At 43.9% G+C, this 57,671-nt stretch carries 55 protein-coding genes, 2 pseudogenes and 1 riboswitch (1 of these 58 running past the window's edge); of the genes and pseudogenes, 29 read left to right on the top strand and 28 right to left on the bottom strand.

What is annotated here, in order from left to right; all coding sequences use genetic code 11:
- Positions 1-148 precede the first annotated feature (148 nt).
- A complete protein-coding gene (locus ACED25_RS09020; RefSeq protein ID WP_371695171.1) occupies positions 149-274 on the bottom strand; it encodes a hypothetical protein in 126 nt (41 codons plus the stop codon).
- A gap of 119 nt (positions 275-393) precedes the next feature.
- The gene (locus ACED25_RS09025; RefSeq protein WP_371695119.1) at positions 394-591 is read right to left on the bottom strand and encodes a hypothetical protein; all 198 of its coding nucleotides are present in this window, start codon (positions 589-591) and stop codon (positions 394-396) included.
- A gap of 166 nt (positions 592-757) precedes the next feature.
- On the opposite strand from ACED25_RS09025, the pseudogene ACED25_RS09030 reads away from it, so the two are divergent.
- Positions 758-1,941, top strand: a pseudogene (locus tag ACED25_RS09030) (ISL3 family transposase).
- Here ACED25_RS09030 and ACED25_RS09035 read toward each other — a convergent pair.
- A pseudogene (locus ACED25_RS09035) lies at positions 1,935-2,206 on the bottom strand (transposase); the annotation flags it as partial. The pseudogenes ACED25_RS09030 and ACED25_RS09035 sit on opposite strands and share 7 nt — an antisense overlap.
- A gap of 282 nt (positions 2,207-2,488) precedes the next feature.
- Between ACED25_RS09035 and ACED25_RS09040 the strand changes: the two are divergent.
- From ACED25_RS09040 to ACED25_RS09060, 5 genes are all read left to right on the top strand, one after another.
- The gene (locus ACED25_RS09040) at positions 2,489-2,923 is read left to right on the top strand and encodes a rhodanese-like domain-containing protein (RefSeq protein ID WP_016786319.1); all 435 of its coding nucleotides are present in this window, start codon (positions 2,489-2,491) and stop codon (positions 2,921-2,923) included.
- 99 nt (positions 2,924-3,022) lie between these two features.
- Positions 3,023-3,490: a protein-export chaperone SecB gene (secB, locus tag ACED25_RS09045; protein WP_371695120.1), complete on the top strand. Its 468-nt coding sequence runs from the start codon at positions 3,023-3,025 to the stop codon at positions 3,488-3,490.
- A gap of 178 nt (positions 3,491-3,668) precedes the next feature.
- A complete protein-coding gene (gene gpsA / locus ACED25_RS09050) occupies positions 3,669-4,706 on the top strand; it encodes an NAD(P)H-dependent glycerol-3-phosphate dehydrogenase (protein ID WP_371695121.1) in 1,038 nt (345 codons plus the stop codon).
- Positions 4,707-4,967: 261 nt separating this feature from the next.
- Complete coding sequence (gene cysE / locus ACED25_RS09055) at positions 4,968-5,789, top strand: serine O-acetyltransferase (RefSeq protein ID WP_009847961.1); 822 nt, start codon at positions 4,968-4,970, stop codon at positions 5,787-5,789.
- A gap of 50 nt (positions 5,790-5,839) precedes the next feature.
- Entirely contained in the window at positions 5,840-6,991 is a 1,152-nt protein-coding gene (locus tag ACED25_RS09060) for a murein hydrolase activator EnvC (protein WP_371695122.1), read from the top strand.
- A 308-nt stretch (positions 6,992-7,299) separates the two neighbouring features.
- Here ACED25_RS09060 and ACED25_RS09065 read toward each other — a convergent pair whose 3' ends face one another.
- Positions 7,300-7,938 (bottom strand): TetR/AcrR family transcriptional regulator, encoded by a 639-nt coding sequence (locus ACED25_RS09065; RefSeq protein WP_012603056.1) that lies wholly within the window; start codon positions 7,936-7,938, stop codon positions 7,300-7,302.
- Positions 7,939-8,160: 222 nt separating this feature from the next.
- Between ACED25_RS09065 and rfaD the strand changes: the two genes are divergently transcribed.
- Positions 8,161-9,102: an ADP-glyceromanno-heptose 6-epimerase gene (gene rfaD / locus ACED25_RS09070; RefSeq protein ID WP_371695123.1), complete on the top strand. Its 942-nt coding sequence runs from the start codon at positions 8,161-8,163 to the stop codon at positions 9,100-9,102.
- Positions 9,103-9,177: 75 nt separating this feature from the next.
- Positions 9,178-10,131 (top strand): lauroyl-Kdo(2)-lipid IV(A) myristoyltransferase, encoded by a 954-nt coding sequence (gene lpxM / locus ACED25_RS09075; protein WP_012603053.1) that lies wholly within the window; start codon positions 9,178-9,180, stop codon positions 10,129-10,131.
- Positions 10,132-10,174: 43 nt separating this feature from the next.
- Here lpxM and ACED25_RS09080 read toward each other — a convergent pair whose 3' ends face one another.
- The 6 genes from ACED25_RS09080 to ACED25_RS09105 are packed head-to-tail and all read right to left on the bottom strand — an operon-like array spanning position 10,175 to position 15,364.
- Positions 10,175-10,849 carry a CatB-related O-acetyltransferase gene (locus ACED25_RS09080; RefSeq protein WP_371695124.1) on the bottom strand — a complete coding sequence of 225 codons (675 nt, stop codon included), beginning with the start codon at positions 10,847-10,849 and terminating at the stop codon, positions 10,175-10,177.
- Between the two features lie 7 nt (positions 10,850-10,856).
- On the bottom strand, positions 10,857-11,744 hold the full coding sequence (locus tag ACED25_RS09085) for a lipopolysaccharide biosynthesis protein (RefSeq protein ID WP_371695125.1): 888 nt from the start codon (positions 11,742-11,744) through the stop codon (positions 10,857-10,859).
- Complete coding sequence (locus ACED25_RS09090) at positions 11,734-12,690, bottom strand: glycosyltransferase (RefSeq protein WP_371695126.1); 957 nt, start codon at positions 12,688-12,690, stop codon at positions 11,734-11,736. Before ACED25_RS09090 ends, ACED25_RS09085 begins: the two co-directional genes overlap by 11 nt.
- An 18-nt stretch (positions 12,691-12,708) precedes the next feature.
- Complete coding sequence (gene coaD, locus ACED25_RS09095) at positions 12,709-13,197, bottom strand: pantetheine-phosphate adenylyltransferase (protein WP_122046770.1); 489 nt, start codon at positions 13,195-13,197, stop codon at positions 12,709-12,711.
- Positions 13,198-13,206: 9 nt separating this feature from the next.
- Entirely contained in the window at positions 13,207-14,271 is a 1,065-nt protein-coding gene (locus ACED25_RS09100; RefSeq protein ID WP_371695127.1) for a glycosyltransferase family 9 protein, read from the bottom strand.
- Entirely contained in the window at positions 14,264-15,364 is a 1,101-nt protein-coding gene (locus tag ACED25_RS09105) for a glycosyltransferase family 9 protein (protein ID WP_371695128.1), read from the bottom strand. The genes ACED25_RS09100 and ACED25_RS09105 overlap by 8 nt, the downstream gene beginning before the upstream one ends.
- Before the next feature lie 71 nt (positions 15,365-15,435).
- Here ACED25_RS09105 and ACED25_RS09110 point away from each other — a divergent pair, with 71 nt between their 5' ends.
- Complete coding sequence (locus tag ACED25_RS09110) at positions 15,436-16,158, top strand: 3-deoxy-D-manno-octulosonic acid kinase (RefSeq protein ID WP_009847972.1); 723 nt, start codon at positions 15,436-15,438, stop codon at positions 16,156-16,158.
- 1 nt (position 16,159) lies between these two features.
- Here the strand turns inward: ACED25_RS09110 and ACED25_RS09115 are convergent, their stop codons facing one another.
- The 10 genes from ACED25_RS09115 to radC all read right to left on the bottom strand — a co-directional run bounded on the left by ACED25_RS09115 (position 16,160) and on the right by radC (position 24,315).
- Positions 16,160-17,053, bottom strand: a complete 894-nt coding sequence (locus tag ACED25_RS09115; protein ID WP_009847973.1) for a hypothetical protein — start codon at positions 17,051-17,053, stop codon at positions 16,160-16,162.
- Between the two features lie 3 nt (positions 17,054-17,056).
- Entirely contained in the window at positions 17,057-17,797 is a 741-nt protein-coding gene (locus tag ACED25_RS09120) for a glycosyltransferase family 25 protein (protein WP_371695129.1), read from the bottom strand.
- Positions 17,794-19,113 (bottom strand): lipid IV(A) 3-deoxy-D-manno-octulosonic acid transferase, encoded by a 1,320-nt coding sequence (gene waaA / locus ACED25_RS09125; protein ID WP_371695130.1) that lies wholly within the window; start codon positions 19,111-19,113, stop codon positions 17,794-17,796. Before waaA ends, ACED25_RS09120 begins: the two co-directional genes overlap by 4 nt.
- Positions 19,114-19,126: 13 nt before the next feature.
- On the bottom strand, positions 19,127-20,182 hold the full coding sequence (gene waaF / locus ACED25_RS09130; protein WP_371695131.1) for a lipopolysaccharide heptosyltransferase II: 1,056 nt from the start codon (positions 20,180-20,182) through the stop codon (positions 19,127-19,129).
- Positions 20,179-21,129, bottom strand: coding sequence for a glycosyl transferase family 90 (locus ACED25_RS09135; protein ID WP_371695132.1), 951 nt, complete (start codon positions 21,127-21,129; stop codon positions 20,179-20,181). The genes waaF and ACED25_RS09135 overlap by 4 nt, the downstream gene beginning before the upstream one ends.
- 208 nt (positions 21,130-21,337) lie before the next feature.
- Positions 21,338-22,147, bottom strand: coding sequence for a bifunctional DNA-formamidopyrimidine glycosylase/DNA-(apurinic or apyrimidinic site) lyase (mutM, locus tag ACED25_RS09140; protein ID WP_371695133.1), 810 nt, complete (start codon positions 22,145-22,147; stop codon positions 21,338-21,340).
- 2 nt (positions 22,148-22,149) lie between these two features.
- Positions 22,150-22,728, bottom strand: coding sequence for a hypothetical protein (locus ACED25_RS09145; RefSeq protein WP_371695134.1), 579 nt, complete (start codon positions 22,726-22,728; stop codon positions 22,150-22,152).
- Positions 22,729-22,930: 202 nt separating this feature from the next.
- A complete protein-coding gene (rpmG, locus tag ACED25_RS09150) occupies positions 22,931-23,098 on the bottom strand; it encodes a 50S ribosomal protein L33 (RefSeq protein ID WP_002535344.1) in 168 nt (55 codons plus the stop codon).
- 13 nt (positions 23,099-23,111) lie between these two features.
- Positions 23,112-23,348: a 50S ribosomal protein L28 gene (gene rpmB / locus ACED25_RS09155; protein ID WP_004728407.1), complete on the bottom strand. Its 237-nt coding sequence runs from the start codon at positions 23,346-23,348 to the stop codon at positions 23,112-23,114.
- Positions 23,349-23,640: 292 nt separating this feature from the next.
- Positions 23,641-24,315 (bottom strand): DNA repair protein RadC, encoded by a 675-nt coding sequence (gene radC, locus ACED25_RS09160; protein WP_371695135.1) that lies wholly within the window; start codon positions 24,313-24,315, stop codon positions 23,641-23,643.
- A 223-nt stretch (positions 24,316-24,538) separates the two neighbouring features.
- Here radC and coaBC point away from each other — a divergent pair, with 223 nt between their 5' ends.
- The 3 genes from coaBC to lpxL all read left to right on the top strand — a co-directional run bounded on the left by coaBC (position 24,539) and on the right by lpxL (position 27,482).
- Positions 24,539-25,780: a bifunctional phosphopantothenoylcysteine decarboxylase/phosphopantothenate--cysteine ligase CoaBC gene (gene coaBC, locus ACED25_RS09165; protein ID WP_371695136.1), complete on the top strand. Its 1,242-nt coding sequence runs from the start codon at positions 24,539-24,541 to the stop codon at positions 25,778-25,780.
- Between the two features lie 138 nt (positions 25,781-25,918).
- Positions 25,919-26,509 carry a nucleoid occlusion factor SlmA gene (gene slmA / locus ACED25_RS09170; protein ID WP_017100198.1) on the top strand — a complete coding sequence of 197 codons (591 nt, stop codon included), beginning with the start codon at positions 25,919-25,921 and terminating at the stop codon, positions 26,507-26,509.
- A gap of 22 nt (positions 26,510-26,531) precedes the next feature.
- Positions 26,532-27,482: an LpxL/LpxP family Kdo(2)-lipid IV(A) lauroyl/palmitoleoyl acyltransferase gene (lpxL, locus tag ACED25_RS09175; protein ID WP_371695137.1), complete on the top strand. Its 951-nt coding sequence runs from the start codon at positions 26,532-26,534 to the stop codon at positions 27,480-27,482.
- 133 nt (positions 27,483-27,615) lie between these two features.
- Here lpxL and pyrE read toward each other — a convergent pair whose 3' ends face one another.
- Positions 27,616-28,257, bottom strand: coding sequence for an orotate phosphoribosyltransferase (pyrE, locus tag ACED25_RS09180; protein ID WP_004735727.1), 642 nt, complete (start codon positions 28,255-28,257; stop codon positions 27,616-27,618).
- A gap of 105 nt (positions 28,258-28,362) precedes the next feature.
- Entirely contained in the window at positions 28,363-29,079 is a 717-nt protein-coding gene (gene rph / locus ACED25_RS09185) for a ribonuclease PH (protein ID WP_019826449.1), read from the bottom strand.
- Between the two features lie 282 nt (positions 29,080-29,361).
- On the opposite strand from rph, the gene ACED25_RS09190 reads away from it, so the two are divergent.
- A complete protein-coding gene (locus ACED25_RS09190; protein WP_122046779.1) occupies positions 29,362-30,228 on the top strand; it encodes a YicC/YloC family endoribonuclease in 867 nt (288 codons plus the stop codon).
- 326 nt (positions 30,229-30,554) lie between these two features.
- On the opposite strand, the gene ACED25_RS09195 is transcribed toward ACED25_RS09190, so the two are convergent.
- Together ACED25_RS09195 and ulaR are read right to left on the bottom strand one after the other, a co-directional pair.
- Positions 30,555-30,767, bottom strand: coding sequence for a cold-shock protein (locus ACED25_RS09195; protein WP_004735656.1), 213 nt, complete (start codon positions 30,765-30,767; stop codon positions 30,555-30,557).
- A gap of 422 nt (positions 30,768-31,189) precedes the next feature.
- Positions 31,190-31,966, bottom strand: a complete 777-nt coding sequence (gene ulaR / locus ACED25_RS09200) for an HTH-type transcriptional regulator UlaR (protein ID WP_012603034.1) — start codon at positions 31,964-31,966, stop codon at positions 31,190-31,192.
- 211 nt (positions 31,967-32,177) lie between these two features.
- On the opposite strand from ulaR, the gene ACED25_RS09205 reads away from it, so the two are divergent.
- The 10 genes from ACED25_RS09205 (at position 32,178) to ACED25_RS09250 (ending at position 44,148) form a co-directional block, all read left to right on the top strand.
- On the top strand, positions 32,178-33,020 hold the full coding sequence (locus ACED25_RS09205; protein WP_371695138.1) for a Cof-type HAD-IIB family hydrolase: 843 nt from the start codon (positions 32,178-32,180) through the stop codon (positions 33,018-33,020).
- A gap of 9 nt (positions 33,021-33,029) precedes the next feature.
- Positions 33,030-33,761, top strand: a complete 732-nt coding sequence (locus ACED25_RS09210) for a ribulose-phosphate 3-epimerase (protein WP_012603032.1) — start codon at positions 33,030-33,032, stop codon at positions 33,759-33,761.
- A 115-nt stretch (positions 33,762-33,876) separates the two neighbouring features.
- Positions 33,877-35,037 carry an iron-containing alcohol dehydrogenase gene (locus tag ACED25_RS09215; RefSeq protein ID WP_371695139.1) on the top strand — a complete coding sequence of 387 codons (1,161 nt, stop codon included), beginning with the start codon at positions 33,877-33,879 and terminating at the stop codon, positions 35,035-35,037.
- Positions 35,038-35,090: 53 nt separating this feature from the next.
- The gene (locus ACED25_RS09220) at positions 35,091-35,834 is read left to right on the top strand and encodes an HAD family hydrolase (protein ID WP_371695140.1); all 744 of its coding nucleotides are present in this window, start codon (positions 35,091-35,093) and stop codon (positions 35,832-35,834) included.
- Positions 35,831-36,784 (top strand): transaldolase, encoded by a 954-nt coding sequence (gene tal / locus ACED25_RS09225; RefSeq protein WP_012603029.1) that lies wholly within the window; start codon positions 35,831-35,833, stop codon positions 36,782-36,784. Before ACED25_RS09220 ends, tal begins: the two co-directional genes overlap by 4 nt.
- Before the next feature lie 10 nt (positions 36,785-36,794).
- Positions 36,795-38,789: a transketolase gene (gene tkt / locus ACED25_RS09230; RefSeq protein ID WP_371695141.1), complete on the top strand. Its 1,995-nt coding sequence runs from the start codon at positions 36,795-36,797 to the stop codon at positions 38,787-38,789.
- 1 nt (position 38,790) lies between these two features.
- A complete protein-coding gene (gene rpiA / locus ACED25_RS09235) occupies positions 38,791-39,504 on the top strand; it encodes a ribose-5-phosphate isomerase RpiA (RefSeq protein ID WP_032555301.1) in 714 nt (237 codons plus the stop codon).
- A gap of 80 nt (positions 39,505-39,584) precedes the next feature.
- Positions 39,585-41,015: a Sapep family Mn(2+)-dependent dipeptidase gene (locus tag ACED25_RS09240; protein WP_371695142.1), complete on the top strand. Its 1,431-nt coding sequence runs from the start codon at positions 39,585-39,587 to the stop codon at positions 41,013-41,015.
- A 9-nt stretch (positions 41,016-41,024) separates the two neighbouring features.
- Positions 41,025-42,608, top strand: coding sequence for a PTS transporter subunit EIIC (locus ACED25_RS09245; RefSeq protein WP_065678259.1), 1,584 nt, complete (start codon positions 41,025-41,027; stop codon positions 42,606-42,608).
- 121 nt (positions 42,609-42,729) lie between these two features.
- Positions 42,730-44,148 carry an alginate export family protein gene (locus tag ACED25_RS09250; protein ID WP_029222821.1) on the top strand — a complete coding sequence of 473 codons (1,419 nt, stop codon included), beginning with the start codon at positions 42,730-42,732 and terminating at the stop codon, positions 44,146-44,148.
- 89 nt (positions 44,149-44,237) lie between these two features.
- Here ACED25_RS09250 and ACED25_RS09255 read toward each other — a convergent pair whose 3' ends face one another.
- Positions 44,238-44,663 carry a phosphate-starvation-inducible protein PsiE gene (locus ACED25_RS09255; RefSeq protein ID WP_009848000.1) on the bottom strand — a complete coding sequence of 142 codons (426 nt, stop codon included), beginning with the start codon at positions 44,661-44,663 and terminating at the stop codon, positions 44,238-44,240.
- A gap of 143 nt (positions 44,664-44,806) precedes the next feature.
- Positions 44,807-46,177, bottom strand: a complete 1,371-nt coding sequence (locus tag ACED25_RS09260) for an NCS2 family permease (RefSeq protein ID WP_009848001.1) — start codon at positions 46,175-46,177, stop codon at positions 44,807-44,809.
- 58 nt (positions 46,178-46,235) lie between these two features.
- Positions 46,236-46,335: riboswitch (purine riboswitch) on the bottom strand.
- A 324-nt stretch (positions 46,336-46,659) separates the two neighbouring features.
- Between ACED25_RS09260 and gmk the strand changes: the two genes are divergently transcribed.
- The 4 genes from gmk to recG all read left to right on the top strand — a co-directional run bounded on the left by gmk (position 46,660) and on the right by recG (position 52,104).
- Entirely contained in the window at positions 46,660-47,283 is a 624-nt protein-coding gene (gene gmk, locus ACED25_RS09265; protein WP_009848002.1) for a guanylate kinase, read from the top strand.
- A gap of 119 nt (positions 47,284-47,402) precedes the next feature.
- Positions 47,403-47,675: a DNA-directed RNA polymerase subunit omega gene (gene rpoZ / locus ACED25_RS09270; protein ID WP_009848003.1), complete on the top strand. Its 273-nt coding sequence runs from the start codon at positions 47,403-47,405 to the stop codon at positions 47,673-47,675.
- A 45-nt stretch (positions 47,676-47,720) separates the two neighbouring features.
- Positions 47,721-49,847 (top strand): bifunctional GTP diphosphokinase/guanosine-3',5'-bis pyrophosphate 3'-pyrophosphohydrolase, encoded by a 2,127-nt coding sequence (spoT, locus tag ACED25_RS09275; protein WP_371695143.1) that lies wholly within the window; start codon positions 47,721-47,723, stop codon positions 49,845-49,847.
- Positions 49,848-50,025: 178 nt separating this feature from the next.
- Positions 50,026-52,104 carry an ATP-dependent DNA helicase RecG gene (gene recG, locus ACED25_RS09280; RefSeq protein WP_371695144.1) on the top strand — a complete coding sequence of 693 codons (2,079 nt, stop codon included), beginning with the start codon at positions 50,026-50,028 and terminating at the stop codon, positions 52,102-52,104.
- 67 nt (positions 52,105-52,171) lie between these two features.
- Here the strand turns inward: recG and envZ are convergent, their stop codons facing one another.
- Together envZ and ompR are read right to left on the bottom strand one after the other, a co-directional pair.
- Entirely contained in the window at positions 52,172-53,467 is a 1,296-nt protein-coding gene (gene envZ / locus ACED25_RS09285; RefSeq protein ID WP_012603020.1) for a two-component system sensor histidine kinase EnvZ, read from the bottom strand.
- Positions 53,468-53,775: 308 nt separating this feature from the next.
- Positions 53,776-54,495, bottom strand: a complete 720-nt coding sequence (ompR, locus tag ACED25_RS09290; protein ID WP_009848007.1) for a two-component system response regulator OmpR — start codon at positions 54,493-54,495, stop codon at positions 53,776-53,778.
- A 178-nt stretch (positions 54,496-54,673) separates the two neighbouring features.
- Between ompR and greB the strand changes: the two genes are divergently transcribed.
- Positions 54,674-55,156, top strand: a complete 483-nt coding sequence (gene greB / locus ACED25_RS09295) for a transcription elongation factor GreB (RefSeq protein WP_269336521.1) — start codon at positions 54,674-54,676, stop codon at positions 55,154-55,156.
- Positions 55,157-55,820: 664 nt separating this feature from the next.
- Positions 55,821-57,671, top strand: the 5' portion of a protein-coding gene (locus ACED25_RS09300) for a Tex family protein (RefSeq protein WP_371695145.1). The gene runs 480 nt beyond the window's last position; 1,851 of the gene's 2,331 nt are visible here — the first part of the coding sequence; the start codon lies at positions 55,821-55,823; the stop codon falls past the right edge of the window.

Here is a 57,671-nt window from a genome sequence, read left to right on the forward strand (position 1 = left end):
AAATACGCGAAACGGGGTTGTTCTATCTTTAAATTTAATTACGCAACAAAGCCCACTGACTTTAGCCGGTTTTCGGCATTTACTGGCAGCCTTGATCTGAATGGAACATCACACCCTTCGGACATCCTCGTTGCTCCCAGGCCATGTCCTAAGCTTTAGATACTAATTCGGTATCAGGCTTATCGGATAAAGACCGCCCCACAACGCGTCGGCTAAATAGGTCAAGCACTACCGCTAAATAGGACCACTTCGAACCTGACCAAATATAAGTAATATCGTCACACTAAACACGATTCGGAGTACTCACAGAAAACTCACGCTTCAGTAGACTTGGAATGTCTAGCCTCTCTACTTTTGCATGCCTATATCGATGCGAACCTGGTTGTTTACTCATTAAATCAGCTTTATGCCTTCTGCGCTCAGCATCGAGACAAGAGTACGACTGCCAACAGAGCCTCGACTCATGTTGAAGAGTTTTTTAATTTGGCTAGCTAGACGAATGCGATTGGCATCCGGCTTGCGTTGCTTAAACTCGTAGTAACAAGACGAAGCTACGTTGAACAGCTCGCAAAGAATTTTGGACCGATTCATGCTCCCTCAACTTGTCTATAAGCGAGAACGTTCGAGTTCGTCCGACATTAAGAGAGCAGTAGCCTTTTTTAAGGTTCATCGTGGATTAGCGGGAACTAAAACAAAAACGGTAGTAAGTGATATGGTTTAGTCGCCAAACAAAAATCATACACAAACAACCGTTTTCATGCCGAATCATACTTTCCTATCTTCATTCTGGGAAGGCTTTCAAATAGTAAAGTCTCACCAGACAGCATCACTTATTACCCTGACTCTTAAACCTAACTCTGAGGCTAAATGTCTTTGTGGTCTTGAAGCCGAAGCCATCCATAAGTATCAATGGCACCATGTAAAAGAGGCCATGTTACTCGGTGTTCCTGTTGAACTTTCCGTTCAAACACGAAGAATTAAGTGTCGTAACTGCGGTATAAAAACAGAGTCGCTATCTTGGTTGGAGCCTTATGCTCGTATAACGAAGCGCCTAAAAAGCTATATAGAGCAGCTACTGCCTCTTCTTCCCATTAAGCATATCTCCCAGTTAACGAGCGTTCATTGGTACACCATTAAAGAGATAGATAAACGCCGACTTAGAGAAGTGGTACCGCCAGTGAAATGGGAGGGGCTAGACAACTCGTCATGGATGAGTTCGCCATCTTTAAAGGACATCGGTATGCCACTTTCATTGCTGACGCTAAGACTCACCAAGTTATTTGGATAGGGTTAGGCCGTAGCCGCAAGGACATACGACCGTTCTTCGAGCAGTTAGGCAAATATGGCAATAATATCGAAGCGGTCGCAATGGACATGAATACGGCTTTTGACCTTTAAGTTCAATCGCACTGCCCGAACGCAAAAATCGTTTACGACTTGTTCCATTTTGTCGCTAAGTTCGGTCGTGAGGTGATGGATAGAGTCAGAGTCGACCAAGCCAACAAACTCAAGCAAGATAAAAAAGCGAGACAATGGGTCAGCGCTCACGCTGGGTGCTGTTGAAAAACAGAGGTCACTTAAATGCACGACAAGATAGCTATCTGACTGAAATATCAATAAGGACTTGATGACCACTTATATATTCGGAGCCCAACTCAAAGAGCTTTGGTATTGTGGGTCAGAAAGGCACGCTAAGGGGCTCTGGGATGCATGGTATGAACAGGTACAAGAGAGTGGAATAAGCCATTGAAAGAGTTCGCACGAAAACTGAGCCCCTATCTTCACGGTATTATCGCATCGGCAAGTTATCCGTTAAACACCTGCACACTTGAAGGAATAAACAACAAGATAAAGTTAATCAAGCGAATGGGGTATGGATATCGAGATACAGACTACTTCTTCTTAAAGATAAAAGCGGCTTTCCCCGGAAAGCCGCGATGAACCTTTTTGAATATGGATTTTTCTCGTTCTAACCGGTTAATCCGGGCATCTAACTCTTGGATTTTTTGCTCAGGCGTGAGGGCTTTGGTCGCTGGAGTAATTCCACCTCGCTCAATTTTGAGTTGGTCGACCCAGCGCCGTAAAGCTGTTTCACCTACGCCCATAGAGTAAGCTGCTTCAGGGATGGAGTACCATTAGTCAAGAACCAAACTTGCAGCATCTACTTTGACTCAGTAGAAAATGTACGTCGTTGTCCTTTTGTCATTGAACACCTCATTTATGGTGGAGACTTTACCACCTAATTTCGTGTCCGGGATCATTAGACCACTACACTCACAATAGTCCGGTGTTTAAGAGGGTGAACCAAAAGCTAGGATTGTCGAATAGTTTGAAGTGTGAATGTGGGATTCTGGTGAACGAGAGGCGAAGTACTAAGAAAGAGAGGTAACACTGAGTTCCACAACGCCTTCCTCTGTATTCTCCCCCCCTTTATAGCTATACTCCTACCCTATAATTTTTCGCCCAATAACGAATAAGAGTTCAAAATATGCAAGAGTTAGTTCCATTTGTTCAAGAGAATATGATTTTAGCCATCGTATGGATCGGCTTGGTTGTGGCCATCATTGCGAACGTTATAAAGACATCAAACGCAGCTTACAAAGAGATCACGGCAGCGCAAACCACACACATGATTAACCGTGAAAATGGTGTTGTGGTTGATATTCGAACTAAAGATGAGTTTAAAAAGGGCCATATTACTGACGCAGTTCACATTTTGCCGTCAGATATCAAAGCAAATAGCTTTGGTAGCCTTGAAAGCCACAAAGCAGACCCAATCATCGTAGTATGCAAGACAGGTCAAACAGCTCAAGAAAGCGCTAACCTACTGGTTAAAGCTGGTTTCGAAAACGTAAGCGTGCTGAAAAGCGGCTTAGTGGCCTGGAGCGAAGCTAACCTACCTTTGGTGAAAGGTAAAAAGTAGTTAAAGGTAAGCTGACCTAACTAAACGAATATGACTTTAAGGTTTTGTTCAACAGAGATGGCGAACGAAACCTAATTATAAATTTTTAAGGACAAGAAAATGGCTGAAGCAGCACAACAAGACGCACAACAGAACTTCGCAATCCAACGTGTCTTCCTAAAAGACGTATCTTTCGAAGCGCCAAACTCTCCAGACATGTTTCAAAAAGAGTGGAACCCAGATGTAAAACTGGACCTAGACACTCAAAGCCGTGAACTTGGCGAAGGCGTGTACGAAGTAATCCTACGTCTAACGGTTACGGTTAAAAACGCAGAAGACACTGCATTCCTTTGTGAAGTTCAACAAGGCGGCATCTTCTCTGCAAGCGAAATGGAAGCTGGCCAACTTGCTCATTGCCTAGGTGCATTCTGCCCGAACATCCTGTTCCCATACGCTCGTGAAACAATTTCTAGCCTAGTGGTTAAAGGTACGTTCCCACAACTGAACCTAGCACCAGTTAACTTTGATGCTTTGTTCATGAACTACCTACAAAACCAAGCTCAACAAGCTGAAGGCGAACAAGCTTAAGTCTCAAAGTAGAGCTTAACTCTAACGATTCAAGCACTAGTTAGCTTTTAAATGCACATCGCAACTTCTGCGATGTGCATTTTTTCTTTACACTGTACTAAAATTGAAAGCTCCTCTGATTTTAGTGGATAGCTTTTCCAAGACTCTTCGATTTCCCTCATTATTTTTAGGTGGAAGCATGACAGAAACAACTGACTCGACAAACGCTTACGGCAAAGAGATCGCCATGGCAGTAATTGGCGCAGGTTCTTACGGAACATCTTTAGCTATCTCTCTAGCGCGTAACGGTGCAAACGTTGTTCTGTGGGGGCATGATCCTGTTCACATGGCTCGTCTCGAATCCGAGCGCGCAAATAATGAATTTCTGCCAAATATCGACTTCCCAGAAAGCCTAATCATCGAGTCAGACCTTGAGAAGGCAGTAACAGCAAGTCGTGATCTTCTTGTTGTCGTCCCTAGCCACGTGTTTGGTATCGTTCTAAATAGCCTAAAACCACACTTAACGACAAGCTCTCGTATCTGCTGGGCTACTAAAGGTTTAGAACCGGAAACTGGTCGCCTGCTAAAAGATGTCGCTCACGATGTGCTTGGTGATGGGTACTCGTTAGCAGTTCTATCAGGACCTACCTTCGCCAAAGAGCTAGCGATGGGTATGCCAACGGCAATCTCTGTGGCTTCCCCTGATGCAGAATTCCTTGAACAACTTCAAGAAAAAATTCACTGTGGCAAAACGTTCCGTGTGTACGCAAATTCAGATTTTATTGGCATGCAACTTGGTGGTGCAGTGAAAAATGTCATCGCAATTGGTGCTGGAATGTCAGATGGTATTGGCTTTGGTGCTAATGCTCGTACGGCGCTTATCACTCGCGGTTTGGCTGAAATGAGTCGATTGGGAGCAGCTCTTGGCGCACAACCAGAAACCTTCATGGGCATGGCTGGATTGGGTGACCTAGTACTAACCTGTACCGACAACCAATCACGTAACCGTCGTTTTGGATTAGCTTTAGGTGCAGGTAAAGATGTAGATACAGCACAAGAAGAAATTGGCCAAGTGGTAGAAGGTTATCGCAACACCAAAGAAGTTTGGTTACTATCAGAGCGTATGGGCGTTGAAATGCCCATTGTTGAACAGATTTATCAAGTGTTGTATCAAGGGAAAGATGCACACCTAGCGGCACAAGATCTGCTTGCACGAGATAAGAAGTCAGAAAGGTAAAAGAGCAGTAGAGAGACTCGAGTAAACGAGATACGAACAGAGTTAGAGGTATGGGTAATCAAGATGCGAATAGCATAAAGTAAATGACCCGAACAAAGTTCTCCAACTCGCTCGTTCCTCACTCTTGAAGATGACGTTAATATAATGCTCGTCATTGAAGAATGAAGTATCTGGAATCTCATTTACGCTAATTGGCTTTTCTAAGCTCTTCGTATCTCTCATCTCGCTACGCGTATCTGGTTTAAAGGAATGGATGGAAAAATGAAACACTGTGAACAGCAAAAAGTTTGGCAATGCATTGTGAAAGAAGCTCGACAGCAGTCTGAGCAAGAGCCTATGCTAGCGAGTTTTTACCATGCCACCATTATCAACCATGAAAGTTTAGGCGCAGCCCTTAGCTACATCCTAGCAAACAAATTAAAGACAGCTTCAATGCCAGCAATGGCAGTCCGTGAAGTCGTTGAGCAAGCCTTTAAACAAGATCAATCGATTATTGATGCTGCTGCTTGTGATATTTGCGCGACGGTAAATCGAGATCCAGCGGTCGAGATGTACTCAATGCCTCTGCTGTACCTTAAAGGCTACCATGCGCTTCAAGGTTACCGAGTCGCAAATTGGCTATGGAAACAAGGCCGCATTGCACTTGCCACTTACCTACAGAACCAAATCTCAGTAGCTTGCCAAGTAGATATTCACCCTGCCGCGCGTATCGGTAAAGCTATCATGCTCGATCACGCTACCGGTATTGTGATTGGTGAAACAGCAGTAGTCGAAAATGATGTTTCGATCCTTCAAGACGTGACCCTTGGTGGTACCGGTAAAGAAGGCGGCGATCGTCACCCTAAGATCCGCGAAGGTGTGATGATTGGGGCTGGCGCTAAAATCCTCGGCAATATTGAAGTGGGTGAAGGTGCGAAGATTGGGTCTTGCTCTGTTGTACTACAAGCCGTACCACCTCATACAACGGTCGCTGGCGTTCCTGCAAAAATTGTGGGTAAACCGAAAACAGACAAACCATCTTTAGATATGGATCAAGGGTTCAATGGACGCTCGCAAAACTTCATCCATGGTGATGGTATATAAGAGCTGATTCTAGGTTCGATGAACCGAGATACGAAAAACTTAAGAGCAATATGACGATAATGATGAAACCTGTCCAAGTAATTAGCGCTGTTCTTTTGATATCTGCCGGCCTTTGCGCTGTTGTTTTCTCAGCACCGTCACTTGCCGCATCGAAAGGGGAGCTGAAAGGTGTGTCGAGTGAGATATCTCGTCAACAAAAAACACTATCCTCACAGCAAAAGAAGCTCGACAATTTACAAGCAAACCTTAAGCAACAAGAGCTCTCTATCTCCTTGCTTGAAAAAGCCATTCAAAAAAGTAAAAAACAACTCAAAACCGCCAACGCCAATGTTGCTAGCTTAGATAATAAGATTAAAACGCTGACAGCACAGAAAAAAGCCCATACCGACAAGTTAGAGCAGCTGATTCAGACTTACTACATGACCAGCAGAGCCAAAGCCTCTTCTCACATCTTAAATACTGGCGTTGAAGAAGACCGCATTATTCACTATTACCAACACCTCGCCAAAGCGCGTTCTGCAACAATCAAAACGATCGAACAAACTCAACTTGAATTAGAAGAAAGCCATAAGCAACGCCAACTTGAGCAAGAACAAATAGCAGCGCTGTTAAATCAACAGGTAGAAAAGCGCAACAAACTATCGCAGACCCAAACACAGCGTAAAAAGACCGTCGGCAGTATTAAGAAAAACATCTCTGGCGACAAAAATTACTTAGCCGAACTTCAACGTAATGAAACTCGCCTAAAAGCCGAAATAGCGAAAGCAGAAAAAGCCGCCCGAGAGAGACGCAATGCTGTCCCTATGGATGGCTTAGCCAAACGTAAAGGTAAACTGCCTTGGCCAATCAAAGATAAAGTTCTGCATAACTACGGCTCACGCCAAACTGGCCAAGTAAATTGGAAAGGCATGGTGATCAAAGCGAAATACGGTCAGCAGGTAAAATCTGTTTACTCCGGAACGGTGGTATTCGCCGAGTATTTGCGTGGTTATGGTTTAGTGGTACTGCTGGACCACGGTAAAGGCGACATGACGCTCTATGGCTTTAACCAAGCGCTTTTAAAGAAAGAAGGTGACAAGGTTAAAGCTGGGGAGGCTATTGCGCTTGCAGGAGACACTGGTGGTCAAACCCGCCCATCGCTGTATTTTGAAATTCGCAGAAACAGCCAAGCTCAAAACCCGAAAAGATGGTTGGTTAGATAAGAACAGATTCAGTATTCGAGTAACCTAGATGTATGAGGTGAAGAGTGGGCTCTAAGAAAAGAAACATATACCCCCTCAGCCCGGGAACCATCACTTATAAAACTTCGTCATTCCAGAATTGAGGGACGAAATACCTGGAATCTCTATCTCATACTCCCGTGAGTCATCTTTCGAGCCCTGACATAAAAAGATTCCCTATCACGCTCGTTCCTCGCTGTAGGGAATGACGTCGCAATTTATATCCCACCACTCGAATCTGCGCTTTCCCGCTCTCGTTACCCGAATGCCACTTACCCACATCTTCGCTTTTATTTACTGTTCAGCGCTCTTACACCATCTTCTAACAATGTCAGTTGCTCAAAGCCTTGAGTCGTTGCAATCGGTTTAACGGTTGCGATCATCTGCAGCATTCCTTGGTGAACAACTTGCTCCGTAATTTGAGATTTTGGAGACATCGCCGACTGATACGCCAACCAACCCGATGCGATCAAGTGAAGAGATGTGACCATCGACTTCATTTCTGCATCTGTTGCTTTTAGCAAATTCAACTCAACAAATGCTCTCATAATATCCACAAGATTCGTTTGCAGCTTTTCTTGAACGGCCATGTAATCAAGGTGCAGTTTTTCATCACGTGACAATATTTCAGGCAGATTTGCATAGAAGAATCGATACTTCCACATCAGCGTGAAGATGGAATCTAAGTAGCTCTTTAGTAGCGTCAGGCTTTCTTGCTGCCCTTGAATCGGAGTAAATCTTTCAAGTAACTCTGTCGAGTAGAGAGTAAAGATATCACGTACAATTTCTTGTTTGTTGCGGAAGTGGTAGTAGAGGTTTCCAGGGCTGATTTCGATGTGTTCAGCAATATGATTGGTCGTAATACTACGCTCGCCGTGCTCATTAAAAAGCTCTAGAGCTGCGTAAACAATCTTGTCACGTGTTTTCATTAGCAATTAGTATCCCTATCCATTTAGTGGTTCAGTATATCGCCACTAAACAGATAGATCGACCTGTTCACATCTGGTCGAATTAGCTCTGATGAAAATGGATAGAATATCTCAATTAATATCACCACATTACACTAGAATTAAAGAATTATTCCGCTAGCTCGCTTCGTTTGTTCCTTGCTATACTCGTGTGAGTTTGTATTCAAAAAAGTAGGAAGAAATATGATTATCGTAACTGGTGGTGCAGGCATGATTGGCAGCAATATTGTTAAGGCGCTCAATGAAGCAGGCCACAACGATATTCTAGTTGTCGACAACTTAAAAGATGGCAAAAAATTTAAGAACCTGGTTGACCTAGATATCACCGATTACATGGATCGTGATGACTTTCTAACTCAAGTTATGGCTGGTGATGATTTCGGTCATATTGAAGCAATTTTCCATGAAGGTGCATGTTCTGCGACCACAGAGTGGGATGGCAAATACATGATGCTCAACAACTACGAATACTCGAAAGAGTTGCTGCATTACTGTATCGAGCGCGAGATTCCGTTCTTGTATGCTTCTTCTGCTGCCACTTATGGTGAAACCGATACCTTTATTGAAGAGCCGCAGTACGAAGGCGCGCTAAACGTATACGGCTATTCAAAACAGCAATTTGATAACTATGTGCGTCGCTTAACTGCAGATGCAACCGCACACAACGAAACGCTTTCTCAAATCACTGGGTTTCGATACTTCAATGTCTACGGTCCACGTGAACAGCACAAAGGCAGCATGGCTTCTGTCGCTTTCCACCTAAACAATCAAATGAACGCTGGTGAAAACCCGAAATTATTCGCAGGAAGCGAAACCTTCAAGCGTGATTTTGTGTATGTTGGTGATGTTGCGGCCGTAAACCTGTGGTTCTTAAAAAATGGCGTATCAGGTATCTTCAACCTAGGTACAGGTAAGGCCGAATCATTTGAAGAAGTCGCAAAAGCGGTGATTAAACATCACGGTAAGGGAGAGATTGAAACCATCCCATTCCCTGAGCATTTGAAAGGCGCTTACCAAGAGTTTACTCAAGCTGATTTAACTAAGTTGCGTAATGCCGGTTGCGATGTTCAATTTAAATCGGTTGCTGAAGGCGTCAGCGAGTACATGCAGTCAGTTAATCGCTAGATTACACTCTCCCGAAAACAAGCTAACGGTATACTGTTAGCTTGTTCAATATATATCGCCAGTTAAAGGTTTACAGTGACAACTCAACGCGACGACTACGATCCTAAAGCATACAACCCCAAATTCATCAGTGCGTTTTTATCACCAAAACACTGGGGAACTTGGCTCGGGCTATGCCTATGTCTACCCATTTCTTTGCTGCCAAACTCGATTCGAGTAGCCATAGCAAAATTCGTGGCGACAAAAATGGCGAAGAAGCAACGTGGCTCAGTACAAAAGGCACGTATAAACCTCGCGCTTTGTTTTCCAGAAAAGTCTGTTCAAGAGCGTGAAACTATTCTAACCAATTGCCTAACAACTGCTGGCGCCTTTTTACTTGGTTTTCCTGCCATATCATTACGCAGTAAACGTTGGCTTGAAAAACACTCAGAAATCATTGGATTAGAACACTTACAACAGCTACAAAAAGACAATCAAAGTGCTATTTTGCTAGTGCCTCACTCTTGGTGCATCGACATTCCGGCTATCCTTTTAGCTTCAAGAGGCTTACCCGTTTCTGCGATGGCCAATAGCCAGAAAAACCCCCTGACCGACTGGTTAATGCACAAACAAAGAGTTCAGTATGGCGGACGAGTTTATGATCGCAGTGGAGGCATTAAGCCTTTTATCAAATCAGTCAAAGATGGCTACTTGGGATATTACCTGCCAGATCAAGACCATGGCCCAGAGCAAAGTGTATTCTCAGATTTCTTTGCGACTGAAAAAGCAACCTTGCCTGGACTTGGAAAACTAGCAAAAGTAAGCCGAGCGAAGATCGTTCCAACCTTTGCCAGCTATAATATTGAGACGGGTAAATACGAAATTGAAATCAAAGCACCCATTGAGTTATCCGGCGATGAACATCAAGACGCTAGGGCAATGAATGAAGTCGTTGAAGGTTTTGTTAATCCGAAACCTGAGCAGTACATGTGGATTTTAAAGTTGTTAAAAACACGTAGGAACGGACAAGACCCATATGTGGGTTATTAATCCACATATGGGCATATAGTTTCGATTGATTAATTAGAAAACTCTAGCTAATCAATCGTGTGAAATCTTTGATGTTAATGAAGGCCCCTTGATGCTCTTTGATCTTTTCAAGTGGCCACTCCCACCACTGTTCCATTAAAAGAGCTTTCCTTTCCTGTTCAGTAAAGCGCTTCCTAATCTCTTTCGCAGGAACACCGCCCACAATACTGAATGCATCTACATCTTTGGTCACAATAGAACCAGTTGCAATAACAGCACCATGCCCGATAGTTACTCCGGGGAATATTTTTACTCCTTCACCTATCCAGACATCCGATCCAACAACGACTTGATAATGCTCTTCAACATATCTAGTCCGCGGATAAATGGTGCCTTTGTTAAAATCCAATCCTTGTTTTTGCATCAATCGGTGTTCTGAACGATGAAAACAGGGGTGAGTCGACACATAATCATTGACCGGGTGGTTATTTAGGACAATTTTCACATTATTAGCAATCGAGCAAAAACGACCTATTTTGACATTGTTCATATTACAATGAGTATCAATATAAGTGCCAAACCCAATATATGAGGCATTCACATCACAGTCATTTGCTATGGAGTTGCAGCCTTCAAATTGAGTGTCTGTAAAGTTTGATTTCCGAGAAAGGAAGTTCCTATGCTTTTTTTGGTCACGAATGAATATTAGTTTCTTTATCTTACGTATTATTTTTTTCATAATGAGTCTATTCACCATTACCAGATAGTAGCTTGTGATAAAAGCTATCAACAGTGTAATCTTCAAGCTTAATAAAAACTGATTCATCAAAGTCACTAGAAATAAAGCTTTCAATATTACTAGCGAGTTCATTTAGAGAGTCAAATATAAGAAAGTTATCTTTTGAATATAAATGGTGCTTATAAAGAATCGCATGATTAGTGATGATTTTTTTTCTAGCGTATAACGCTTCTTTCACTCTCATAGTATCAGACGTCTGTCCATCAAGAACAATTTCCAATACGCATTTGGTATTGAGCATCACGGTTAGGTATTCAACATAGGAATAAGACGGTTTTTTGTCAAAAACAATAAAATTGCACTTAAAACCATCTAATGCACCTTTTATTTTCTGAACCTTTTCTTTCCTTCCTTTATCCACGCCGACAAAAGAAACATCGAAATCAGATGATTTTTCTATCTCATCGATGATTTTCAGTTGAGGCATAGGTAGGTAAATATGCTTAAAGTCATACTTTGCTGCATCACCTTCATCAAACGTATATTTTTCAAAATCATTTAGGTGATGGTTCAGGCTTCCATCTGTGACATTTCTAAAAACAATCACCTTCCTCCCATCAATCTTTGATATCGACTTTATATCTCTCAGAGAATCGGTGGTGAATATGACGTCGAAGCCATTTAGTGCCTTTATTTTTCGTCTTATGATCGCTCCATAAGCCTCATGATAGTGTTTTTTACTATAGAAAAATAAAAAGGAAACCAATTTAACTAGCCACTTACTGAGAAAAATATGATGCTTTTCATAATCAGACGATAGCACGTCAATTTCTAGTTTTTCATACTGTTGCTTATAGCCTACAAAAACCAGTTTCGGTTTCAATTTATCGTTCATAAGGTAACCTTTTAAAAGACTCGACAATACTTCCTAATGCACTATTGACTTTACTACCTTCAACTACCTTCTCGTAATAACTAACATACGCTGCAGCCATGACATCGGCATTGAAATGATCTCTCGCGTATTCATTGCAACGAGCTGAATCATAGGTGTCAGAATTTAAGATCCCTTCTACGAGCTCTTGTTCACAGCTCGATAAAAGACCTACCTCACCAGAAACTAATTCCGGCAGTGAGCCATAGGGTGTACCAAACACTGGACAGCCAAAATACAAACTCTCTGTAATCGCTAAGCCAAACGGTTCATGCCAAGTCACGGGGAATATCAGACCTTTTGACTGAGTCATGATCTGAGATTTCGTTGTATCGTCCACCATCCCTAAAAAACGAACATGACGATCTAACGTTAACCTGAAACCCATTTTTAGGTTCAATCGATGGCCGCCCAACACATCAAGCTGCTGGCCAGCTTTCTTGGTAATATCAATGGCACCTTGAACATTTTTAACTCGCCACGCCGCTTTCCCAAGAAAATGGAAACGTTCTCGTTTCAAGTTAAAGTTAGGCTTTTGGTAGTTGTCCCAATTCAAGCCATTGTAAACATAAGCTTGTGCACCATGATTTTTTGCATGCTGAGATGAAACAAAGACGGTATTAGGGTCAATAGGGCCGTCTGAATTACCATGCTGCGTTAAAATGTAGGGATAAGAGATAGGCTCTAGATCAGAGTGGAAATGTACAACATCAATATCATTTGGAAGCTGACTTTGCAGTGGTACATTCGGTTGATACTCTATGACTCTTGCCCAATCACACTTTGTGCCTTTGCCAGCGAGCAGCGTCACTCGGTGCCCGGCAAGATGCAAAGCATAAACTAAGTCCCAAATGACTCGTTCGGTTCCACCATAATTCACCACAGGTAACGTGGCTCTTGTATACATTAAAATATTCATAATCACTTAATTTTTAAAAGCTTTTACTTTAGCGACAACAGCTTGATGAACACACTCTGGAACAAATTGCTCTATTTCTCCACCATGAATAGCGACTTCACGAACCAATGTTGATGATAAAAAAGCAAACTCTTCTGAAGGTGTCAAAAACAGGCTCTCTAGTTCTGGTTTTAATCGACGATACATTGTCGTCAAACCAAATTCATACTCAAAGTCCATTGTCGTTCTTAAGCCACGCACCAAAATTGAGGCGTTTTGCTCGGTCGCAAAATCAACCAGCAAACCGCTAAAACCTTCAACGGAAACATTAGGTAATTCATGGCAAGTTTCTCGCAATAAGGCCACACGCTCATCTAAGCTAAATAAGGTGGCTTTACTTGGGCTCTCTGCGACACCAATGACAAGCTTTTCAAACATACATGCGGCACGTTTAATTAAGTCATAGTGGCCGTTAGTCACAGGATCAAAAGTACCTGGGTAAATTGCTATTTTCATGACATTCCTTTATTCACTGGATGTTTTCTTGTTTTTCACTCTGCCTAACACACGGTCTAACTGCTCAATCACCGATTCTGTAGAAATAAGAGCCATAAGATCTTTTCCTTTTACTCGGGTTCCCCATGGAAGCTCGTCAACCGCTTTACCGTGTTGCTCTTCGGCAATCTGTTCATAGACAGAAACCACACAGTCTAAACTATGATAAGGCCCTGTTCGCATTGGGTTACTGTGCGCATACAAACCAATCACGGGGACACCTTGAGTCGTCGCAATGTGTGCAGGCCCTGAATCAGGAGCGATCACTACACTGGATTGACCAATCACTGCGGTAAGCTGCTTTAACGAGGTTGAGCCTACTAAGTTAATACAAGGTGATGTCATGTGCTGAGATATATTGTCGGTTAAATTGCGCTCTCTATCCGTTGGAGCACCACAAAAAACCACTTTGAAGCCTAACTGATAAGCGTGATCGGCGACAGCGGCATAGCGCTCAACTAACCAGTTTCTCTCATCTTTACTCGCGGCAGGGCTAATAACAATATACGGCTCATGCGCAAGCTCCATCGATAGTCTTTGATCTTCATCAGACAAAGCAAGATCCCATGTCGGCACCTGTTTGGAACACCCCAAAAAGTAAGCAAATTCAGAGAAGTTATCTAACACATGAGATGCGTCCGTTTTTGGTAGCTTGCGGTTGGTAAAGAGCCACTGCCCCTCTTTGGCACGTGTCCAACTAAAACCAAGTTTTACTTTTGCCTTTACTCCGATCGTTAACAGGCTGGCTCTTAGTGCAACTTGCATATGCAACAAATAATCAAACCGAGTTGGACGCAGGGCTCTCCATACTTCTTTCATTCCTTTTAGGCCGCGTTTTTTATCAAACACGACAACTTGAATTCCAGGTATATCACCAAGTAATTGAGCTTCGATTTTTCCCATCACCCACGTGATCTGACATTCTGGATAGGTAGCTTGAATAAGTTGCACCACAGAAAGGGCATGACAAACGTCACCAATGGCAGATAAACGCAGAATACAAATAGATTTTGGAGCAGAAAGAGCGTTATTCATTGATCGATTCCAATGGCATCATTTCTAGAACAGCAGAAACAACGTTATCTGGCTTGATATCTTGAAGGCATGGCGAATAGACATCATCGCTAATTTGACATCTGTTTTTATAACAAGGGACGCAGTTACGTTCAGATTGCACAAGTCTAATATTGGCGACTCTTTGGGAGCGAACACCATTGCTGTATAAATTGTTCGTTACATCAATTGGCTCTTCATATGGCCAAGGTGACCACATGCTTGCTGGCGCTACGCTAATAATAGATACAATTGGGATAGAGTAACCTGATGCGAGGTGACCCGGGCCACTATCAGGTCCAACAAAACCATCACTGTGTTTTATTAATACAGAGGTTTGAGCTAATGATAATTCCCCCAAAACACTGACCAGTTGATTCGATTCAGGAACTTGGCTAATGATTTGTTCAACAATGGTCTCGTCTCGTTCTAATTTAGCGCCAGATAAGACAATATTATAACCTGCAGATATCAGACGATTGATGACTTCAACCCAATACGAGACTGGCCACTGCTTAATTTCGTTGGAGGATGGCGCATGCACAACAATGTAGTTTGATGGCAATCTCTTTTGAACCACTGAAGGTAATAACTCTTCGGGAGAGACTAGCCGTGCAATACAATTAACATCTATGGTATCCAGCATACGAGCAACGCGACTCATTTTATGCTCAAAGCGATGCTGTTCTTTAATGTAATGAGTATAAATTAACTTTTTAACCCAGGCGCCAGAAAGCGATTCATCAATTGCACCAAGTCTTTTCTTACCAAAGATAAAACTATAGATAGCTGTTCTATCATTAAGCATTTCATTGACGACTAAATCATATCGACCATGCGTTTTTAAAATCCGGTAATAGTCCTTAACGGATGCTCTTGGCGGAATTTCAACTAAAGAGTCAACGTCTGGATTGGTACCAAAAACCATCTCCCCTCTAGCATTAACTAAAACATCTATTGTTGCGGTCGGAAACGCTTTTCTCAGACTATGGGTAAAAGCAGAGATCAACAAACTATCACCAATGCAATGAGTGGCAACAACTAATATTTTTTGGTAACTACATGAATCGTTCATTAATCTGTTCGGCGTTTGATATACTGTTCTACCAAGTATGCCATAAACTCCCCAATACGAGACAGTGATTCATGTTTACAACAAAGCAAATCCATAAAACAACGTACTGGTATAATCCTAAATTACTCACCGAAGACGTTGAATTGGCTTTTTCTGTGGATTATTGGAAGGCGAATCAAGCAATACTGGGGCACGCTCAAGGTAGAGGAACAACATGGTTTGTTAAGGGAGAAAAAAGCAATTTCGCTCTTCGACATTATCATCGCGGCGGCTTGTTTGGAAAGCTAGTTAGAGACAGCTATTTATTTACTGGATTAGAGAACTCACGAGCATACCAAGAGCTAATGTTACTTGAGCTTCTAGCCACACATAAAGTTAATGTCCCGACACCCGTTGCTGCGAAAGTTTCGCAAGAAGGGCTCGTTTACAAAGCCGATATTTTAATTGAAAAGATTTCCGACGCAGAAGACTTAGTAAAGATACTATCAAACAAAAAACTATCCGATTCCCATTTCAACGATATTGGTCATCAAATTCGAAAAATGCACGATGCCGGGGTCAATCATACCGACCTCAATATCCATAACATTCTCGTTGATAAAGCAGGCAAGGTTTGGATTATCGATTTTGATAAATGCCTAACGCAAACAGGTAATAGCTGGAAAGAGAGTAATTTAAAGCGACTTAAGCGCTCATTCGAAAAAGAAGTTCGATTAGGAAGGATTGATGCTCAGCACTTTGATTTTTCACAAATTGAACAAGGGTACAAAGTGAGTACCCTTGAGAGTCTATGATTTATTCTTCTTTCAAACCAAATAACTTACGAAGTTTCTTTTTCTTTTTATAGATATGCCCTCGAATCACTTCAGCAAGAGGGCGCTTGAAGGACACTTCTTTAGCTAAGCGTATTTGCTCTTCAAATGGTTTATCTCCGTGTTCTTCAAAGAACTGTTCCAACACCGTTCTCGCCCAGTCTTTTCGTCCACTCGTTGAATAATGATTGAGCCAAGCTTTCGCTGGTTCAATATTCACCTGTGTAGAGAGCGCTTCAGATAACGCAAACTGTTCTAGAGTGTGTGCCTCACACCCTTCTTGACGTAACGCTTGAATCAACACATCGGCATAATCAAAAGCTGATGTGTGTTTCCCGGTGATACCGATGACTGCCGACGCCCACATAACTGAGTCTGGATTGGTGCGGTAGACACTGCCATCCATAAGCTTTATATCTCTATCTCTGATATGTGCGTATTCATTGGTGCTTGGCAAAGTATTGATGTTCACTTCTGAGCAAAACAGTAACGCGTTTTTATCCGATATAGAGTCGAAATAAACGTTTGTTGGCACGTTAAAGTACGTATCTGTATCTAAAAAAAGCAGTTTATCTTCAGGACTCAACTCTAAATTATCGCAAAGATATTTTAAGCCGCGGTTCTTGATTCTGAAGTGATAAGTATTGCCTAGACTCCATTCAGCCTTTTGAGCTGGCGATATCGGAAACACTTTAATTGGCATATTAGCGAAGTGCTCAGGCTCTTCTGCTAGAACAGAAATTTCAGGCCTAGTTCCATTTGCCTCAACCCAATTGGCTAAAAAAGACAAAATGCAAAATCTTGCGCCTTGATAGTAAGTTCTATCATTGCCATAAATGACAAATGTTAAGTGTTTTCTAGCCAATTCTGATTTCATAATTTAGTACTTCGTAATATTTTTAAAAAGTGCTTTGTGCTTGCTGCTGACATGGCTTCGAACATGAGTTCGGTATCCCTCTTTAAACCAACTTCTAACCGTCGCATAAAGTCCTGAGGTTCTACCACTCAACTCACTATCAAATGCACCGGTTTTACTACCCTGACGAACCAAAGGTGGGTGTGTCCAAAAAATATTGTACTCTAATGTCGTTCGCTCATTACCAATATAACCATCAATAGGTGCGTCGGTTATATTGTTTTCCATATGCTCTACCATTGCGCGAGCAAAACTAAGGTCATAAAGCAAACCACCAGTAAGCTTGTTCGTTTTACACAAGTACAGATGTTGATTTGGAACTCTTACTGATGTGGGTACTAAACTCGACGCCTCTTCAATATTTACAAGATACTTTTCTTCACCAGCAAGCTCGCTTTGGAAAGCTTCTAGTTGCTCAATAAAATCGCTATTTAGAAAAGCATCATCTTCTAACACTAATACTTGTGGAATTTGTTCTTCTACGACTTTTTTCATCACTAAGTAGTGCTTATAAAAGCAAGACTTCTCAGGGAGCCTCAGTGAGTCGTCAAAAAAACCATTTCTAACCTCATCAGATAGATCATCGATATCACCAGCTAACATATATTCGTAATCAGTGATGCCCACTTCTGGCAGGTGCTTATCTATATGTTTTCTACGTTCTTCGTAGCCTTTGCTTACATGAATAACAAAAGTTTTGATCATGGTGATGTCTCAATATTGGTTGACTGATTATTGGTGGCTGAATGATGTATCAATTGGAGTGTTTGTTGTAACGCACCTTGATTCTGTTGAACTATACCATAGCCTATTCGCCCTTTTTCAATTAACTCTTTAGGCTTGGATAATGCACTGATCATTTGTAAAGCAAGCTCATTCTCATCGGCTACAACAGACAGTGCGCTCGAGTCGATCAATTGATTCGCCAGGTCTGCAAAATTGAAATAGCTCGGCCCTGTTAAGCAGTATTTTTGAAGCAGCGCAGGTTCGATGAAGTTATGTCCTCCTACTTTCTTTCCAAGTAGGCTTCCTCCCATAAAAACAAGATCGCTCGCAGAAAGCATAACCATAAGCTCTCCCATCGTATCCCCCAAGTAGACGTCGACATCGAGCGGTATCTCGTCAACAACTTCGGTTCGACGAACCAAAACTAAGCCTTGGTTTTTGGCCAATTCAGCAACTGAATCAAACCGTTCAGGGTGACGAGGCACTATCACTAACAGCAATTCTGGCCGTTGGATTTTGGCTTGTTGGTAAGCTCTAAAAATTTGTTCATCTTCGCCCGCATGAGTGCTCGCGGCGACAACAATCTGCCTACCCTGCCCCAAAATATCTTTAAGATGCTCGCCTTGTGCGATTACATTATTATCAATCGACACATCGTACTTAATTGACCCTGTGACAATGACTTTTTCGCTCGGCGCACCTAGTAACTCAAATCGAGATTTATCATCAGAGTGTACTGTCAATATTAAATTTAACTTAGAGATAGTCGGATAAATTAACGAACTCATTTTTTGATAATTACTGGCTGATTTTTCGGATAATCGTCCATTAACTAATATCATCGGAACATCATTTTTAGCAACGGTGTTAATGGTGTTTGGCCATAATTCCGTTTCAATAATGAGCATGTTATCTGGCTGAACGCGGTTGATAAAACGTTGAACACACCAACTAAAATCAATAGGCATATAACGATGGCTAATCGAACCGCTCATCTTTTCGACCTGCTCAGCGCCTGTACTCGTTGTTGTAGTGATCAGTATTCTTTTATCTGGGTTTTGTATCGCCAGTTGTTCAACTAACTTCTTACTCGCCAGCACTTCCCCTACTGAAACAGCATGAAGCCAGATCACGCCCGACTGTCTATTATTGATCGACGGTGTAAACCCGAAATGCTCTTTCCAACGACGACCAAAAGGTGGTTTGTTTGCTTTGGAACGATATAAGCCCCAAAGCAGGATAGGGCTTACAAGGAAAAGTAACGCGGTATAGGCCCAACGAACGACAGTGCTCATATGACGACCTTATTTATATTTTGCCTTGGGAAATTACATCAAACTGCTCAATAGCACTAATGACTCTACTCGGCATTAACTCAGTTAGGCACTTTAGGTGCTGCTTGGGACAAGTTCGTTCAAAGCAAGGTCGGCACTCAATATCGGTATTGATGATCGCCAGTTTGTTCGTTAGCGGAGGCGTATATTTAGGTGAACTAGAGCCGTAAACAGCCACGACATTACAGCCCACCGCAGCGGCCACATGCATCAGCCCAGAATCATTGCTAACGACAGTACGACAAGCCCCGATCAAGTCTACAGCCTGAATTAAGCTCGTATCTCCAGCTAAATTGAAGCAATGCTGCTGCATATTAACAGGGACTTGTTCGATTATCTTTTGGGTTACTTCACGATCTTTAGCCGAGCCAAACAACCACACTTGGTAACCTTGTTTTGTCATCGCTGTCGCTGCTGTTGCAAAGTGATTATCAGGCCAACGTTTCGCAGGGCCAAACTCAGCACCAGGACATAAACCAAGGACAGGCCTTTGATTGTTTAAACCAAATTGCTCCATAGCCTCTTGTTGGCTGGAGTCAACAACTTGTAGGCTTGGAAAAGGTAATGATGACAATTCACCTAAACAACCACTACCCGTCATTTCAGCTTTAGGGTGCGCTAACGCTACATATCGCTCTAACATGTATTGAAACGCTTTTTTATTGGTTCTAACGTCATTAAGCAAACCAAAACGCATTTCACCTTTCCAGCCAACTCGTTCAGGAACGCGTGCAAACAGGGGAATTAAAGCTGATTTCGCGGAGTTAGGTAATACGTACGCTTTATCGTACTGTACTTCCCTCAACGATTTGCCGATCTTATAACGAGATTTCAGATCAAATTGCCCATGCCCTAGTGGCATTTCAAGAGCTTGATTGACTTGTGGCATTCTTTCCAAAATAGGCTTACACCATGCTGGCGCTAAAACATCAATTTTTGCGTCAGGGTACTGCGTCTGCAACTCAATATATAAGCCTTGAGACATTACCATGTCTCCAACCCATGATGGGCCAATAATCAGAATTTTCATTTGTCTTGCTCGTTAATAGCGTGTTCGTGAGTAGCTTGACCAGATAGTCTAAAATATTCTTGAAGTGTTTTAATGCAAACCAATTTTTCTAGTTGTTCATCTTGGAAAGGAGCAAGGTATTCATGCGCATTTTTGATCATCTGTTCAGACTCTTTAGGGTTGTCTAAATAGTATTTAATTTTTTGCTCAAAATCCGACCAGTCATCCTTCACCTCTACATAATGTATGCCTGGCTGCAGAGTGCCTTCCATAAACCACGTTTCAAATTTCATTTTTGGAGTAACGACAAGTGAGTTTGAAGACATTGCCCATTTCAAGTTTGATGCAACATCGTTCCCTTCAAGACAAATAATGAATTTGTATTGAAGCTGCTCTTCTACTGTCATAAATGGCTGTTGCCACTCTGGGTGTTGCTCTGAAGTATTCGATTGACCTGCATTCATCAGTGGATGACCATACAGAGTTTCCATAAAACGAATTCTATGTGGTTGAGTCACAGCACCACGAAACACGGCCATATTTTTTTTATCAGAAAAACTTAAGCTATCATCCACGAATCGGAAATGACGACGCTTATCTAATTTAAATAGTACAGAGTTACTATTGTTCCCATCAATCGGACGAGCTTTAAATAAAGTTGGAACTGGCTCTATATGCGTTTCATCACCAAAGTAGTAACTGAAACGAAAGTACTTTGGAAAATAATGAAGAAACTCTTTAAGATCAAAGAAATAAGATGTATAACCTTTTCGAGAATAATTACTAATCTCGCAGCTTAAACTAGCCTTATCAAAGTCGCCGAGCCCTTTTACGTAATAATTTACTCTGCTTTTTATATAGTCAGCTTGATCGGAATATGACTTTTCCAGCTTTTCAAACTGTTTTGAAAAATACAAACGAGGTGCGATAGAGAGCAAGGCATGTTTTAGATAATAAAATATCTTCATAGTTTCTCTTTATATTTTATTTTTGCGTAATGTAACGAAGGCAAAGTCAGCAGCCATAGGCAAGGAATTATCAACAAAGCTCTAGAGGTAGACTCTGCCTTTAAAAATGAAGACGACAAGTTCCACAATAATATCCGTAATTTTATCAGATAAAGTGCCCTAGACACAGCTTCAAGTGATATCAACTTCTGTATTGAGAAGGACACATCTATACCTGACAGCTAGAGCAATAAAACGTGTTTCTTTGCCCGATTTTAAATTCCTGAATCAGCTCTTCACAGTTAGGACACTGTTGACCAGCCTTACCATAAACCTGCAGCTCTTGAGCAAAATATCCCGGTTTTCCATCCGCTTGGGCAAAGTCTTTTAGCGTTGTTCCACCCTGTCTGATAGCCGTCGTGAGTACTTGCTTGATCTCTTTAGTTAACAAGAGCCACTCTTGTTTTGTAACCTTACTTGCAGAGCGCAAAGGATTAATACGTGAAGAAAATAGCGCTTCGTTGGCGTAGATGTTACCCACACCGACCACTACTTTGTTGTCCATAATGAACTGTTTGACGGCCACTTTACGCTTGGCGGCTTTTTCAGCAATATAGTCAGCGTTGAAGTCGTCAGTTAGTGGTTCAGGGCCAGAGCCTAGTAGCACAGAATGAACCTCATCCGGCGCCGACCATAACCACGCACCAAAGCGACGCGGATCGTTGTAACGCAATACCTTGCCATTGGTGAGCTTGAGATCCACGTGATCGTGTTTTGCTGGCGGGAAATCTGCGTCTAACACGCGCAATGAGCCAGACATCCCAAGGTGCACAATGGCTGTTCCAGTCTCGGTTTCTATCAATAGATACTTAGCTCGGCGTGAGATAGAGCGAATCACCTGCCCTTCTAATCGCTTAAGTTCTTGAGGGATATCCCAACGCAGTTTAGGTGTACGAAAAGTCAGAGTTTTAATCTTCTCACCGACTAAATGAGGCGAGATCCCCATGCGGCTTACTTCAACTTCGGGTAATTCAGGCATAGTTAGTCGTCCGATTTAGGTGGTTTGTCTGATATAGATAGCTTGTCTGCTTTAAAAAGATGGTCTGACTTAAATGAATCTTCTGAGCTAAAACTTGGAAACAGGTAGCTCTCTTCAATAGACACCGCCAACCACTGATCATTCCAGTTTTTTAACAACCAGAACTCCGGCAATTGATAATAGGTAATACGCTGGGGCTCTTCTTGATCTTGATACCACACTTCAATGGTGTGCGGGGTATTCAATTGTGGTGAGAGGTCGGTATAGGTTTGAGAGTCAACTTCAGTGCCCACAAGTTCCTGCCACCTCTGTGACAGCTCTTGTGCACTGGTAGTTTGAGGAAGCACTGTGTCTTTAAATTGATAAGCCCAATGATCGTCTTCTAATACAACTGACCACTTGGCAAAGTGCAATGCCTGGAGCTCTGCTACTGGATTCAGGAGATAAGGATAAGGGCTATCAACCTGCGGCTCAGGCTCGATAAGGTACGCTTTGATCAAAGTTGGAAGGTTTAACACGCCAATAAAAGCGATCACACTGAACATGAGTATGTTGTTCCACCGGCGTCCACGATATCTCATCTGATTCTGCTCATCTAACCTATTGAGTAATCAGTATATCGTGAAAGTGGCAAAACTTTCTATGTTGTACGGTTTTCTATCTATCAGACGCTATATCAAACAAGAATAATTGAGTTACTCAAATTTTAGATATAAAAAACCCAGCTATAAGCTGGGTTTTTAATTTATTCTTCTATAAAAGAAGAGACAAAGGGGCTATCAATTACTTGATTTTAGCTTCTTTGTACATAACGTGCTGGCGAACTACTGGATCAAACTTTTTGATCTCAAATTTGCCTGGCATGTTACGCTTGTTCTTGTCAGTTGTGTAGAAGTGACCAGTTCCAGCAGAAGATACTAGACGGATTTTCTCACGAATGCCTTTAGCCATTGCTTAATTCCTCTTAAACGTTTTCGCCACGTGCACGGATATCAACAAGAACAGCATCGATGCCTTTCTTATCAATAATACGCATGCCTTTAGCAGTTAGACGTAGTTTAACAAAACGTTTTTCGCTCTCTACCCAGAAACGGTGAGTTTGTAGGTTCGGCAGAAAACGACGCTTGGTAGCATTGCGTGCGTGTGAACGGTTGTTACCCGTTACTGGACGCTTACCAGTTACTTGACATACTCGGGACATGAATGTCTCTCCAAATCGTTTCAGCTCGATATCAACCTTGGTGGCCGAACCTCTCTATCAATTCTGAAAATAGAGGTAAAAACCATAATGGAAAATCCATTCAAGGCTATCAAAGGTCGCGTATTATACTAACTTGACATGCATTGCTCAAGACCCGAACAGATCCTTTTTAAGGATTTCGTGATCTTTTTTTGAACAGGGCAGCTATTTGAGTAATCAGAGCTGATTTAAGGTTCTAAAATGTGGGCGGAATGATAGCAGATTTAACGCAACTAACAACCTAAAATGTGATTCAAATCCATCCGCGCTCTGCAAAAGAGATAACTTCGCCATCTCCAACGACAAAATGGTCGAGAATTCGGATGTCCACTAGTGCCAATGCGTCGGTTAATCTACGTGTAATTCGCCTATCTGCTTGGCTTGGCTCTGCGACACCGGAAGGATGGTTGTGCGCTAGGATTAATGCTGCTGCATTATGATGAAGTGCCCGTTTAACCACTTCTCTAGGGTAAACAGATGCTGCATCGATGGTTCCTTCAAACATAACTTCATCTTTTATTACTCTGTTTTGGTTATCTAGGAACAATATATAGAAGGCTTCTCGCTGGCGATCACGCAATATACTCGAAAGATACAACTTGGTGTGACTTGGGCTAGTTAATGCATCCCCTCTAGATAAAGTCTCGCCCAAATAACGTTGCGTCATCTCCAAAACAGCCTGCAACTGGACATATTTCGCCTGCCCCATCCCTTTATGGGCACAAAATTCGGCCTCCGTTGCAGAAAAAAGATAGCGAAGTGAACCAAAATCTTTGATCAACTTGTCTGATAGCTCTAAAACGTTCATTCCTTGTGTGCCCGTTCGAAGAAATATAGCTAACAACTCTGCATCACTTAAGGAGTCGGGGCCTCTACTCAGTAACTTTTCTCTTGGCATCGACTCAACAGGCATTTTACTTATAGGCATATAAAGGCTATCTAGGGTGATGAATACGATCCATCAGCCTAATCCGTTTGTCTACGGAGAGCTTCCACAGCTTTATAAAGAAGACTAATGCCTAGCAAAACCGTGTAATTGATAAGTTTGATAACATCAACTTGATGAGTGTCAAACCTGTTCCAATTCTGCTTCTAGGCACTAATCCTTTGTTCTGATATCGTTAGTCCCAGAGAAATTAAGGAACAGAATCATGCAAACATTGGTTAATCAACTGGATAACGCTGACCAACAAGGCCTAGCTGGAAAAAAAATCCTACTTGGCATTAGTGGTGGTATCGCAGCTTATAAATGTGCCGAACTGACTCGACGCTTAATCGAACGTGGTGCGCAGGTACAAGTCGTCATGACTAATGCGGCTAAGGAGTTCATTACTCCTCTCACCATGCAAGCTGTCTCTGGAAGGCCAGTATCTGATAGTTTGCTTGATCCTGCTGCTGAAGCTTCCATGGGGCACATCGAACTGGCGAAATGGGCTGACCTAGTCTTATTAGCACCCGCAACCGCAGACCTTATTGCGCGTATGACCGCAGGCATGGGTAACGACCTACTGACCACTTTGGTTTTAGCAACCGATGCGCCAGTTGCGGTATCCCCAGCAATGAACCAACAAATGTACAGCCACCCTGCAACTCAAGAGAACATCGCAACGCTAAAACGTCGTGGATGTGAAATCTGGGGTCCGGCAGCTGGTGAACAGGCCTGTGGCGATGTTGGTATGGGGCGTATGTTAGAGCCAATGCAACTGGTCCATCGTTGTGAAGACTTCTTCCAACCTAAACCTCTGACTGGCCGTTCGGTGTTAATTACTGCGGGTCCAACTCGCGAAGCGATCGACCCAGTTCGTTACATTACCAATCATAGCTCGGGCAAGATGGGCTATGCACTGGCTGAAGCGGCCGCGAAACAAGGTGCTACGGTAACTCTAATTAGTGGCCCTGTATCACTCGCGACACCAAATCAGGTTAATCGCATTGATGTAGACAGCGCACAACAGATGTTTGATGCCGTGAGTGCCAATGCTGCTCAGCATGATATTTTCATCAGCTGCGCTGCGGTTGCCGATTACCGCCCAGAGACCATTGCAGACCAGAAGCTTAAAAAAGTCGATGGTAAAGATGACATGACCATTCAAATGGTTAAGAACCCAGACATTGTGGCTTCCGTTGCCTCAATGACTGAAGATCGTCCATTTACTGTCGGCTTCGCAGCAGAAACTCAAGATGTCGAGAAGTATGCGCGCGGAAAATTGGAAAGAAAGAACCTCGATATGATTTGTGCTAACGATGTCTCTGTCGAAGGCCAAGGCTTTAATAGTAGTAGTAATGAGTTGCACCTTTATTGGAAAGGTGGCGATAAATCTCTACCTCTAGATAGCAAAGACTTTCTTGGTTTCCAGATCCTTAATCAGATCCAACAGCTTATTGACGTATAAACGCACAATTTTACCCTGACAATACGCTGACACCTCTCGATTCTGTTGACCTAGGTCTTACAAAACTAGGAACAGAATTGAATGGTGTTTATAATCCTGCTTCACTCAATCCTCATCTTTAGGAAAGGAAGTAAATAGATGGCCGGTACTCGAAAATCAAACCGTCGTGAAGAAATCCTGCAAGCTCTAGCACAAATGTTGGAATCGACCGAAGGTGCTTCTCGTATCACAACGGTAAAGTTGGCCAAGCAAGTTGGTGTTTCTGAAGCTGCGTTATACCGCCACTTCCCAAGCAAAGCTCGCATGTTTGAAGGCTTGATCGAGTTCATTGAAGAAGCGTTGATGTCTCGAATCAACCGAATTCTAGATGAAGAGAAAGACACACTAGAGCGCATACGCCTAGTGCTACAACTTATCTTGGTTTTCTCAGAACGTAACCCAGGCCTGACTCGAATTTTGTCTGGTCATGCTCTAATGTTTGAAAATGAACGCCTGCGCGATCGCATCAATCAGCTTTTCGAACGTATTGAGACGCAACTTCGTCAAATTCTACGAGAAAGAAAGCTTCGCGAAGGGAAGTCATTCCCGGTTGATGAAAAAATCTTAGCGGCTCAATTGTTAGGTCAGGTTGAAGGAAGTTTAAATCGATTTGTTCGCTCGGACTTCAAATATCAACCGACAGCGAACTTTGAAGAGTATTGGGCACTTCTGAGTGCACAAATCGAATAGTAATCAGCATTAAGCCAAATATATGAACAAAACCACATATGATAAGCCTGAATTTTCACTCTTACTGCTTCACCCTAAATACTGGCCCGTATGGCTAGGCTTTGGGTTGTTGGCTCTAATTGTTAACCTGCTACCTTACCGTGTGTTGCTCTCCTTGGGGCAGCAACTTGGCTTACTAGGCGTGCGTTTTGGTAAAAAACGGGTTGATATTGCAACTCGTAATATGGAGCTAGCCTTTCCTGAAAAGCCCATAGAAGAAATAAATCAATTAGTTAAAGAAAACTTCAAAAATACTGGATTAGCGTTGATTGAAACCGGCATTACTTGGTTTTGGCCTACGTGGCGATTTAAAATGTTGCTGGTTGATAAAGATACTGCAGTAATGAGATCGCATAGCAAAAACGGTAAAGGCGTTCTACTTTGTTGTGTGCACGCTCTCAACCTTGAAATTACCGCTCGCGCTTTTGCCGTACTCGGACAACATGGATATGGCGTGTATCGCCCACACAACAACGCTGTATATAACCTTATTCAGTTTTGGGGCCGAACCCACAATGGCAATCTGACTATTGATCGTAAAGATGTGAAAAAGATGATACGTGTTCTGCGTAACGGAGATCGCCTATTCTATCTCCCTGATCATGACTACGGTCGCAATAAATCTGTATTCGTACCTTTCTTTGCAGTAGAGGATGCAAGCACCACCACTGGAACCAGCATTTTGGCTTACACCAGTCGATGCGCGGTCGTTATTGGGTCTGGCTTTAGAAATGCCGACGGTAAATATGAAATCATGGCCGACGAATCAATCGAAGATAACTATCCGCAGAAAGATGAAAAAGCGGCAGCAGCGTATATGAACCGCTATCTTGAGAAGATTATCTTAAGAGCCCCAGAACAATGGATGTGGCTACACAAGCGCTTCAAAACCATGGAAGATCCAGAAGCGGAAAAAGGCATTCGTTACAAGTAAGCGAGCCTTGTTCTGTCCAATAAGATTTAAGTAAAAAAATGCCCGAAAGAGTTTCATCTCTCGGGCATTTTTCTTTTTTAAGCTCTAAACCTAAGGCACTAAACTATTAGGTTCAACTTCTTCAGTTTACGAATTAGATTCCGTATTGAGCTCGGTACGCTTTTACTGACTCTAGGTGTGCTGCGTCGGTGCCTTTCTCTTCAAGGAAAGTAACCAAGTCAGTCAGGCTAACGATTGAGATAATCGCACAACCAAAGTCACGCTCAACTTCTTGAATCGCAGACAACTCTCCTTTGCCCTTCTCTTGACGGTCGATAGCAACAAGCACACCCGCTAAATCAGCGCCGTTTGCTTGGATGATTTCCATCGACTCACGAATCGCAGTACCAGCAGTGATCACGTCATCTACTAACATGATGCGACCTTCAAGTTCGCTACCGACTAGGTTGCCACCTTCACCGTGGTTCTTTGCTTCTTTACGGTTGAAGCAGTAAGGCGTGTCCACATCGTGGTGATCAGCAAGTGCAACCGCTGTTGTTGTTGCGATTGGGATACCTTTGTATGCAGGGCCAAATAGTACATCGAACTCAATACCTGAATCTGCTAATGCTGCTGCGTAGAAGCGACCTAAGCGTGCTAGGTCACGACCTGTATTAAACAATCCAGCATTGAAAAAGTAAGGGCTCTTACGGCCAGACTTTAAAGTAAACTCACCAAACTTAAGTACTTCTTTCTCTAGTGCAAATTCAATAAATTCACGTTGATATGCTTTCATGTTCTTCCTCTACGTTTATTCAATAAAACTTAACTTACGCTCTGCACTACCCTTTCGGGTTTTACAGACAAAAAAATAGCTCCTGTGAAAGGAGCTATCTAAAAACTATTCTGCTAACGCCGACTTCTGCGCTTCGACGATATCGGCAATGCCCTTATTTGCCAGGGCTAAAAGCTGCATCAGCTCTTCGTGGCTGAACGGTTCGCCTTCTGCGGTGCCTTGAATCTCAATCATCTTACCGTCTTCCGTCATTACAACGTTCATATCGGTATCTGCTGCTGAGTCTTCAACGTACTCAAGGTCACACAGTGCTTGTGCACCAACGATGCCCACTGAAACTGCCGCTACGTGGCCTTTCATTGGGTTCTTCTTCAGTTTGCCACTTGCTAGTAGGCTGTTGATAGCATCAGCCATTGCAACGCTTGCACCTGAGATAGAAGCAGTACGAGTACCGCCGTCTGCTTGGATAACATCACAATCGACAGTGATCATGATTTCACCCATTACTTTCAGGTCAACAACAGCACGTAGGCTACGAGCGATCAGACGTTGGATTTCCATCGTACGACCACCTTGCTTACCGCTCGCCGCTTCACGACGGTTACGAGTGTGCGTTGCACGTGGAAGCATGCCGTATTCAGCCGTTACCCAACCCTTTCCTTGGCCTTTCAACCAACGCGGTACGTTTTCTTCTACCGTCGCATTACATAGAACTTTAGTGTTGCCGAACTCAACTAATACAGAACCTTCAGCATAAGCTGTGTAGTTACGAGTAATTTTAATTGGACGAATTTGATCTACAGCGCGGTCATTTGGACGCATTGGTATCTACCTTATTAACAGTCTGAAGTGATTTACTATCGAAAGAGTGCATCACCTAAGAAAGGGGTGAGACAGTTTTGATTGGGGCAAGATTATATAGCAGTTTATCTTTCAAATCTATTTACCATTCAAAGTGGCCTACTACTTAAGGCGACTTACGACTCAAAGATACTTACCGTGAAGGCTATTTATAACGGAAAATCGACAAGCTTCGGGAGCACACCATATCGTGATACTATGCGTGCGCGTTATTTTCAGAATGATAAAAGACAGGAAAATTCGATGATTTATAGTATGACCGCGTACGCGCGCAAAGAAGTAAAAGGCAATTGGGGTACAGCAGTATGGGAAATCCGTAGTGTAAACCAACGCTACCTAGAAACTTACTTCCGTATGCCTGAACAGTTCCGTGGTTTAGAGCCAATCCTACGCGAGCGTTTCCGTAAGCGTCTAGCTCGCGGCAAGGTTGAATGTAACCTACGTTTTGAAGCAAACCCAGCAGCGAAAGGCGAGCTAAGCATTAACGAAGGTTTGGCTCAGCAAGTAATCAATGCTGCTAACCAAGTAATGACGATGACAGGTGAAGACAGCCGTTTGAACCCATTCCAAATCATGAACTGGCCTGGCGTAATGGAAACGCCAGAGCAAGACATGGATGCCATCAACAAAGACCTACTTGAAGCATTCAACGATGCCATCGCAGAATTCATTGACGCTCGTGCTCGTGAAGGCGAAAACATGAAAGCGCTCATCGTTCAACGTTTAGATGCAATCACTGAAGAAGTCGTTAAAGTTCGTGCACGCATGCCTGAGATCTTAGAGTGGCAACGTGAGCGTCTTCTTACCAAGTTTGAAGATGCGAAAATTGAACTTGAAGGTTCTCGCGTTGAGCAAGAGCTTATCCTACTGGCTCAGAAGTCAGACGTAGCAGAAGAGCTAGACCGTTTAGACTCTCATGTGAAAGAAGCAAATGTAGTACTGAAGAAAGGTGGCGCTTGTGGCCGTAAGCTTGACTTCATGATGCAAGAGTTCAACCGTGAGTCAAACACGCTAGCATCTAAGTCTATCAGCACAGACATCACAGCATCGGGCGTTGAGCTTAAAGTTCTTATCGAACAGATGCGTGAGCAGATCCAGAACATTGAATAATAGTTCGTCAGTAACACACTGTGGATAGCCACTAGCTGAATCAGTGTTGATTAGATCAAGATAAGCTCCTAGTTTTAGGGGCTTTTTTTATGGATACAATAATGACAATCAGGATGACTAAGTGAGCAGATTATCACGCAGGAGATGTACTTAGCACAAAAGATAGATACAGCGATAGATAGAACAGAGCAGGTGTGCAAAAGGGTTTTTAATATTTAGAGGAGGTATTGCAAGTGGAGAAGAGTGTTACTGTAAAACTGAGGGAAAACTGGTTTTAGAGAGAAAGTGACGCAAGTTGCTAATGCAACCTGCGTCGACTTAAAATCTTATAGAGCTACAACGTTTGCAGCTTGAAGACCTTTTTGGCCTTGCTCTACTTCGAAAGACACTTGTTGGCCTTCTTTAAGAGTCTTGAAACCTTCAGAAGCGATTGCACGGAAGTGTACGAATACGTCAGCGCCGCCGTTGTCTTGAGTTAGGAAACCGAAGCCTTTCTCTTCGTTAAACCATTTTACTACGCCGTTTGTTTTGTTAGACATGATGTGTCCCTTATATAAAAATAAAAAATTAATCGCCAAAAGTGCGATGCGCTGAAAGCTTGAATTATTTAATGTATCTATGAAGCCAAGGGAAACACTGAGAATAACAATGAAGCAATACTAAGGGTTTTACTTTACAACTGGATGTTTCATTTAATAACCCTGAAAACAGAGCAAGCACATTCTTGGTGATCCTGACCAGGTTGTAAAGCGTTATTTGAATAAAATGACTATTTTTTGTTCAATTAACTTCTATTCAGCCCCACAACATCACTGAACTTCATTTACAAAGCTATGATCTGAAGAAATTTACTCTTCCGCGGTTTGGTTCGGGCAACACACACGGCCAGTAATAATGTCCTACTAGAATCAAGAGTACGACAAAAGCAAAAACACGCGCCGTGGTAGCACTCTCCACGTAACTAAACTACCTGTATCTTCACACCTAGTTCTCGTAAAGCATCAAGCACCTTAGGGTCAGCGCCGTCATCTGTAATCAATGTGTCAATCTGAGAAGCGGTAGCGAGTAACTTCCCACCATGCTTACCTACTTTGCTGCTATCTATCAGAGCCACAATACGATCACCATACTCCAGCAGCTTTTTCTCTGCCATATAGACCAATAGATCAGAGGTATGCACACCAGCTGTCGTAACACCCGTACCCGTAAAGAAGACAAAACGACTTTTATGGTCATCTGCTGCTTCTTCATCTGGAGAAATAGTGATCTGACGTTCGGGTAGATATTGGCCACCAAGTATGATGATACTTTGATGATCTTGACTAATCAGCTGATACGCCAATGGCATAAAATTCGTCACAACTTGCACATCACGATGCGCTAAATGCTCTCCCATCAAAAAAGTCGTATTGCTACCACTCACAATAATACTGTCGTGTTCTTCACACATATCTGCCGCAGCTTTAGCAATTCGCTTTTTCGCTACATAGCTTTCTATATCTGTTTCGCAGGGGATAAAGCTGCTTGGTGCATGAGTTGCGGCTAGGGACGAGTCAAAATTGATTACCTCTGCCCCATTACGGATTTTTTTCAGCCTCCCTTCTTCCGCCAACTTTGTAATGTCCCGACGAGCTGTAGATAAAGAGATATCTAACATCTTCACATAGTCATTTGTCGTTATAAACGTATGACTCGTTAGATGATCTAACAAGCTTCTATGACGCTGAGCTTCATTCATTGTTCATACCATTAAGTTCTTTTGAATTATTTTGACGCATTATGAACTTTTGAGCAATTAGATTCTCAAAATGAACTCTTTTGAATTAATTTGACTCTAAATGTGTGATCTAAACCATTATTTTGTTCATAATAAATCAAAAATGACTTTACGTGACCGAGCTTGACCACTTATAGTCAATTCGCGTCATGAAAAGTCACTGGAGAGTAAAATGAAATACCAAGCAGTAATGATTGATTTAGATGGAACACTGTTAAGTGATGCTGAGCAGATCTGCGTGACTAACAAACAAGCGATTTGTCTTGCCGTTAATAATGGATATCAGGTGAGCTTGGCGAGTGGTAGACCGCACCAGCTGATGATGCCATATGTTGACCAGCTTCAATTGTCGCTACCAATCATCTGCTGCAATGGTGCCTATATTTATGACCCTAAAACACAACGTGTTCAACATCAGCACATAATTAGTCATGAATCACTAACGGGTCTGTTGAGCTTACTGAATGATGGACATTTCGCCTTCACCATCTATTCAAGTAAAGGCATCTTTGCTCAAAAAGAATCAACTCATACAAAGGGTTTAGAAAAAAAGGCTGAGGTTATTAATGCCGCAATGGAGCTGCAGATTATCCCAACGCTGACCGAACTCATCGCTCGCAGTGGCGATGTCTACAAAGTATTAGTGTCTAGCCAAGACAAAGAATCTCTAAACCAGTTACGAGATTCCTTAAAAATGCACTTCCAAGCTGACTTATCAACACCGAATAAATTGGACATTACGTCTAAAGCAGCCACCAAAGGCCACGCTCTTCAACAGTGGCTAAATGACCAAAGAATTTCATCTCATAACACCATTGCTTTTGGGGATGGGGACAACGATGCCTCTATGTTCCGACTTGTCGGAGAACCTGTCGCAATGGCTAATGCCAGCCCTGCTTTAAAAGGCATGGCTAATCTAATTGTTACCAATAACAACGGCTGTGGAATTGGCCAGTACCTTCGCTTGATAGTGCAAGAAGGCCAACACACATGCCAAAACACTTTTAGTTACTAAGGATAAATCATGAAAAAAGTAAAAATTGCCGCAGGATTAGCACACGTAGATTACGGCCACATTGCAGACGTAGTGAAAGAAGTATCTGATGCTGGTGCCGATTACATCCACTGTGATGCAGCAGATATGCATGACCTGAAAAACCTGCAATTGATGGGGGGGCATCAAATTGTTGAAGGCATTCGTCCTTACACTGAAAAGCCAATTGAAGTTCACGCTTACTTCAAAGATTGCGACAAATTATTTATCGATAAAATCGCTGCTGCTGGTGCAGACATGCTAATTCTACCAGCTGAGCATTTTATCGGTGCTCCTCTGTGTTACATCATTAAGTACTGTCAAAACCACGGAATGAAATTTGGTTTGACCGTTGGTGCATTAACGCCAGTGTCATTTGTTAAAGAATCTATCTACTACCTAGACCGTTTACACATTGTTATTCACGGTATTACTGATGGCGATGATGAATGGTTATGGCGCAAATCTGCGATTGCAATGATCCGCGAAGCACGTGAACTCATCAACGAACGCAACCCTAACTGTGAGCTATGTGTAGATGGCGGTATCCGTAACCACAACATCGAAGAACTGCTTAATGAAGATATTGATGTGATGGTTGCATCGACAAATATCTTTGGCCACAAAGACGGCATCACAGCAGGCGTTCGTGACTTCCGCGCAGCAATCGACCAACTGGAAGATAAAGCAGCGGCAGACACAAAAGAAGTCGAAACCGTTTAAGTAATTGCCTAGCGCAGTTTCTATCGAATCGATGCGCCACAGCAATCTAGAAATAACGGTGCTAAACCTACCCCCCTCTATGCTCGGGTTTGGCACCACTACCAAGGATTAAACCATGACACAGTTTCAACACTATCAACCGACCAAGCTAACCTTTGGTGCGGGTGAGATTCATAAAATAGGTCAGCTTATCGCTCAATATGGCACACGTTGCCTAGTAGTATCCGAACCTATTTTTGATGCAGTAAAGCCAGCCTATGACCGCATTTTTACTTTGCTTTCAGAGCAAGGAATTGAAGTGACTCATTTTGATGGTGTCGTACCGAATCCGCCTACAACCGTCGTTGAACTTGGCCGCCAAGTGGCCATCGGAAATAACTGTGATGTGGTTTTGGCCATTGGTGGTGGTTCATCGATTGATACAGCAAAAATCATTTCGGCAACGATCAATGCAGAGTCTCTAGATTGGGCCCATTGGTTTGCCACTTATGATTCACCGTTTGGGGACGTCAACCCACTACCCGCGAAAGTCGTACCTTTGATCGCTGTACCTACAACATCGGGAACAGGCTCTCAAGTGACGCAAGCGGCAGTGATTACCGACCTTGAACAACATGCAAAGCTAACACTGTTTCACCCTGAATTTTTCCCTTGTGAAGCGTTAATCGATCCAGAGCTCATGCTGACACTGCCTCCACGTATGACAGCTATGACCGGATTTGATGCTTTTTCACATGCGTTTGAATCATTTACGGGTACTCGACCATCTCCATTTGTTGATGGTATGGCGTTAGAAGCAATGAAGCTTGTCATTGATCACCTACCTAGTGTTGTCGACAACGGTGCAGATTTACATGGCCGCTGCCAACTCGCGAAAGCAGACACACTTGGCGGGATCTCGCTAGCTAATGGCGGTGCGGGGGCACCACACCCTTTAGGCGAAATTTTAGGTAGTAGCAAAACAAACCTACCACATGGGTTAACACTCGCAGTGGTTTATCCAGCTTATGTACAACTTCAATGGCGCAAGCAACCAGAGAGATTTGCTCAAGTGGCTGAGTTATTTGGTGCTGTGGGAAGTACCGAAGAAAAAGCTCAATCATTAGCGGCTGCTCTTGTGAAATTCCTTGAACGTATCGGTCTTGAATCGAACTTAACTCAAGTAGGTGTCACCAAAGAAGATGTTCAAAAGTTGGAGCCGGCTTTTTGCTTTGATCTACCACTAACCAGTGGTGAAGAAATGAAAAAAGTATTGCAGGCCAGTTTGGTTGAATAAGCGACAGTCACAAATTCACGTTTGTCATAATTAAAGAAAATGGAGATTGAAACATGGAATGCAAGAACAACACTTTAGGTCATACAGCTTTGAAATTGGAAAGAGAGGAATTCATTGCCAGTAACCTAAAAGCGTTGATCTTTGACTTCGATGGCCTTCTCGTCGATACCGAAACCTGTATGTTCAAAGCCTGGGAAGCTTTGTTAAAACCATACGGCGTTGAAGTTTCGCCACTCCAGGTTGCTGGCCTAGTTGGGAGCTCAGCGCCAGCAACCTACCTTTATCAACTATTCAACAAAGCGTCGAATCAAAAGCTGTCCGATTCACAAATTCGCGATCGAGTGATCGCTCATGCCTACCAATTAATTGCTTCAATAACAGAACGAGAAGGTGTCCGTCAGTATCTAGACTTTGCTAAATCACACTCATTGAGCATTGCACTGGCCACCAGCTCAGAGGCTGATCATTACATGCCAATTCTGAATCGTTTGAACCTTACACCCTATTTTGACTGTTTTATCGGAGCAGAAGACATTGCCTCAGATAGACGGAAACCACATCCCGATGTGTATTTAGCGGCATTAGAACAACTCGGTGTATCTGCCCATCAAGCCATCGCTTTCGAAGATTCCCCTCCTGGAATTATGGCGGCTCGATCGGCAGGAATACCAACAGTTGCAGTAACCAATTTGCTCACTCGTCACCTCGATGTCTCGCTAGCCAACGTGGTGCTGAGTTCGATGAATGATCAAACGCTACTGCAATTGATAAACCAACTTACCGAGAATGAACGATGAATAAATTAGAACAACTGAAAAAGCACACCACTGTCGTTGCCGACACAGGTGATATTGATGCTATTGCTGCATTTCAACCTGAAGACGCCACAACTAACCCATCTCTAGTACTAAAAGCCGCAGAAATGCCGCAATACGATCACTTAATCGCCGATGCGATCACTTGGGCAAAAGCACAAAGCAACGACAAATCACAACAGTTGATCGACGCTGGAGACAAACTGGCGGTCAACATTGGTTTAGAAATTCTAAAAACGGTACCGGGGCGCATCTCAACAGAAGTCGACGCTCGTATGTCATTCGACAGAGTCGCAAGCTTGGCAAAAGCTCGTAAGCTTATCGGCATGTATAACGAAGCTGGCATCAGTAACGACCGAATCCTAATTAAGTTAGCGTCAACTTGGGAAGGCATTCGAGCAGCTCAAGAGCTAGAGAAAGAAGGCATCAACTGCAACCTAACGCTGCTGTTCAACTTTGCACAAGCCAAAGCCTGTGCAGAAGCCGGTGTTTTCTTAATCTCACCTTTTGTCGGTCGTATCCTAGATTGGTACAAAACCAATACCGATAAAAAAGAGTACCTTCCTCATGAAGATCCTGGTGTCGTTTCAGTCTCTGAAATTTACAACTACTACAAAGATCATGGCTACAACACGGTTGTGATGGGCGCGAGCTTCCGCAATGCCGATGAAGTCCTAGCATTAGCGGGCTGTGACCGTTTGACCATAGGCCCTGCAATTTTAGACCAACTTGCAGCACAAGAAGGCTCTGTTGAGCGCCTACTCTTTGCCGACCGTGACACCATCAAAGATACACCAACAGCTATGACTGAAGCACAGTTCCGCTGGGAGATGAACCAAGACCCGATGGCAACAGAAAAGCTCGCCGAAGGCATCCGTAACTTTGCCGTCGATCAAGGCAAGTTAGAAACCATGATCGAAGCACGCCTGTAGGAGAAGCATAATGATTACACGAACTAAATTAGCCGACGCTATTCGCGTTCTAAGCATGGACGCTGTACAAAAAGCAGGCTCGGGCCACCCCGGAGCACCGATGGGCATGGCCGATATCGCTGAAGTTCTATGGCGTGATTTTCTAAAACACAACCCGAGCAACCCTAACTGGGCCGACCGCGACCGTTTTATCTTGTCGAATGGCCATGGCTCAATGCTTATCTATAGCTTGTTACACCTATCTGGTTACGAGCTATCAATGGATGACATCAAATCTTTCCGTCAATTACACAGTAAAACCGCAGGTCACCCTGAATACGGTTACGCTCCAGGTATTGAAACCACTACCGGCCCATTAGGACAAGGCATCACCAACGGTGTCGGCATGGCTTTGGCTGAAAAGGTTTTGGGTGAACAGTTCAACCGTGAAGACCACGATATTGTTGATCACCACACCTACGTGTTCATGGGTGACGGCTGCATGATGGAAGGTATTTCTCATGAAGCATGTTCACTTGCCGGTACGCTTGGACTAGGGAAACTGGTCGCTTTTTGGGATGACAATGGCATTTCGATTGATGGCGAAGTCGACGGGTGGTTCTCTGATGACACACCAAAACGTTTTGAAGCCTACGGTTGGCATGTTATTGCTGATGTTGATGGTCATAACGCTGATGATATTCACAAAGCAATTACTGAAGCTAAAACCGTAACAGATAAACCAACCTTAATTTGCTGCAAAACCGTGATTGGTTTTGGCTCACCAAACAAGTCAGCCAGTCATGACTGTCATGGTGCTCCGTTAGGTGCTGATGAAGTCGCATTGGTTCGACTCAATCTCGGCTGGGACCATCCTGAATTTGAAATTCCTCAAGATGTATACCAAGCATGGGATGGGAAAGATAAAGGACAAAGCAATGAAGATGACTGGCAAACACGTTTCAATGCTTATCAAGAGGCGCACCCAGAATTAGCCGCTGAGTTTTTGCGTCGTAGCCAGAACCTATTACCTGAAAATTGGGATCAGCACACTCAAGATCTAATCCAGACTTTGCAAGCGAATCCACAAACCATCGCGACTCGCAAAGCATCACAAAATACTATAGAAGCATTCGGACCATTACTGCCTGAGTTTTTGGGAGGTTCAGCCGATTTAACCCCTTCAAACTTAACTAACTGGTCAGGCTCAAAAGCAATTACCGCTCAAGATGCGTCAGGAAACTACTTGAGTTACGGCGTTCGTGAATTTGCGATGTCTGCAATGATGAATGGCGTGGCGTTGCATGGTGGCTTTATCCCATACGGCGGTACGTTCTTGATGTTCATGGAGTACGCTCGTAACGCGCTTCGTATGGCAGCACTAATGAAGCAACGCAGTATCTTCGTTTATACCCATGACTCTATCGGTTTGGGGGAAGATGGTCCGACACACCAACCGGTTGAACAAATCGCATCGCTTCGACTTACTCCAAACATGAGCACTTGGCGTCCTTGCGACCAAGTAGAAACCGCGGTGGCTTGGAAGTCTGCTATCGAACGTTTTGATGGTCCAACGTCATTGATTTTCTCTCGCCAGAATCTTGTTCAATTCGAGCGTGATCAAGACACGCTTTCCAATGTAGCGAAAGGTGGATACATCCTTTCTGACTGTGACGGTGACCCACAGCTGATTCTAATCGCTACGGGATCTGAAGTGGCACTCGCCATGGAAGCAAAAGCACAGCTAACTCATGTCCGTTGTCGTGTTGTTTCAATGCCGGCCACCGATATTTTTGATGCACAAAGCGCGGAATACAAGGAACAGGTTTTACCAAGCCATGTTACAGCACGAGTTGCCATAGAAGCTGGTATCCGTGACTACTGGTTCAAGTATGTCGGGCTACACGGCGATATTGTGGGAATGACAAGCTTTGGTGAATCAGCACCAGCAGAACAACTCTTCGAAATGTTTGGATTTACAGTTGAAAACATCGTTGAAAAATCCCTAGCGGTTCTGGAGAAGTAATATGAGCATGGCACAACGCTTTATTGAAAACCAAAGCCAAGACTGCCTGCGAACTAAGGCTGCAAAAGTAGCCTTAGAGCAAGTCCTAAAAACGCTAACACCTTCTAGCGTTATTGGTATCGGCACTGGTGCTACAGTTGAAGTTTTCATTCAACTATTGAAAGAAAGTGGCGCTGAGTTTGCTCATTGCGTATCCAGTTCGGTTCGCTCAAGTCGAGCTTTATCCTCTGCAGGGCTGAATGAGATATCCATATCTGAATGTGGCCGTGTTGATTTCTACATTGATGGCATTGATGAAGGTCTTACAACCGGCATGACCGTGAAAGGTGGTGGTGCAGCACTGGCTCGTGAAAAAGTACTCGCGACGCTTGCTCTAAGCTTCATCACCATCGCAGATAGCGGTCGATTGGTCACTCAACTCGGAAAGTTTCCACTCCCTGTAGAGGTTTTACCTGCCGCACAAACCGCTGTGTTTAATGCCTTACAAAGCCTTGGTGGACACCCGACGTTGCGCCAAGACTGCACCACTGATAACGGCAATATCATTCTCGATGTTGCTCATTTGGACATCGCTGAACCAAAGCGATTAGAACTCCAAATTAACGCTATTCCTGGCGTCGTCGAGAACGGTATTTTCGCGCAAAGAACGGCCGATTTCATGGCTTTTTCGAATGCAGAAGGTACGTATTTATTATCAAAGCAACACGTTCAATAGCTGGGATTTATAATCAAAATGAGACCTCGCTTGCAAGTCTATTTACAAGCATGTCAGTAAGGATAATTTAGGAATAAAACATGACGGAAAGCAATTTTTCAGCTCAAACACTGCGCTATTTTGATTCAAATATTGAAACGTTTACGCGTGATCTATCTGAGCTAATTGCTATTCCGTCTGTACGAGATATCAGCAGCTGTTCACCCAATGCTCCTTTTGGTTTACCGATTAGAAACGCATTCGACTTTCTCATTAACTGGGCGAAACGAGAAGGGTTTGAAGTCCGTGATCATGATGGTTATGCCTTGGACATCAGCTTTGGCGAAGGCTTACAAGAAATCGGCATATTGCATCATGTAGATGTGGTAGAAGCCGGTAATTTGGACTCATGGTTAACCCCTGCATTTGAGATGCACCAACAAGGTGATGACTTATTGGGGCGAGGCGTTACCGACAACAAAGGCCCGTTAATGGCCAGTCTGTATATTCTCAAGATGTTTAAAGCGCTTGATGCAACACTCGACAAAAAAATAAGAGTGATCATCGGCGGCGCAGAAGAGACAACTTGGGAATGTGTAGAGCATTATTTTAATCATAACCCTCAACCGGATTATGGTTTCTCTCCAGATGGCGACTTCCCAATCGTTAATGGAGAAAAAGGCATCCTGTATGCGTCATTACAACGAGAATTCCCAACTCACAATGGCCTAGGAACTTGTCAGATCGTAAGCATTGAAAGTGAGCGTGACAGAACATCCACCTGCTATCAATTATCGATTTATCTGACAGGAGAAAAAGCGGCTGAAGTAGCAGCAACATTTGAAACTTCAGCAACAGTCACTCTTGCCAATGTGGCACAAAGTGACAACCACCAACAAAAGGAGTTGTACTGCGTTGAGTTGTCAACGCCGTGGGAGAAATCTCGCAACCCGCATAAGGTCGATAACTGTATGGATCAGTTTGTTCGTCACATGCGACATGTTGAAGGGTTAGACACTAACTCTCGAAATTTAATTGATTTACTAGACGCGTGTTTTAGTGATTCCAATGATGCTTCGAAATTAGGGCTAGCACACCAAGATAATGAAATGGGGTCGACTACATGCTGTGTCTCCTCCATCAATTTGAATCAACATGGCTACAACTTGGATTTTGATTTTCGGTTTCCTAAAGGACTGACTATCGATCAAGCTCGTACCCAACTCCAGTATGTATCCCAACAATACGGAGTGAGATTGATTGAACACCAGTACTTACCTCTATCTTACCTCTCACCCGAAAGTGAACTTATCCAAGCAATGGGAAAAGCTTATTCCGAAGTTACCAAAATGGACGCTCAGTGCTTTAGTAAAGGTGCGGCTTCTTACGCGCGCGCGCTAAACAATGGTGTGGCATTCGGACCTACTTTTCCTGGTGATGTGACTTGTGTTCATGAGCCCAATGAAAGGCTCAGCCTCGAGTCATTAAAAAGAGCAATAACAATATACGTGAAAGTTCTCATATCACTTTAGGAGTAAATTATGAGAGATAAGGTTCAAGCACTTGCTGGAGGTATGATGGTATCCATCATCGTACTGGTTATCGCAGGTATATTTATTGGTGTGGGCGCTGGTGTTGTAAACCAAATGTCTGCTACCGACTCTGTTATTTGGGCATTCTTTAAGCTGATGTTAGATCTTGGCTTGATGGTCATGCGCAATCTACCGCCTTTCTTTGCGATTGGTCTAGCGTTCGCGCTGGCGAAATCTGAAAAAGGTTGGGCAGCCTTCACTGGCTTTACCATGTTCATGTGTTTCAATGTTGCTATCGGGTCGATCGCTGCATTTCACGGATGGACTCAAGAAACCACAAGCGTTGCGTCATTAATGAATGATGCTGGCTACGACAAAGTAGCAGCGCAAAACTTCAACTCTTTATGGGGTGAGTCTTTAGGTATCTTCGCTTACAACATGGGGATCTTTAGCGGTATTCTTGTTGGTTGTATTACGGCTTGGATCCACAACCGTTACTACAAATTCGAAATGCCTGCACTCTTGAGCTTCTTCTCTGGCCCTCGTGCCGTAGTGATTTTCGCTTACTTCGCTATCATGCCTATCGCGCTGTTTGTTTACTACGCTTGGCCGCCGATCGCTGGGGCACTGCAGTCCATCACTACCTTGATTACTAGCTCAGGTATTTTTGGGTCTTTCCTATTTGGCGTATTTGACAAAGGCTTATTGCCATTTGGCTTACATCACCTTATCGCCTTCCCTATTGAATACACTCGTGTTGGTGGCGTAATGGAGATTGATGGTGTTGTTTACGAAGGTGTTCGTAACATCATGAATGGCCAAATGAGTTCACCAGAGGCAACGAGCTACATTACACATAACTTTACCAGCGGTCGTATTCCAATCCAAATTGGTGGCCTAACGGGTGCTGCTTATGCAATGTACGTAACAGCAAAAACAGCCAATCGCAAAAAGGTAGCCGCTATCATGGTGCCTGCAGTATTTACGGCTGCTGTTATCGGTATTACCGAGCCACTGGAATATACCTTCCTATTCGTCCAACCATTCCTATTCTTTGCAGTGCATGTTCCGCTAAATGGTCTTGCTTATGTGATCACCGAAATGATGGGTGTTTCAATTCACGGTAATCAGCTGCTATTTATGGTGCCTAACCTACTACAACCTGAAAAGGTTCATGCTTGGGCTCTATTGTGGATTATCCCACTATACTTCGCGATTTACTTCTACACATTCAAGTTCTTCATCCTGAAGTTTGATTCAAAAACTCCAGGTCGCGAAGAAGAAGATGGTGATATCGCCCTGTATTCAAAAGAAGACTTTAAAAAGAAAAAGGAGCAGACCTCAAAAGGACTGCCTGTTGAAATCATTAAGGCGCTGGGTGGAGCTGACAACATTGAGAACGTGACAAACTGTGCAACTCGACTGCGTGTTTCGCTGCATGACGAATCACTAACGGCAAGCGATAAAGTTTGGAAACAACAGCTCAACGCAATTGGTGTCGTCAGAATGAATAAAGGCATTCAAGTGATATATGGAGCCAACGTTATTACGATTGCCTCTGGTATCAAAGAAGCCCTTGGTGTCGACTCTTAGCTAAGCGCAACTTCCGTAACCCTACTGTTACGAATCTATAGAAACCAATAACTGACAATTCCTCCTGTGACTACAAGTCACAGGAAGGGATTCGTGCACCTGAAATATGGGAAATATAAAAATGAAAGCAATGACAAAACATGCAGTTACTTTACTTGCTCTTTGTGTTTCTGGCGTCCTACACGCAAACGAAAATACAACATCAAGCTGGTCTGAGCGCAACCCTATCGTCTTCTGGGGAGATAGAGCCAATGAGGACTGGAGCTATGTCGATGGTCTAGACGAAAGTCAAAAAAGCTTTTCAGAAAAACTCAAACGCTTGGATATTGATGACAGTGGTGACTGGAAAGTCTCATTTAGCGGTAATGTAAAAGCCGCAGTCGATAACCGTTGGAATCACATGTACGACGGAGAAAACCGCAAGAAAAATGAACTGCGTACTCGCATGCAATTCTCCACCGATGTGACTTACCAAGACTGGATGCGTGTATTTGGTGAAATTCGAACCAATTACACTAACCTCGATAGTCCGGGTCCAGTAGACGATGCCGGTACTGACTTCCACCAGTTGTTTACCGAATTCAAATTACTCGATGACGGTGAGCAATACCTAAGTACCCGCCTTGGTCGCCAAGAAATATACTTAAATGAATGGCAAATGATGAACCGTGAACCAACGCCAGTTCAATCAAGTTGGAATGCAGCCAGCGCAAAATACAGCGTAGCAGGCATCAATTTTGACGCATACTACGGCGAGGAAGTATTCCCTCTCTACAAAGATGGCAGCTTCGGTGGCAACTGGGATGATAAAACCAATGGCAAAAAATCGACCGGCTTATTCGCTAATTGGAGAACTGACTTCGGGGCAATGCAAGCCTACATAATGAGTAATAAACTCACCAATGAAAGCTTTGTTAATGCACCAGACGGTGACGTCGACATTCAAGTTTTAGGCTTACATGCCCATGACTTTGTGAGTGAAGGGTTTGGTTACATGCTCGACGGTGTTTATCAATTTGGTGATCATGCAGGTAAAGATATCTCAGCCTACATGGCTTATGCCGATTTGAACTACAACTGGAAAGCAGACTGGAACTATCGCTTAGGTCTGAACCTACATTACGCATCAGGTTCAGATAAAAACAGCGACAAAGTGAACACGTTTAACCCTTTGTGGACAGGTGACCCACTGGGTTTCGCGCATGATGGCGCTTACGGTAACGCAATGCAGGTCGGTTCTTACACTGTGATTGAGTATCAGCCGAAACAATCCATCATCGCTGGCTTTATGTCGACATGGCGTGCCAACACAGATGATGCAATCTACACACTCAACCAAGATGTATTATTTGGTGCAGAGTCTGACGAAAAATACGCTTACACCCAGTTCTATCTGCAATTCCATAATTACATCACAGGCAACTTAAAGTCTGAGTTAAATATGTACTACGCATTAGATAGCGACTACACACGTGACGTAGTCGGCAGTAGCAGTGATGACATTTCCCGTGTTGAAATCGCACTGATCTATAACTTCTAACACTGCTTATCAGGTTAGTATGTTACTAAATGAATTCGCCCAGCAGTGCTGGGCGAATTTTTTAGATCATCATATTTCAGTTAATTGAATTACTCATCCGGCTGCTTGGTTCGAAGATCCACATATGGCCAGTAATGGTGCCCGACTCGAATCAAAAGTGTTGCTGCTGCTAAGATAAACGCTGCAACAGACAACCAAACGATGAGTACTGCATCCAACTCTTTCATGCCCAGAGTAATGTAACGAGCAATCGCCATCATCGCGATGTAAATCGGATATCGAACCGGGATCTTACCGTTCATCACAAACTGCTGAACCATCGCCAACACTTCTAAATAGATGAACATCAGTAGAATATCGGTCAATTGCACTCGACGTTCAGCAAAAACATGCATGAACTCTTCGACCATCGCAAACAAGGTCGCGAGCGTGATCGCTACCAGTAATACCGCTTCCATAATGTGAAATACTTTTAAAAACGGCTTACTAAAAGATTTAGGTAAGTGAGAAGGCATAGTCACTCTTCAAAAAATAATTAATCCAGTCTCTACATTAGCATGCGCTCTAGAGAAGCGACGAATACAAAAATGGCCCCACATTCACTGCAGAGCCATCGACTTGTTTTTTTACTTAGCCACTTTCTAGTGGCTAACTAACCTTACAACAGAATCAGGTACGTTAAGAACACCACACACAGCCCGTAGATCAATGGGTGCACTTCTTTGCGCTTACCTGCAACAACCATTGTGAATGCGTAGCTGATGAAACCCATCGCCATACCGTTCGCTGGTGAGAAGCTTAGCACTGTGAACATGATGGTGAAGAAAGCTGCAATGCGTGACTCTTTCTTTTCCCAGTTAATCTGACCAAGACGACCCACCATGTAGATGCCTACCACAACCATCGCAGGCGCGACCATTGCCGCTGAGAAGATAGAGAAGATTGGGTATAGGAATAGAGACACTAGGAATAAGCCAGCCACCATGACTGCCGCTAAACCTGTTTTCGCACCTTGAGAAGAGGCAATACCCGATTCAGAGAAAGCAGTAATCGATGTGGTACCTAGAATTGAACCAATCACAGTACCGCCCGCATCAGCCACTAGCGCCGATTTTGCATTCGGCACTTTACCGTCTTTGTCGATGATACCTGCATCACGGCCAACACCCACAATCGTGCTCAATCCATCGAAGAAATCGACAATCAAGAAGATAAGTACGATGAACAACAAATCGAACATTTTCTCAGGCGTAAAAGCTGAGAAGTCAAAGATAGCGCCAAAACTGCCTGCCATACTTGGTGGCATTGAAACGAATTGGTCAGGGATTGGAGCGTTTGATGTGCCCATGAATACATCAGCAAGAATGGTCAGTACGATAGCTGAAACAAACGAGATAAACGTGGCCAACTTAATATCACGAACCATACAGCCCAATGCGATGAAGATGCTCACATAAGCGATGATCACTTTTGGATCGGAAATGTCACCTAAACCAACCAGTACGAACGGGTTAGAAACGATGATACCCGCATTCTTAAGGCCTAAGAAAGCAATGAACAAGCCGAGAGACACAGTAATCGCCAGCTTCAAATCTTCAGGAATCGATTCAATCATCGACTTACGGATATTAGTCAATGAGAAGGCAAGATAAAGAATACCCGATAGGAAGATGCCAAATAATGCTTCATTCCAAAGTACCGCCACTGAACCACTTAACAATAAACCTTTGAAGAAGCCATTCATGCTCATGCCAGGTGCTAGCATGACTGGATAGTTACCCCAAATGCCCATGATAAGCGTTGCAATAGCAGCAGAAAGAGCGGTCGCCGTAAAGACTGCCCCTTTGTCCATTCCCGGAATGCCACCCAAAATTGCTGGATTAACCGCCAAGATATAACTCATCGCTAAGAAGGTAATAAAACCTGCGTATAGCTCAGTGCTGATCGTGGTCTTTCTCTCTGAGAGTTTGAACATGGTGTCAAGTGAGCCAGATGTCTTCTGGGCTTTCAGGGTGGAGTCGGTATTCACAACAAAACCTATGTATTAAATTAAGAAATTTGAGATTCAAATGCTGTGAGAATAGAGGGATCTCTACACTAAAAACTGTAGTCACCAAGGTAGGCTCGGTAGTAGAAACATTTGATCCATTTCATCAAACATATACAGCATTTAATCGTTTGCGCGGATTGTAAGGGTTGAGATTAAAACTTCAACAAATTTTGTTCAGATCACATAAAAAACTGAACATGATCAGTCATTACATTTATAGGAAGATCAGACAAAGGATCATTTGAGAATAAATAACGATCAAGCCAGTTGTTCTCAATCATCTAAATATGCTACTCTTCGCCTCCATTTTTCTGACCTAATTTTCACCAGTTGTCTCTATTAGTTTTACTTGTTATCCCTTTTTAGATGCAACCATCGGAACAAAAATTAGAGTCAGTGCTATCTTTTATAGTGTCGGTTTATCGCCCTCACTCAATCCAACCAACAGTGGAAATATACAGATGGGCAAAGGTACTCTTTACATCGTATCTGCACCTAGTGGCGCAGGTAAGTCGAGCTTGATCTCAGCAATGCTAGAAACCAATCCAACCTACGCAATGAAGGTATCTGTTTCACACACCACTCGCGGTATGCGCCCTGGTGAAGAAAATGGTGTTCACTACCACTTCGTAGAGAAGCATCATTTTGAAGACCTTATTAATAAAGGTGAATTCCTAGAGTACGCTGAAGTTTTCGGCAACTACTACGGTACTTCACGCGTTTGGATTGAAGAAAACCTAGACCGCGGTATCGATGTATTCCTAGATATCGACTGGCAAGGTGCTCGTCAAATCCGTGAACAAATGCCTCAAGCGAAGAGTGTCTTCATTCTTCCACCATCAAATGGTGAGCTAGAGCGTCGTTTAAATGTTCGCGGCCAAGACAGCGACGAAGTTATTGCAAAACGCATGAGCGAAGCAAAATCAGAAATTTCTCACTATGCAGAATACGATTATGTGATCGTGAATGATGACTTTGATGCAGCCCTAATGGACTTCAGAGCTATCATTCGTGCGGAGCGCTTAAAAGAAGATAAGCAAGCAGCGAAATACAGCGGCATGCTTACTGCTTTATTGGCGGAATAATCTAGATCCCCTAGATTTTCCATTGAGATAAGTATACGGTGAACTAGAAAGTCTCTAGTTAAACTTGTATACTTTCTCGTCATCAAAAATTTATTAGTTAATTACTATTTGGAGTCCTCATGGCACGCGTAACTGTTCAAGACGCTGTTGAAAAAGTTGGCAACCGTTTCGACCTAGTTCTTATTGCGGCTCGCCGCGCACGTCAAATGCAAACTGGCGGCAAAGATTCACTAGTGCCTGAAGAAAACGATAAGCCAACGGTTATCGCTCTTCGCGAAATCGAAGAAGGTCTTATCACTAAAGACGTACTAGATGCTCGTGAGCGTCAAGAGCAACAAGAGCAAGAAGCGGCTGAGCTTGCAGCAGTAAGCAGCATCGCTCACACTCGCTGATAGAATCAACGTCATTCGAACTAATTAACCTTCCGGGCCTTTAATTTGTATCTATTCGATAGCCTCAAAGACGTTGCCCAAGAATACCTAACAGAGCCTCAAGTTGAGGCTCTGCGTCAATCTTATGTGGTAGCGAGAGACGCCCATGAAGGGCAAACCCGTTCAACGGGTGAACCATACATTATTCACCCTGTAGCTGTTTCAAGAATCCTGGCAGAAATGCGTCTGGATATAGAAACTCTGCAAGCAGCCCTACTCCACGATGTAATTGAAGACACTGAAGTTACAAAAGAGGAACTAGAAGCTCAATTCGGCAATACCGTTGCTGAACTGGTTGATGGTGTATCTAAGCTGGATAAGCTTAAATTTCGTGATCGCAAAGAAGCGCAAGCAGAGAACTTCCGTAAGATGGTTCTCGCGATGGTGCAAGACATCCGCGTTATCTTGATCAAATTAGCTGACCGTACTCACAACATGCGTACGCTTGGGGCACTTCGTCCTGATAAGAAGCGTCGTATTGCTCGTGAAACCCTAGAGATTTATTCTCCGCTAGCTCATCGTCTTGGTATTCATAACATCAAGACAGAACTAGAAGAACTGGGCTTCGAAGCCCTTTATCCTAACCGTTATCGCGTCCTGAAAAACGTAGTGAAAGCTGCGCGTGGTAACCGTAAGGAGATGATCCAACGTATCCATAGCGAAATCGAAGGCCGCCTTGAAGAAGTCGGTTTACCTGCTCGCGTACTTGGTCGTGAAAAGAACCTGTTCTCCATCTATAACAAGATGAAAACCAAAGAACAGCGCTTCCACACCATTATGGACATCTACGCTTTCCGCGTGGTGGTTGATACACCAGATACTTGCTATCGCGTACTTGGTCAGGCCCACAGCCTGTACAAGCCTCGTCCTGGCCGCATGAAAGACTATATTGCGGTACCGAAAGCCAACGGCTACCAATCTCTGCACACGTCAATGATCGGCCCTCACGGGGTGCCAGTTGAGGTCCAGATCCGTACTGAAGATATGGAGCAGATGGCAGATAAAGGTGTCGCGGCGCACTGGTCTTACAAAGGCAATGGCTCACGCAGTAGCAACGGGACAACCGCACAGGTTAAAGCACAACGTTGGATGCAGAGCTTACTTGAGCTGCAACAAAGCGCAGGTAACTCATTCGAATTCATTGAAAACGTTAAATCTGATCTGTTCCCAGATGAGATCTTCGTATTCACGCCGAAAGGTCGCATTGTCGAACTTCCAGCAGGCGCAACAGCAGTCGATTTTGCTTACGCGGTACATACCGACGTCGGCAACATGTGTGTCGGTGCTCGTGTAGACATGAACCCTTACCCACTCAGCAAATCGCTGAAGAATGGCCAAACTATTGAGATCATCAGTGCTCCGGGCGCACGTCCGAATGCAGCATGGCTCAACTACGTAGTGACCTCACGTGCGCGTACGAAGATCCGTCAGGTCCTGAAAACGATGCGTCGTGAAGAGTCGATTACCCTTGGCCGTCGCCTACTGAACCATGCACTTGGTGAACACTCTATTGCCGATGTCGGTCAAGAGAATATCGAACATGTATTGTCTGATCTACGTCTTGATAACATTGAAGACTTGCTAGCATCGATTGGTCTTGGTGAGCTGATGAGTATCGTTATTGCTCGTCGTTTATTGGGCGATGCTGACGAACTAACTGAAGTGGCAAACAACAGCGATACGTCTAGGAAGAAATTACCTATCCGTGGTGCTGAAGGCCTATTACTGACGTTCGCCAACTGTTGTCACCCGATTCCAGATGATCACATTATTGCTCATGTATCTCCAGGTCGTGGTCTTGTGGTGCACCGTGAAACGTGTCCAAACGTTCGTGGTTACCAGAAAGAACCGGATAAATACATGGCGGTTGAATGGTCTGACGATTACAACCAAGAGTTCACTGCTGAACTTCAGGTCGAATTACAGAACCATCAAGGTGCGCTGGCTGAGCTAACTAACGTTATCTCGAAAACAGGCTCGAACATTCACGGTATTTCAACCGAAGAACGTGACGGACGCTTGTACACAGTGACTATCTTGTTGACCACGAAAGATCGTGTTCATTTAGCGAGCATTATGAAGAAGCTACGTGTGATGCCACACGCGCTCAAAGTAAGACGTCGTAAGAACTAACGTTCGAACTTATTAGCAACTTTGCTAAGAATTGAAATCCCCTTAATGCTTTATCGCTTAAGGGGATTTTTTGTGGCTGCGATTCTAGAGTTCCCCTAGCTTCATGCTATTCATGCCTGTACAAAAATCCAGTAAAATGCTTGAATAGATTATCTCTCTTACGTTTATGAGCCTTGTTATGTCACAGCTTTTATCTGCTATCCCTCTCAACTCTTTATCTGGAGTCGGCGCAAAAGTCGCAGAGAAACTGGAAAAGGTTGGGCTTAACAATGTACAAGACCTGCTATTTCATCTGCCTTTGCGCTATGAAGATAGAACTCGTATCTATCCCATCGTAAAGCTGCATGCCGGGCTGTGGGCTGCTGTACAAGGTAAGGTGATGCATGTTGATACCATTTTCGGTAAACGTAAGATGCTCGCAGTAAAGATCAGCGATGGTAACGGCACGATTACTCTGCGCTTTTTCAACTTTACTGCAGGAATGAAGAATAACTTTGCCGAAGGCAAACAAGTGCATGCTTATGGTGAGATCAAGCGCGGCAATATGGGGCTTGAGATCGTCCATCCGGATTACAAATTCTTTGCTCCTAGGCAACAGCCAGATGTTGAAGCGAACCTAACTCCGGTGTATCCAACCACTGAAGGGCTAAGACAAGTCACGCTACGTAACCTCACAGACCAAGCTCTAGAGTTAATCGATAAAGCAGCCGTCAATGAGCTGCTACCGTCTGGTCTATACGACCACCAAATTACCCTCGCACAAGCACTGCATACCATTCACAGGCCGCCCCCGGGCATTGACCTAGAGCTGTTTGATGAAGGCAAGCACCCTGCGCAACTGCGCCTAATTATGGAAGAGTTGCTGGCTCAAAACCTGTCGATGTTGTCAGTCCGTAGCAAAGGGCAACAAGACAAGGCAATGCCTTTTCCTCCGGTGAACATCCTCAAAGATAAGTTGTTAGCTCAACTTCCGTTTTCACCAACCAATGCTCAAGTAAGGGTGACTAAAGAGATCGAAGCCGACCTTGAAAAGCCACACCCTATGATGCGTTTAGTACAGGGTGATGTAGGTTCAGGTAAAACCTTAGTCGCCGCACTGGCAGCCGTTCGCGCACTCGAACATGGTCAGCAAGTGGCACTGATGGCACCAACCGAGCTATTGGCAGAACAGCACGCGATTAACTTTGCTAACTGGTTTGAGGCGATGGGCATTCAAGTCGGTTGGCTGGCAGGTAAACTCAAAGGTAAGGCTCGTGAAACGGAACTAACACGTATTGCCAGCGGCGAAGCGCAAATGGTGGTGGGAACTCATGCGCTGTTCCAAGAGCATGTCGAATTCAACAACCTTGGTTTAGTGATCATTGATGAGCAACACCGATTTGGCGTCCACCAGCGATTAGAGCTGCGTGAAAAAGGCGCGAAGCAAGGTTATTACCCTCACCAACTGGTGATGACCGCGACCCCAATCCCACGAACGTTAGCAATGACGGCCTATGCCGATCTTGAAACTTCTATTATTGATGAGTTACCACCGGGGCGAACCCCAATTCAAACCGTCGCGATTCCTGATACCAAGCGCGATGACATTGTTGAACGTGTGAAAAATGCGTGTCTCAATGAAGGCAAACAAGCTTACTGGGTGTGTACGTTGATTGATGAATCGGAAGTACTGGAAGCTCAAGCTGCAGCGGATACGGCAGAAGAGCTGCAACGCAAACTGCCCGACGTAAAGATTGGTTTGGTTCATGGCCGAATGAAACCCGCAGAGAAACAAGCGGTGATGCAGGAATTCAAAGAGAACAAACTGCACCTGTTAGTTGCTACAACCGTGATTGAAGTAGGTGTAGATGTACCGAATTCAAGCTTAATGATCATCGAGAATCCTGAGCGTCTTGGTCTAGCGCAACTCCACCAACTGCGTGGCCGTGTTGGCCGTGGTTCAGTCGCGAGCCATTGTGTACTGCTGTATCACTCCCCACTCTCTAAAACCGCTCAGAAACGCTTAGGAGTACTACGTGAAAGTAACGATGGCTTTGTTATTGCTCAGCGTGATTTAGAGATTCGTGGCCCCGGTGAACTACTTGGTACCAAACAAACAGGCTTGGCTGATTTCAAAATTGCCGACTTAGTCCGTGACCAACGTTTGATACCTGAAGTGCAGCGTATCGCGCGTCATATTCACGATAGCTACCCAGACAACGCCAAGGCGATCATCAACCGCTGGCTGGGTGAACGCGATGTGTATTCTAAGGCGTAATTCGCCCTCATATCTTGCTTAAAACGTAAAAAGGCTTCTACAAGGAAGCCTTTTTCGTGCGTATAGCCTAAGGTTTCACAGGGAAACTGATCTGCGCCTTCAAGCCACCCTCACTGCGGTTATTCACCACCACCGCACCTTGGTGTTGGCTGACAATACGTTTCACGATCGCTAAACCTAAACCTGTCCCTTCACTACCACGAGCCGTGTCACCACGAGTGAACGGTTCAAACAACTTCCCGATCTGGTCTTGTGGAATACCCGGACCGTTATCTTCTACCGTTACCCAAGCCAGTTTGTTATCAGCCGTCATACCAGTCGATACTTTGACCCAACCATTACCGTAGCGCAGCGCGTTCACCACCAAGTTACTCACTGCACGCTTCATCGCGATCGGGTTACCCAACGCAGGTTTCATGGTTTCTGGAATATCGGTTTCAATCTGAACCTCATAGCCTCCTTCAGAGCTAGAGACCTCACGCGCAATATCATCGACAAATACCGCCTGGAATGAGTCTCGGTCCACAGGCTTTAAGTAATCCATAAACTGACTGATGATCTCATTACACTCTTCAGTATCACTGATGATCCCTTCCGCTAGATAACTGTCTTCTGGCGACATCATCTCAGTCGCTAAGCGAATACGCGTGAGTGGTGTACGCAGATCATGGCTGATACCCGCCATTAGTAGGGCTCTATCTTCTTCAAGTTCTTGAATGCCTTTCGACATCTGATTAAAGGCTCGAGTTACCGAGCGAATCTCTTGCGCCCCTTGCACTGGAAGTGGCGGTGGAATATCACCACGCCCAACACCTTGCGCGGCTTTCTCTAGGGCTATCAACGGCCGATTTTGCAAGCGGATAAACAGCCACCCACCAGCAACAATCAACAACGCCATGATCAGACTGTTACGAAATAGAGGCGCAAAGTCTTCTTCTTGCAGCTCAGACAGGGGAATACGAATCAAGGAGTTAGGCAACTGCGCAATGTCCATCCACAACACGTAACTTTCTTTGCCCAAAACCAATCGCACTTCGGTTTCAGATCCGAGCTCTTTGGTCATCTCCTCACTCATCAGGTCTATCGCGACCGCATGGTAGTACTCGCCCGACGCTTCACTGTCCTTGGCATGAACCGTAACCCCGAGCTGCTCAAGTACACGCTGACGCAGTGGCGCATCAATCTCGATATCACTGCCTTGGTCCAATACTAGGTTTAGTTCGTGAGCCAAAATCTTATTAAACTGCTGCAAACTCGGCATCAATGCATAATTGAACACCGCGTAATAAGAAAAGATTTGGCTGGCAACCAACAGGGTTAAGAAGAGCACTATCGACTGAGTAAAGGAGCTACGTATGCGCATAGAAGACCTAAAGTGAGGGATGATAAAGGAATATAGTGGGAACTATAGCTGTAATACCAATCACAGTAAGTAAATGATCATAAATAGCGCCGGAAAAAGGCTTGAGAACAAGGCTGCAATTTTTGATAAGTAGTTATTCTACAATCAAAATTTCTAACGAAGTTATCGAGCGTTTTAACAAGCTAAGATGAACAGTTATTTACTACGATTGGTATCTCTCATTGTGCTGAATACAAAACGGGCCATCGCATATTAATGAGATGACCCGTAAATAAAGAATTCTGAATCACAGAACGAGCAAAGCTAGATTACACAGCTTTGCCATCTGGAACGAATACATAACCCAAGCCCCACACCGTTTGGATATAACGAGGTTTACTTGGATCTTCTTCTACTAGACGACGCAAACGCGAAATCTGGACATCGATAGAACGTTCCATCGCTGAATACTCACGGCCACGAGCCATGTTCATCAGCTTATCGCGAGACATTGGCTCACGAGCGTTAGTGACCAGTGACTTCAGAACCGCAAATTCACCTGAGGTAAGAGGCATAGGCTCTTCACCGCGGAACATTTCACGTGTACCTAGGTTTAGACGAAACTCACCAAACTCAACCACAGACTCTTCTGTGCTTGGCGCGCCCGGAGCTTCAATCACTTGGCGACGCATTACCGCTTTGATACGAGCAAGCAGTTCACGTGGATTAAATGGTTTTGGCAGGTAATCATCAGCACCCACTTCCAAACCCACAATGCGATCCACTTCGTCACCCTTTGCTGTAAGCATCAGGATTGGTAGCGAGTTGTTTGCGTTTCGTAGACGACGACAGATCGAAAGACCGTCTTCGCCCGGCAACATTAAATCCAATACCATCAAGTGAAAGTTTTCACGGGTTAACAGGCGGTCCATCTGCTCACTGTTTGCCACGCTACGCACTTGAAAGCCTTGCTCTGACAGATAGCGTTCTAGCAGTGCACGTAAACGAGCATCGTCATCGACCACTAAAATTTTGTAGTTTTCTTGCATGTAATGGTTCCACCTATTAAAGCTTAAACCTAAGGTTAAGCATTCTTGGTAAATTGTATATTGGTATAAGACATTAAAAATGTAACATTATTGAGGGAAAAGTCGCCTAAATAATTGTTAACGTATGTTGCCTTTCTATATATTCTATCTTAGATCATCATTTCATTAAGTCAGATTTATGAAAACCAAACTTATCACCCGCGAAGGTTATAACAAGCTCAAAGCAGAACATGACCACTTATGGCACGAGAAGCGTCCTGAAATCACTAAGATAGTCACTTGGGCTGCAAGCCTTGGAGATCGTTCAGAAAACGCAGATTACACCTTCAATAAGCGTCTGCTTCGTCAGATTGATCGCCGAGTGCGTTTCTTAAGAAAGTTCCTACCTGATGTCATGATCGTGGATTACTCACCACAACAAGAAGGTAAGGTATTTTTCGGTGCTTGGGTCGAAATTGAGAATGATGATGGGGAAATTAAGAAGTTTCGAATTGTCGGCCCAGAAGAGATCTACGGCGATGCTAAAGGCTATATCTCTATCGACTCACCAATGGCTAGAGCTCTGCTCAAGAAAGAAGTGGATGACGAATTTACGGTAAAAACACCGGAAGGCGACAAAGAGTGGTTCATTAACTCGATTCGCTATGCAGACAACGAATAACCAAACCTAATAAACACCTAGCGATGAGCTGACTGTTCAAGCAAACCCAAACTCCAGATAAAAGAAAACCCCGCAAGGCTTTCGCCTAGCGGGGTTAAGTCTCTATCGCAGCAATCCGGCTACTGTTTATCTCTTCGAGATAAGGTGCTCCCTGCATCTTTCCTTGATAGTGGCTAAATCCTTTAACCAATTTCCTTTTTGTTCATCGCCATCCTAGCGGTGTCCATTCTAGCCTGTCATCCTGACTGGCGAATCTCATCCAGAGATTATCACTTCCTTGCTGACCACTCATCCTAAGTAATCAAATCTTCATCCTGAAGATACCTAGTCCATTAGGCTTTTTCCTGTTCCTGCCAACTCCCTGTCGACAAGTTAAATATTACGGTATTTGGGCAAGTTTCCTAGATAGTCCCAAAAAACATTTCAGGTGGGAAATACGCCCACAAACACACAATCAAACAAAATCAGTCACTTACAGTTATTTTAAGACGATACCATCGGTTTAAAGAGACTTAGTCTCACATCACTTGTAAGAGATCTCGCACAAAGTGGGTATCAGAAACGGAAATTGGACTTCTGACAGGATAATTACACAGTCAAAGCTAGAAAAAGCGTACGCTCACCCCCATGTATTTGTCATGATATTAAATAAGAGATTCATCGGATGAGCCAAGCTATCTGTCGACTGATTGCTGAAGAACTGAATGTTCGTTCAGAGCAAGTCACCGCCGCAGTAAACCTAATTGACGACGGTAATACCGTTCCCTTTATTGCCCGCTACCGTAAAGAAGTCACGGGTGGCTTAGACGATACCCAACTACGCAACCTTGATAGTCGCCTTTCATACCTTCGCGAACTAGACGATCGTCGCCAAACTATCCTGAAATCGATTCAAGACCAAGGCAAGCTCACGCCAGAACTGGAGCGTGATATCACTCAAGCCGACAGCAAGACGCGCCTTGAAGATTTATACCTGCCATACAAACCAAAGCGTCGTACCAAAGGTCAAATCGCAATCGAAGCAGGCTTAGAGCCACTTGCCGATACACTTTGGAATGAACCACAGCACGATCCTGAAACCGAAGCCGCTAACTTCATCAGCAGCGATAAAGGCATTGCTGATACTAAAGCCGCGCTAGATGGTGCACGTGCAATCGTGATGGAACGTATTGCAGAAGACGCAAACCTACTTGAAAAGATTCGCCAACATCTAACGCGTAACTCAGAACTCGTTTCACGTGTCGTGACAGGAAAAGAGCAAGCAGGCGAGAAATTCAAAGACTATTTCGAACACAACGAAACACTCAACAAAGTGCCTTCTCACCGTGCCCTTGCCATGTTGCGCGGCCGTAATGAAGGCTTCTTAACGTTGGCAATGAATGCTGATCCTGAACAAGAAGAAGGTGTACGCGGTTCATACTGCGAAAACATCATCTCTGATCACTACGGTATTACCCTAAGCAGCGCACCTGCAGATGCATGGCGTAAGCAAGTGATTAGCTGGGCGTGGCGTATCAAGGTTTCTATGCACATGGAAACTGAGCTGATGGGCGCGATGAAAGAACGCGGTGAAATTGAAGCGATTGAAGTGTTCGCAACCAATCTTAAAGACTTGTTGATGGCGGCGCCTGCTGGCCCTCGAGCAACCTTAGGCTTGGATCCGGGTTTACGTACCGGTTCGAAAATCGCTGTTGTGGACTCAACCGGTAAAGTTCTAGCGACAGAAACTATTTACCCTCACCCACCTCAAAAGCAATACGACAAATCTGCACACGTTGTTGAGCAGATGGTTCGCCAATACAATGTTGATTTGATTGCGATTGGTAATGGTACGGCTTCACGCGAAACCGACAGCTTCGTGGCTGATGTGATTGAGCGTGGCAACCTAACAGCGCAGAAAATCATTGTTAGCGAAGCGGGTGCGTCGGTTTATTCTGCTTCTGAGCTAGCGGCAAAAGAATTCCCGAATATGGATGTATCGATTCGTGGTGCGGTATCTATTGCTCGTCGTCTACAAGATCCATTGGCAGAGCTAGTGAAGATTGACCCAAAATCGATCGGTGTGGGCCAATACCAACACGACGTTAGCCAAACTATGCTCGCTAAGCGCCTAGATGCGATTGTCGAAGACTGTGTAAACGCGGTTGGTGTTGATGTGAATACCGCTTCTGCAGCGCTTCTGACTCGTGTCGCTGGTCTTTCTAGCACCATCGCTCAAAACATCGTCGACTTCCGTGATGAGAATGGTCGTTTCGAAGCGCGTACTACCTTGAAAAAAGTCGCTCGTTTAGGGCCAAAAGCCTTTGAACAGTGTGCTGGCTTCCTGCGTATCATGGATGGTAAGAACCCGCTAGATGCATCATCGGTTCACCCAGAAGCTTACCCATTGGTGAAAACCATCGCCGAGAAAAACCACAAAGACATCAAATCTCTGGTAGGTAACACAGACTTCTTACGTGGCTTACATGCGGTTGATTACACTAATGAGAATTTTGGTGTACCGACAGTAACCGAC

This window comes from Vibrio sp. 1F263, assembly GCF_041439035.1.
Classification (GTDB): domain Bacteria; phylum Pseudomonadota; class Gammaproteobacteria; order Enterobacterales; family Vibrionaceae; genus Vibrio; species Vibrio tasmaniensis_A.

What these genes read in the sequence shown, in the direction of transcription:
- ACED25_RS09110 (WP_009847972.1), top strand. Translation starts at nt 15,436, where the DNA reads ATGTTTACAACAAAGCAAATCCATAAAACAACGTACTGGTATAATCCT.
- rpmG (WP_002535344.1), bottom strand. Translation starts at nt 23,098, where the DNA reads ATGGCTAAAGGCATTCGTGAGAAAATCCGTCTAGTATCTTCTGCTGGA.
- recG (WP_371695144.1), top strand. Translation starts at nt 50,026, where the DNA reads ATGTCACAGCTTTTATCTGCTATCCCTCTCAACTCTTTATCTGGAGTC.
- ACED25_RS09040 (WP_016786319.1), top strand. Translation starts at nt 2,489, where the DNA reads ATGCAAGAGTTAGTTCCATTTGTTCAAGAGAATATGATTTTAGCCATC.
- radC (WP_371695135.1), bottom strand. Translation starts at nt 24,315, where the DNA reads ATGCCTATAAGTAAAATGCCTGTTGAGTCGATGCCAAGAGAAAAGTTA.
- cysE (WP_009847961.1), top strand. Translation starts at nt 4,968, where the DNA reads ATGAAACACTGTGAACAGCAAAAAGTTTGGCAATGCATTGTGAAAGAA.
- greB (WP_269336521.1), top strand. Translation starts at nt 54,674, where the DNA reads ATGAAAACCAAACTTATCACCCGCGAAGGTTATAACAAGCTCAAAGCA.
- ACED25_RS09105 (WP_371695128.1), bottom strand. Translation starts at nt 15,364, where the DNA reads ATGAACGATTCATGTAGTTACCAAAAAATATTAGTTGTTGCCACTCAT.
- ACED25_RS09250 (WP_029222821.1), top strand. Translation starts at nt 42,730, where the DNA reads ATGAAAGCAATGACAAAACATGCAGTTACTTTACTTGCTCTTTGTGTT.
- ACED25_RS09060 (WP_371695122.1), top strand. Translation starts at nt 5,840, where the DNA reads ATGACGATAATGATGAAACCTGTCCAAGTAATTAGCGCTGTTCTTTTG.
- rpmB (WP_004728407.1), bottom strand. Translation starts at nt 23,348, where the DNA reads ATGTCCCGAGTATGTCAAGTAACTGGTAAGCGTCCAGTAACGGGTAAC.
- ompR (WP_009848007.1), bottom strand. Translation starts at nt 54,495, where the DNA reads ATGCAAGAAAACTACAAAATTTTAGTGGTCGATGACGATGCTCGTTTA.
- ACED25_RS09215 (WP_371695139.1), top strand. Translation starts at nt 33,877, where the DNA reads ATGACACAGTTTCAACACTATCAACCGACCAAGCTAACCTTTGGTGCG.
- envZ (WP_012603020.1), bottom strand. Translation starts at nt 53,467, where the DNA reads ATGCGCATACGTAGCTCCTTTACTCAGTCGATAGTGCTCTTCTTAACC.
- ACED25_RS09085 (WP_371695125.1), bottom strand. Translation starts at nt 11,744, where the DNA reads ATGAACGATAAATTGAAACCGAAACTGGTTTTTGTAGGCTATAAGCAA.
- ACED25_RS09245 (WP_065678259.1), top strand. Translation starts at nt 41,025, where the DNA reads ATGAGAGATAAGGTTCAAGCACTTGCTGGAGGTATGATGGTATCCATC.
- ACED25_RS09065 (WP_012603056.1), bottom strand. Translation starts at nt 7,938, where the DNA reads ATGAAAACACGTGACAAGATTGTTTACGCAGCTCTAGAGCTTTTTAAT.
- slmA (WP_017100198.1), top strand. Translation starts at nt 25,919, where the DNA reads ATGGCCGGTACTCGAAAATCAAACCGTCGTGAAGAAATCCTGCAAGCT.
- tal (WP_012603029.1), top strand. Translation starts at nt 35,831, where the DNA reads ATGAATAAATTAGAACAACTGAAAAAGCACACCACTGTCGTTGCCGAC.
- gmk (WP_009848002.1), top strand. Translation starts at nt 46,660, where the DNA reads ATGGGCAAAGGTACTCTTTACATCGTATCTGCACCTAGTGGCGCAGGT.
- ACED25_RS09190 (WP_122046779.1), top strand. Translation starts at nt 29,362, where the DNA reads ATGATTTATAGTATGACCGCGTACGCGCGCAAAGAAGTAAAAGGCAAT.
- ACED25_RS09240 (WP_371695142.1), top strand. Translation starts at nt 39,585, where the DNA reads ATGACGGAAAGCAATTTTTCAGCTCAAACACTGCGCTATTTTGATTCA.
- rfaD (WP_371695123.1), top strand. Translation starts at nt 8,161, where the DNA reads ATGATTATCGTAACTGGTGGTGCAGGCATGATTGGCAGCAATATTGTT.
- ACED25_RS09195 (WP_004735656.1), bottom strand. Translation starts at nt 30,767, where the DNA reads ATGTCTAACAAAACAAACGGCGTAGTAAAATGGTTTAACGAAGAGAAA.
- ACED25_RS09210 (WP_012603032.1), top strand. Translation starts at nt 33,030, where the DNA reads ATGAAAAAAGTAAAAATTGCCGCAGGATTAGCACACGTAGATTACGGC.
- pyrE (WP_004735727.1), bottom strand. Translation starts at nt 28,257, where the DNA reads ATGAAAGCATATCAACGTGAATTTATTGAATTTGCACTAGAGAAAGAA.
- ulaR (WP_012603034.1), bottom strand. Translation starts at nt 31,966, where the DNA reads ATGAATGAAGCTCAGCGTCATAGAAGCTTGTTAGATCATCTAACGAGT.
- rpiA (WP_032555301.1), top strand. Translation starts at nt 38,791, where the DNA reads ATGAGCATGGCACAACGCTTTATTGAAAACCAAAGCCAAGACTGCCTG.
- ACED25_RS09145 (WP_371695134.1), bottom strand. Translation starts at nt 22,728, where the DNA reads ATGAGATATCGTGGACGCCGGTGGAACAACATACTCATGTTCAGTGTG.
- waaA (WP_371695130.1), bottom strand. Translation starts at nt 19,113, where the DNA reads ATGAGCACTGTCGTTCGTTGGGCCTATACCGCGTTACTTTTCCTTGTA.
- coaBC (WP_371695136.1), top strand. Translation starts at nt 24,539, where the DNA reads ATGCAAACATTGGTTAATCAACTGGATAACGCTGACCAACAAGGCCTA.
- ACED25_RS09205 (WP_371695138.1), top strand. Translation starts at nt 32,178, where the DNA reads ATGAAATACCAAGCAGTAATGATTGATTTAGATGGAACACTGTTAAGT.
- ACED25_RS09080 (WP_371695124.1), bottom strand. Translation starts at nt 10,849, where the DNA reads ATGAAAAAAATAATACGTAAGATAAAGAAACTAATATTCATTCGTGAC.
- tkt (WP_371695141.1), top strand. Translation starts at nt 36,795, where the DNA reads ATGATTACACGAACTAAATTAGCCGACGCTATTCGCGTTCTAAGCATG.
- gpsA (WP_371695121.1), top strand. Translation starts at nt 3,669, where the DNA reads ATGACAGAAACAACTGACTCGACAAACGCTTACGGCAAAGAGATCGCC.
- ACED25_RS09090 (WP_371695126.1), bottom strand. Translation starts at nt 12,690, where the DNA reads ATGTATACAAGAGCCACGTTACCTGTGGTGAATTATGGTGGAACCGAA.
- rpoZ (WP_009848003.1), top strand. Translation starts at nt 47,403, where the DNA reads ATGGCACGCGTAACTGTTCAAGACGCTGTTGAAAAAGTTGGCAACCGT.
- ACED25_RS09025 (WP_371695119.1), bottom strand. Translation starts at nt 591, where the DNA reads ATGAATCGGTCCAAAATTCTTTGCGAGCTGTTCAACGTAGCTTCGTCT.
- coaD (WP_122046770.1), bottom strand. Translation starts at nt 13,197, where the DNA reads ATGAAAATAGCAATTTACCCAGGTACTTTTGATCCTGTGACTAACGGC.
- ACED25_RS09115 (WP_009847973.1), bottom strand. Translation starts at nt 17,053, where the DNA reads ATGAAATCAGAATTGGCTAGAAAACACTTAACATTTGTCATTTATGGC.
- ACED25_RS09255 (WP_009848000.1), bottom strand. Translation starts at nt 44,663, where the DNA reads ATGCCTTCTCACTTACCTAAATCTTTTAGTAAGCCGTTTTTAAAAGTA.
- ACED25_RS09135 (WP_371695132.1), bottom strand. Translation starts at nt 21,129, where the DNA reads ATGAAGATATTTTATTATCTAAAACATGCCTTGCTCTCTATCGCACCT.
- ACED25_RS09100 (WP_371695127.1), bottom strand. Translation starts at nt 14,271, where the DNA reads ATGAATAACGCTCTTTCTGCTCCAAAATCTATTTGTATTCTGCGTTTA.
- waaF (WP_371695131.1), bottom strand. Translation starts at nt 20,182, where the DNA reads ATGAAAATTCTGATTATTGGCCCATCATGGGTTGGAGACATGGTAATG.
- rph (WP_019826449.1), bottom strand. Translation starts at nt 29,079, where the DNA reads ATGCGTCCAAATGACCGCGCTGTAGATCAAATTCGTCCAATTAAAATT.
- lpxL (WP_371695137.1), top strand. Translation starts at nt 26,532, where the DNA reads ATGAACAAAACCACATATGATAAGCCTGAATTTTCACTCTTACTGCTT.
- mutM (WP_371695133.1), bottom strand. Translation starts at nt 22,147, where the DNA reads ATGCCTGAATTACCCGAAGTTGAAGTAAGCCGCATGGGGATCTCGCCT.
- ACED25_RS09220 (WP_371695140.1), top strand. Translation starts at nt 35,091, where the DNA reads ATGGAATGCAAGAACAACACTTTAGGTCATACAGCTTTGAAATTGGAA.
- secB (WP_371695120.1), top strand. Translation starts at nt 3,023, where the DNA reads ATGGCTGAAGCAGCACAACAAGACGCACAACAGAACTTCGCAATCCAA.
- ACED25_RS09120 (WP_371695129.1), bottom strand. Translation starts at nt 17,797, where the DNA reads ATGATCAAAACTTTTGTTATTCATGTAAGCAAAGGCTACGAAGAACGT.